Annotated in this window: 36 protein-coding genes; 21 read left to right on the plus strand and 15 right to left on the minus strand. The window is 63.7% G+C overall.

Annotated features, from left to right (window positions below):
* Nucleotides 1-483: 483 nt before the first annotated feature.
* The 11 genes from F3J17_RS34360 (at nt 484) to F3J17_RS34410 (ending at nt 16,199) form a co-directional block, all read left to right on the plus strand.
* Nucleotides 484-1,245, plus strand: a complete 762-nt coding sequence (locus F3J17_RS34360; protein WP_167070029.1) for a hydratase — start codon at nt 484-486, stop codon at nt 1,243-1,245.
* 786 nt (nt 1,246-2,031) lie between these two features.
* A complete protein-coding gene (locus F3J17_RS34365; RefSeq protein ID WP_103703772.1) occupies nt 2,032-3,954 on the plus strand; it encodes a PrkA family serine protein kinase in 1,923 nt (640 codons plus the stop codon).
* 167 nt (nt 3,955-4,121) lie between these two features.
* Nucleotides 4,122-5,390 carry a YeaH/YhbH family protein gene (locus F3J17_RS34370; RefSeq protein WP_167070031.1) on the plus strand — a complete coding sequence of 423 codons (1,269 nt, stop codon included), beginning with the start codon at nt 4,122-4,124 and terminating at the stop codon, nt 5,388-5,390.
* Nucleotides 5,387-7,156: a SpoVR family protein gene (locus F3J17_RS34375; RefSeq protein ID WP_167070033.1), complete on the plus strand. Its 1,770-nt coding sequence runs from the start codon at nt 5,387-5,389 to the stop codon at nt 7,154-7,156. The genes F3J17_RS34370 and F3J17_RS34375 overlap by 4 nt, the downstream gene beginning before the upstream one ends.
* A gap of 211 nt (nt 7,157-7,367) precedes the next feature.
* Nucleotides 7,368-9,044 carry a SulP family inorganic anion transporter gene (locus tag F3J17_RS34380; protein ID WP_167070035.1) on the plus strand — a complete coding sequence of 559 codons (1,677 nt, stop codon included), beginning with the start codon at nt 7,368-7,370 and terminating at the stop codon, nt 9,042-9,044.
* A gap of 237 nt (nt 9,045-9,281) precedes the next feature.
* On the plus strand, nt 9,282-10,688 hold the full coding sequence (locus F3J17_RS34385) for a GH1 family beta-glucosidase (RefSeq protein ID WP_167070037.1): 1,407 nt from the start codon (nt 9,282-9,284) through the stop codon (nt 10,686-10,688).
* A 154-nt stretch (nt 10,689-10,842) separates the two neighbouring features.
* Nucleotides 10,843-12,093: an ABC transporter substrate-binding protein gene (locus F3J17_RS34390; RefSeq protein WP_167070039.1), complete on the plus strand. Its 1,251-nt coding sequence runs from the start codon at nt 10,843-10,845 to the stop codon at nt 12,091-12,093.
* Between the two features lie 6 nt (nt 12,094-12,099).
* Nucleotides 12,100-13,047: a sugar ABC transporter permease gene (locus tag F3J17_RS34395; RefSeq protein ID WP_167070041.1), complete on the plus strand. Its 948-nt coding sequence runs from the start codon at nt 12,100-12,102 to the stop codon at nt 13,045-13,047.
* Complete coding sequence (locus tag F3J17_RS34400; RefSeq protein ID WP_167070043.1) at nt 13,044-13,979, plus strand: carbohydrate ABC transporter permease; 936 nt, start codon at nt 13,044-13,046, stop codon at nt 13,977-13,979. Before F3J17_RS34395 ends, F3J17_RS34400 begins: the two co-directional genes overlap by 4 nt.
* A 26-nt stretch (nt 13,980-14,005) precedes the next feature.
* Nucleotides 14,006-15,112 (plus strand): ABC transporter ATP-binding protein, encoded by a 1,107-nt coding sequence (locus F3J17_RS34405; protein ID WP_167070045.1) that lies wholly within the window; start codon nt 14,006-14,008, stop codon nt 15,110-15,112.
* Nucleotides 15,113-15,176: 64 nt separating this feature from the next.
* Nucleotides 15,177-16,199 (plus strand): substrate-binding domain-containing protein, encoded by a 1,023-nt coding sequence (locus F3J17_RS34410; RefSeq protein WP_345891286.1) that lies wholly within the window; start codon nt 15,177-15,179, stop codon nt 16,197-16,199.
* Between the two features lie 3 nt (nt 16,200-16,202).
* On the opposite strand, the gene ppk2 is transcribed toward F3J17_RS34410, so the two are convergent.
* Nucleotides 16,203-17,030 carry a polyphosphate kinase 2 gene (ppk2, locus tag F3J17_RS34415; protein WP_167070049.1) on the minus strand — a complete coding sequence of 276 codons (828 nt, stop codon included), beginning with the start codon at nt 17,028-17,030 and terminating at the stop codon, nt 16,203-16,205.
* A gap of 194 nt (nt 17,031-17,224) precedes the next feature.
* Nucleotides 17,225-18,667, minus strand: coding sequence for an MFS transporter (locus F3J17_RS34420; protein ID WP_167070051.1), 1,443 nt, complete (start codon nt 18,665-18,667; stop codon nt 17,225-17,227).
* Nucleotides 18,668-19,077: 410 nt separating this feature from the next.
* Between F3J17_RS34420 and F3J17_RS34425 the strand changes: the two genes are divergently transcribed.
* Nucleotides 19,078-19,986: a DUF2092 domain-containing protein gene (locus tag F3J17_RS34425; protein ID WP_167070053.1), complete on the plus strand. Its 909-nt coding sequence runs from the start codon at nt 19,078-19,080 to the stop codon at nt 19,984-19,986.
* Nucleotides 19,983-20,558 carry a DUF6515 family protein gene (locus F3J17_RS34430; RefSeq protein WP_205195089.1) on the plus strand — a complete coding sequence of 192 codons (576 nt, stop codon included), beginning with the start codon at nt 19,983-19,985 and terminating at the stop codon, nt 20,556-20,558. The genes F3J17_RS34425 and F3J17_RS34430 overlap by 4 nt, the downstream gene beginning before the upstream one ends.
* Nucleotides 20,559-20,575: 17 nt before the next feature.
* Here F3J17_RS34430 and F3J17_RS34435 read toward each other — a convergent pair whose 3' ends face one another.
* Entirely contained in the window at nt 20,576-21,304 is a 729-nt protein-coding gene (locus tag F3J17_RS34435) for a hypothetical protein (protein ID WP_205195090.1), read from the minus strand.
* 353 nt (nt 21,305-21,657) lie between these two features.
* Between F3J17_RS34435 and F3J17_RS34440 the strand changes: the two genes are divergently transcribed.
* A complete protein-coding gene (locus F3J17_RS34440; RefSeq protein WP_240161256.1) occupies nt 21,658-22,095 on the plus strand; it encodes a Fur family transcriptional regulator in 438 nt (145 codons plus the stop codon).
* Between the two features lie 434 nt (nt 22,096-22,529).
* On the opposite strand, the gene F3J17_RS34445 is transcribed toward F3J17_RS34440, so the two are convergent.
* From F3J17_RS34445 to F3J17_RS34465, 5 genes are all read right to left on the minus strand, one after another.
* Nucleotides 22,530-22,760, minus strand: coding sequence for a hypothetical protein (locus tag F3J17_RS34445; RefSeq protein WP_167070060.1), 231 nt, complete (start codon nt 22,758-22,760; stop codon nt 22,530-22,532).
* Between the two features lie 57 nt (nt 22,761-22,817).
* Nucleotides 22,818-23,069, minus strand: coding sequence for a hypothetical protein (locus F3J17_RS34450; RefSeq protein WP_167070062.1), 252 nt, complete (start codon nt 23,067-23,069; stop codon nt 22,818-22,820).
* A gap of 155 nt (nt 23,070-23,224) precedes the next feature.
* Entirely contained in the window at nt 23,225-23,857 is a 633-nt protein-coding gene (locus tag F3J17_RS34455; RefSeq protein ID WP_167070064.1) for a response regulator transcription factor, read from the minus strand.
* The gene (locus tag F3J17_RS34460) at nt 23,854-25,293 is read right to left on the minus strand and encodes an ATP-binding protein (protein WP_167070066.1); all 1,440 of its coding nucleotides are present in this window, start codon (nt 25,291-25,293) and stop codon (nt 23,854-23,856) included. The genes F3J17_RS34455 and F3J17_RS34460 overlap by 4 nt, the downstream gene beginning before the upstream one ends.
* A 171-nt stretch (nt 25,294-25,464) precedes the next feature.
* Entirely contained in the window at nt 25,465-25,773 is a 309-nt protein-coding gene (locus F3J17_RS34465; RefSeq protein WP_167070068.1) for a hypothetical protein, read from the minus strand.
* Nucleotides 25,774-26,195: 422 nt separating this feature from the next.
* Between F3J17_RS34465 and F3J17_RS34470 the strand changes: the two genes are divergently transcribed.
* Together F3J17_RS34470 and F3J17_RS34475 are read left to right on the plus strand one after the other, a co-directional pair.
* On the plus strand, nt 26,196-27,398 hold the full coding sequence (locus tag F3J17_RS34470) for an ABC transporter substrate-binding protein (RefSeq protein WP_167070070.1): 1,203 nt from the start codon (nt 26,196-26,198) through the stop codon (nt 27,396-27,398).
* Nucleotides 27,399-27,451: 53 nt separating this feature from the next.
* Complete coding sequence (locus tag F3J17_RS34475; protein ID WP_240161257.1) at nt 27,452-29,260, plus strand: PAS domain S-box protein; 1,809 nt, start codon at nt 27,452-27,454, stop codon at nt 29,258-29,260.
* A 21-nt stretch (nt 29,261-29,281) separates the two neighbouring features.
* On the opposite strand, the gene F3J17_RS34480 is transcribed toward F3J17_RS34475, so the two are convergent.
* Complete coding sequence (locus F3J17_RS34480) at nt 29,282-29,578, minus strand: hypothetical protein (RefSeq protein WP_167070073.1); 297 nt, start codon at nt 29,576-29,578, stop codon at nt 29,282-29,284.
* A gap of 387 nt (nt 29,579-29,965) precedes the next feature.
* Between F3J17_RS34480 and F3J17_RS34485 the strand changes: the two genes are divergently transcribed.
* The gene (locus tag F3J17_RS34485) at nt 29,966-30,160 is read left to right on the plus strand and encodes a hypothetical protein (protein WP_167070075.1); all 195 of its coding nucleotides are present in this window, start codon (nt 29,966-29,968) and stop codon (nt 30,158-30,160) included.
* Nucleotides 30,161-30,169: 9 nt separating this feature from the next.
* Here F3J17_RS34485 and F3J17_RS34490 read toward each other — a convergent pair whose 3' ends face one another.
* Complete coding sequence (locus tag F3J17_RS34490) at nt 30,170-30,586, minus strand: PRC-barrel domain-containing protein (RefSeq protein ID WP_167070077.1); 417 nt, start codon at nt 30,584-30,586, stop codon at nt 30,170-30,172.
* 171 nt (nt 30,587-30,757) lie between these two features.
* Between F3J17_RS34490 and F3J17_RS34495 the strand changes: the two genes are divergently transcribed.
* Nucleotides 30,758-30,952, plus strand: coding sequence for a hypothetical protein (locus tag F3J17_RS34495; protein WP_167070079.1), 195 nt, complete (start codon nt 30,758-30,760; stop codon nt 30,950-30,952).
* A gap of 22 nt (nt 30,953-30,974) precedes the next feature.
* Here the strand turns inward: F3J17_RS34495 and F3J17_RS34500 are convergent, their stop codons facing one another.
* Complete coding sequence (locus F3J17_RS34500) at nt 30,975-35,312, minus strand: ATP-binding protein (protein WP_167070081.1); 4,338 nt, start codon at nt 35,310-35,312, stop codon at nt 30,975-30,977.
* 409 nt (nt 35,313-35,721) lie between these two features.
* Between F3J17_RS34500 and F3J17_RS34505 the strand changes: the two genes are divergently transcribed.
* On the plus strand, nt 35,722-36,165 hold the full coding sequence (locus F3J17_RS34505) for a thioesterase family protein (RefSeq protein ID WP_167070083.1): 444 nt from the start codon (nt 35,722-35,724) through the stop codon (nt 36,163-36,165).
* Nucleotides 36,166-36,172: 7 nt separating this feature from the next.
* Here the strand turns inward: F3J17_RS34505 and F3J17_RS34510 are convergent, their stop codons facing one another.
* The 3 genes from F3J17_RS34510 to F3J17_RS34520 form a co-directional block, all read right to left on the minus strand.
* The gene (locus F3J17_RS34510; protein WP_027814707.1) at nt 36,173-36,490 is read right to left on the minus strand and encodes a YnfA family protein; all 318 of its coding nucleotides are present in this window, start codon (nt 36,488-36,490) and stop codon (nt 36,173-36,175) included.
* A 106-nt stretch (nt 36,491-36,596) separates the two neighbouring features.
* Entirely contained in the window at nt 36,597-37,400 is an 804-nt protein-coding gene (gene phnX / locus F3J17_RS34515; protein ID WP_167070085.1) for a phosphonoacetaldehyde hydrolase, read from the minus strand.
* Between the two features lie 78 nt (nt 37,401-37,478).
* Nucleotides 37,479-38,663 (minus strand): 2-aminoethylphosphonate--pyruvate transaminase, encoded by a 1,185-nt coding sequence (locus tag F3J17_RS34520; protein ID WP_167070087.1) that lies wholly within the window; start codon nt 38,661-38,663, stop codon nt 37,479-37,481.
* A 115-nt stretch (nt 38,664-38,778) separates the two neighbouring features.
* Here F3J17_RS34520 and F3J17_RS34525 point away from each other — a divergent pair, with 115 nt between their 5' ends.
* On the plus strand, nt 38,779-39,633 hold the full coding sequence (locus F3J17_RS34525) for a LysR substrate-binding domain-containing protein (RefSeq protein ID WP_167070089.1): 855 nt from the start codon (nt 38,779-38,781) through the stop codon (nt 39,631-39,633).
* Between the two features lie 3 nt (nt 39,634-39,636).
* Here F3J17_RS34525 and F3J17_RS34530 read toward each other — a convergent pair whose 3' ends face one another.
* Nucleotides 39,637-39,867, minus strand: a complete 231-nt coding sequence (locus tag F3J17_RS34530; protein ID WP_167070091.1) for a hypothetical protein — start codon at nt 39,865-39,867, stop codon at nt 39,637-39,639.
* 361 nt (nt 39,868-40,228) lie between these two features.
* Here F3J17_RS34530 and F3J17_RS34535 point away from each other — a divergent pair.
* A partial coding sequence (locus F3J17_RS34535) for a phosphoribosyltransferase family protein (RefSeq protein ID WP_167070093.1) occupies nt 40,229-40,690 on the plus strand: 462 nt, incomplete at its 3' end.

A 40,690-nucleotide genomic window follows, 5' to 3' on the forward strand; every position in this document is an offset into this window, starting at 1 on the left:
TTTCCGGAACCTAAGACGAATACGGGCATTTCATGCCGGACGAATGAAGGCCGCTGCATTGCAGCGGCTTTTTTTGCCTGCGCAGAACGCGGATGAACCCGGCCCGCCCCGTGGCCGATCGGTTACGGTACATTGTGGTTCGTGTCATGCGCGCGGCTACGCACGCACGGTACACTGCGCTGCGCCTCAAGCCCTGCAAGGCGCGAGAGCGCGACGCCAGTACGGCACAAGCGCTGTGACGGCAGCCTGAGCGGCTGCGCAAACCGCTGACGCGAACGCACAGCGGCACAGTCAAACAGGATTCACAGGGGCGGCAATGCGGTCACGAACGGGCGCCAGGGAGGGCGCGCCGCATTGCCGTGACAGTAATCGGGCGGCGCAGCGGTGCAGCGCCGCAACGCGACATGACGACAACATGCCGGTCAGGCCGCGCCCGATCGCGAGCAGGCGGCCAGCATGCGAACGTACAACAAGGACCCAGACATGACACGTGACGATCTCGTGCAACGCCTCGTGACGGCGCGCCGCCGCCATCATTTGATCGAGACGCTGCCGCCCGAGAGTCTTCCGCCCGACGCGGCCACGGCCTATGCGATCCAGCAGGCCGTGATCGCGGGCCTCGGCACCGCCACGGGCGCCTGGAAGATCGGCGCGCGCTCGCCCGGCGGCGCGGCCTCCGGTGCGCCGATTCCGGCCACGCTGGTGCACGCCTCGCCCGCACGCATCGAGCGCCAGCATTTCTTCCGCGTGCTGGTGGAACTGGAAATCGCCTTTCGCTTCGCCGAGCCGGTCGCACCGCGTCCTGACGCCTATGCGCGCGACGAAGTGCTCGCGCTGGTGGGGCAGGTCTTGCCCGCCATCGAAATCGTCGATAGCCGTTATGCCGAATGGCCCAATATCGCCCCGCTGGCCCAGCTCGCCGACGCGCAGAACAACGGTGCGCTGGTGACGGGCCACGCCCAGCCCTATAGCACGCTCGCGCGCGCACTCGACTTCGTCGCGCCCGAACTCGAACTGAGCTTCGACGGCGTTTCGCTCGTGCCGGAAGCGCCGGGTAATCCCGCAGGCGATCCGCGCGAACTGCTGGTGTGGTTCGTCAATCATTGCGCGGCGATGGGCATCACCATCGAGCCCGAGTGGACCATTACCACGGGTTCCTACGTAGGGGCTCACCGCATCGAAGGCCCGGGTCTGCTGCGTGGGCATATCGACGGCTTCGGCGAAGTCGAGATCGAGTTCGTGTAACACGATGCGCGACGCAGGCTTCGCATGCGTCCACATCACTGCAACGGCCATCGCGCATCACGTGCGATGGCCGTTTTGCGTTGGTGGGCTGTTGGTGCGCTGCTGGTGGACTGCTGGTGAGCTTTTCGTTGGCCTGATTGTTTGTCTACCGGCGCTAACGAGGCTGTCACGCGTGTCATTTTTCGCGCATGCACGCAGCCGGGGCATACGAGAAAGCCACTACTGACGATAGGGGCAGAAGCGGGTGTAACAACGCATCGCCAGCGTCTGTGCAGATGCACGAATAAATGCGCGGCAGGTCACCGACGCGCGCAAATACGACGCGTAAAACGAGAAAAAATGCGCAGCCGATGAAGTCGCGATGCACGCGGGATCGACGATGTCCTGTTGTACGAACGATGCGCGCGACTTGTTACAAATGTGGCAGTAAAAATCGTTGCGGCGTGTACACGGCTTGTGCGGCCATGCGTTGTTGGAAAGAAGCAGTGCGCAGTACGTAGGGGAGTGGGCAGCGAGAGTTGACGCGCGGTTTCACTGCGGTCGTGCTGCTCGAACGTCGAAGTCCTTCGCAATGGTTTGCAGTGTGCGGCGTGAAACTTGCGAGGGCGGGGAAGATCATTGTAAGACGTAGTTGTCGTAAGCTCCAAGCACTCAAATCGTCCCTGAATCAGGCGCGATTTATGTGTGAAAAAAAATTCAAAAGGGTTTAGGATGAATTCGAGCGATGTCGTTTCCGATTAGCGCGCCGCGCACGACATCGGTCGCAGATCTCGGCGAGGAGGTAGCATGGATATCTACAGCAGCTTCGCGACCCGCTTCGAAAAAACGCGAGAAGAGGAACTCTCGCTCGAGGAGTATCTCGCGCTCTGCAAAGAAGATCCCAGCGCGTACGCCACGGCTGGCGAACGCATGCTGACGGCAATCGGGGAACCAGAACAGATCGATACCCGCAATGATCCGCGCACGTCGCGCATTTTTGCGAACAAGGTCATCAAGGTGTATCCCGCTTTCCGCGAGTTCTATGGCATGGAGGACGTGATCGAGCAGGTCGTCGCGTACTTCCGCCATGCGGCGCAAGGACTCGAAGAAAAGAAGCAGATTCTTTACTTGCTTGGCCCTGTGGGTGGCGGCAAATCCTCCATCGCCGAGCGTCTCAAACAGCTCATGGAACGCGTGCCGTTCTACTCGATCAAGGGCTCGCCCGTGAACGAGTCGCCGCTGGGTCTGTTCGACTACGACGAAGACGGTCCCATCCTCGAAGAGCAATACGGCATTCCGCGCCGTTATCTCAAGAGCATCCTGAGCCCGTGGGCGGTCAAGCGCCTGCACGAGTACAACGGTGACATCCGCAAGTTCCGCGTGGTGCGCCGCTATCCCTCCATCCTGCGTCAGATCGGTATCGCCAAGACGGAACCGGGCGACGAGAACAATCAGGACATCTCGTCACTGGTCGGCAAGGTCGACATCCGCAAGCTCGAGCAATACGCGCAGGACGATGCGGACGCCTACAGCTATTCTGGCGGCCTGTGTCTCGCGAATCAGGGTTTGCTCGAATTCGTCGAAATGTTCAAGGCGCCGATCAAGGTCTTGCACCCGCTGCTCACGGCCACCCAGGAAGGCAACTTCAAGGGCACCGAAGGCTTCGGCGCGATTCCGTTCAACGGCATCATTCTGGCCCACTCGAATGAGTCGGAATGGAAGGCCTTCCGCAATAACCGCAACAATGAAGCACTGCTCGACCGGATCTTTGTGGTGAAGGTGCCGTACTGCCTGCGCTACTCGGAAGAGATGAAGATCTACGAGAAGCTGCTGCGCAATTCGTCGCTGGCCGATGCGGTCTGCGCCCCGGGCACGTTGAAGATGATGGCGCAGATGTCGGTGCTAACGCGCTTGCAGGAGCCCGAGAATTCCAGCCTCTTTTCGAAGATGCAGGTCTACGACGGCGAGAATCTCAAGGACACCGATCCAAAGGCCAAGTCGTATCAGGAATATCGCGACTTCGCCGGTGTGGACGAAGGCATGAATGGCGTCTCCACGCGTTTCGCCTTCAAGATTCTCTCGCGCGTGTTCAACTTCGATTCGACCGAAGTGGCGGCGAACCCGGTGCATCTGATGTACGTGCTCGAACAGCAGATCGAGCGCGAACAGTTCCCGCCGGAAACCGAGCAGAAGTATCTGTCGTTCGTGAAGGACGTGCTGGCGTCGCGTTACGCCGAGTTCATCGGCAAGGAGATTCAGACCGCGTATCTGGAATCGTATTCGGAATACGGTCAGAACATCTTCGATCGCTATGTCACGTACGCCGACTTCTGGATTCAGGACCAGGAGTTCCGCGATCACGACACGGGCGAGAGCTTCGACCGCGCGGCCTTGAACGCCGAACTGGAGAAGATCGAAAAGCCCGCGGGCATCAGCAACCCGAAGGACTTCCGCAACGAGATCGTGAACTTCGTGCTGCGTGCGCGTGCGGCCAATGCCGGGAAGAATCCGGCGTGGATCAGCTACGAGAAGCTGCGCGTGGTGATCGAGAAGAAAATGTTCTCGAACACGGAAGAACTTTTGCCGGTCATTTCGTTCAATGCAAAAGGATCGGCGGAAGAGCAACGCAAGCATGAAGACTTCGTCAACCGCATGGTCGCGAAGGGCTATACGCCGAAGCAGGTCCGGTTGCTTTGCGACTGGTATCTGCGTGTGCGCAAGTCGTCATGAACGCAGAGGCTTTACCTTCCTGCTGCGCCGCCGCACAGACATTGCGGCGGCGCAAAAGGAAACTCCGGCAGGGCGCAGGCCACGCAGCCGCGAGCGGGTGAACGCGGCAGGCACGGCATCCCAGACTGCGCACCTCGCCCATTCCAAACTGGAGCGGGAGACTGGATGTGCTTCATCAAATCATCGACCGCAGGCTGGCCGGCAAGAACAAGAGCATTGCAAACCGCGAGCGCTTTCTGCGCCGTGTGAAAAACTACATTCGTCACGCCGTCTCGGAAGCGGTGCGTGACCGTAGCATCAAAGACATTCAAAGCAATCAGAGCATCACCATTCCGCGCAAGGATATTGCCGAACCGTCGTTCCGGCACGGCCCCGGCGGCAAGCGCGAAATGGTTCACCCCGGCAACGAGGACTACATCCGCGGCGATCGCATTCCGCGTCCGCAAGGCGGCGGAGGCGGTGGCGGCAGTCAGGCGAGCAACGAAGGCGAAGGTCAGGACGACTTCGTGTTCGAACTCTCGCGCGAAGAGTTCATGCAGTACTTCTTCGACGACCTCGAACTGCCGCGCCTCGTCAAAACCCATCTGATGGCCGTCCCCACGTGGAAGAGCATCCGCGCGGGCTGGGCTGCCGAAGGCACGCCGAACAACATCGACGTGGTCCGTTCGCTGCGCAGCGCGCTCGGCCGTCGGATCGCGCTGGGTGCGCCGCTCGTCAACGAGCTTCATGCGCTCGAAGAGCAGCTCGAAGCGCTGATGTCCGATACGTCCGATCGTCGCGACGATATCAAGATTCTCGAAGACGAGATCCATCACCTGCGCGGCCGCATCTGGCGCATTCCGTTTATCGATCCGTTCGATCTGCGTTACGTGAATCGTGTGAAGCAGCCGCAGCCATCCAGTCAGGCCGTGATGTTTTGTCTGATGGATGTGTCCGGGTCGATGGACGAGCAGCGCAAGGATCTGTCCAAGCGTTTCTTCATCCTTTTGTACCTGTTCCTCAAGCGCAACTACGAGAAGATCGAAGTGGTCTTCATCCGTCACCACACGCGCGCCGAGGAAGTGGACGAGGACACCTTCTTCCATTCGACGGAAAGCGGCGGCACGGTCGTATCGAGCGCGCTGGAACTGATGAAGAAAGTGATCGAGGACCGTTATTCGCCGAGCGACTGGAACATCTATGGCGCGCAGGCGTCGGACGGCGACAACTGGACCGACGATTCGCCGAAGTGCCGCAAGCTGCTCGCGGATGACATCCTGCCTAAGGTGCGCTATTTTGCGTATATTCAGGTGACGCCGGAAGAGCAGAACCTCTGGCTGGAGTACGCTCAACTTGCGCTCACCGAGCCCGCGCTGGCGATGAAGAAGGTCGACACCGCGGCGGATATCTACCCGGTCTTCCGGGAGCTGTTCGAAAAGCAGGTGGAGCATTCATGACGACACGCCACCTGCACAACGAGGCGCGCGGCTATGAGCCGGAGCGCCGAAAAAAGGGCGGCGATGGGACCGGGCAACAGGCGGATCGGCAAGCCGGTCACGAAGCCGCTGCGGAAATGGGGGGACAGGTGGACGGATCTGCGCGCTCAGAGGCGCCCGGGTCCGACGCACACACCCTCCCAGGCGAGCGCAAACATTCCGGGCGCGATGCCGAGCCAGTTGCCGAGAAGAGGGAAGTGCATATGAACGTAGCCGACAGACGGCCGTTGCCGTGCCCGTCCGACTGGACCTTCGATCTGATCGAGGAATACGACACGCACATCTCGCATGTTGCAGAGCAATACGAACTGGACACTTATCCTATCCAGCTCGAATTGATCAGCGCCGAGCAGATGATGGATGCGTATGCCTCCGTTGGCATGCCGGTCAACTATCGCCACTGGTCGTTCGGCAAGCATTTTCTCTCCACCGAGAAAAGCTATCGCCGGGGCCAGATGGGTCTCGCTTACGAGATCGTCATCAATTCGAATCCCTGCATCGCGTATCTCATGGAAGAGAACACCATGACGATGCAGGCGCTGGTGATCGCGCACGCGGCTTACGGCCACAACTCGTTTTTCAAGGGCAATTATCTGTTCCGTCTCTGGACGGACGCGCACGCGATCGTCGACTACCTCGTCTACGCGAAGAATTACATCGCGGAATGCGAGGAGCGCTTCGGGCTCGATCGCGTGGAAGAATTGCTCGATTCGTGTCACGCGCTGATGAATTACGGCGTCGACCGCTACAAGCGGCCGCAAAAGCTTTCGCTCGAACGCGAGGCCGCCATGCGCCGCGAACGCGAGGCGTATCTGCAATCGCAGGTCAATGAACTGTGGCGCACGCTGCCGAAGGCGCAACAGCCCATCGCCGAGGAATACGACGAGCGTTTCCCGCCCGAGCCGCAGGAAAACCTGCTGTATTTCGCGGAAAAGAACTCGCCGCTGCTCGAACCGTGGGAGCGCGAAGTCATTCGCATCGTGCGCAAGGTGGGGCAGTATTTTTATCCGCAGCGCCAGACCCAGGTGATGAATGAAGGTTGGGCCACGTTCTGGCATTACACGCTGCTCAACACGCTGTACGCGCAGGGCAAGCTGGAAGACGGCTTCATGATGGAGTTCCTGCATTCGCACAGCAATGTGGTCTATCAGCCGCCCGTCACCAAGCACTACTACAGCGGCATCAATCCGTATGCGCTGGGCTTTTCGATGATGAGCGACATTCGCCGCATCTGCGAAAACCCCACCGATGAAGATCGCAAGTGGTTCCCGGAACTCGCGGGCAGTCCGTGGCTAAAGGCGCTGCATTACGCCATGCGCAACTTCAAGGACGAGAGCTTTGTCGCGCAGTATCTGTCGCCGCATCTGATCCGCGAAATGCGTCTGTTCTCGGTTCTTGACGACGATATGCGCGATGCGCTCGAAGTCTCGGCAATTCACGACGACAGCGGTTATCAGTACGTGCGCCAGGCGCTCTCGCGTCAGTACGACATGCATCATCGCGAGCCGAACATCCAGGTGTGGTCGGTGAATACGCGCGGCGACCGCAGTCTCACGCTGCGTCACTTCATGAGCGATAACCGGCATCTGTCGGGCGATACGGACGAAGTGCTGCGGCACATGGCGCGGCTCTGGCAGTTCGACGTGTACCTCGAAAGCGTCGATGAAAACGGCACCGTCAGGAAGCGTTATGAATGCCGTTACGTACCGCCGCCGGTGAGGGTGTAGCGCCTACGCCCGTTCTGCGTTAGTCGAAGGCCAGCCTGAGTGCTGGCCTTTTTTATTGTCGGCGCGCAGAGCGATGCGAGCTTTCACCTGCCTTCACAGCAGCGCAGTGGCGAGGGGCCGCGCTAAGATACAACGCTAATCGAAAAATCGGATTTTCATCAAGGATTCACAGAGGAGTCGATGCGGATGCAAGAATCGAAAGGACGCAACCATGGCGCTTGATCTGTTCCGGGGCCTGCGACCACTGACCCGCGCGGGTGCGTTGCGCGATGCGAAGGCGGGCGTGATGCTCGCCTCGATGAATATCCCGCAGTTGCTAGGCTACGCGCGCATTGCGGGCATGCCCGCCGTGACCGGGATCTACACGGGTTTTCTGCCGCTGATTGCGTTTGCGCTGTTCGGCGCTTCACGTCACCTCGTGGTCGCCGCCGATTCGGCCACGGCCACGATCTTCGCCAGCAAGCTCTCCACGATGGCGTCGCCCTCCAGTGCGGAATACGTCGCGCTGGCCGGCATGACAGCGCTGCTCACCGCCGTGCTGCTGATACTCGCGCGCATCTTCAGGCTGGGCTTTCTTGCAGACTTTCTCTCGCGCACGGTGCTGGTGGGCTTCCTGACCGGCGTGGGCGTGCAGGTGGGCGTGGCGATGCTCGGCGACATGCTGGGGATTCCGTTCACATCACGGCGCACAGTGTTGCAGATCAAGCAGATCGTGCTGCAGTTCAATGCGATCCACTGGCAGACGCTGGCGATTGCGGCCGTAGTAGTCGCAACGATCCTTGTTTTCAAGCGTCTGCGGCCGGGCTGGCCGGTGCCGCTGCTTGCGGTAATCGGCGGAATAGCCGCGAGCGCGCACTTCGATTTCGCGGGTCATGGCATTGCAATCACCGGCCCCGTGGCGGGCGGCCTGCCGCATATTGCATTTCCCGCCGTGGGCTGGTTTCAGATGATCGACCTGCTGCAAGTGGCGGCGTCGTGCTTCGTCATCATCGTCGCGCAGAGCGCCGCCACGAGCCGCGCCTTCGCAGAAAAATACGGCGAGCGTGTGGACGAAGACCGCAATCTGCTGGGTCTGGCTGCGGCGAACGCAACGGCAGCGTTTAGCGGCGCGTTCGTCGTCAACGGCAGTCCCACGCAAACCGCGATGGGCGAAACGGCCGGCGCGCGCAGCCAGTTTGCGCAGCTGATTTTCGCGGCAGTCGTGGTAATCGTGCTGCTGTTCCTGAGCAACTGGCTCCAGTATCTGCCGCGCTGCGTGCTGGCCGCGATCGTCTTTACGATTGCAGTCGGCCTGGTTCATATCGGACAACTGATCGATATTCGCGCGGAAAGCCGCGGCGAATTCCGTCTGGCGATGACGACGGCGATTTCCGTGGTCGTGATCGGGGTAGAGAACGGCATTCTGATCGCCATTGCGCTGTCTTTGCTGCGCCACGTGCGCCACAGCTACCGCCCGCATACGATGGTGCTGATGCCAAACGAAGAGGGCCGCTGGATGCCGGTGCCCGCACAGGCCGGTCAGATGACGTCGCCGGGCTTGATCGTTTACCGCTTCGGCGCCGACCTTTTCTACGCGAACGATCACTTTTTCGTCGACGATATCCGTCGTCTGATCGATGGTGCGCCGTCGCCGGTACGCTGGCTCGTGATTGATGCGGCGGCGATTACGGATGTCGATTATTCGGCAGGTCGTTCGGTCAACGAATTATGCGAATCGCTGCGCAATAGCGGCGTCAAGGTGATTTTCGGGCGCGTCAACCGCTATCTGCGCGCGGATATGGATCGGCACGGCATTACGCCGGTGGTGGGCGCGGAAAATCTCTACACCACCTTGCATGAGGCACTCGCTGCCGTACATCCCGAACTCGACGCACACGCCGACGCGTAATTCAGCGCGCATCAATTCGAACGCCCGGCGGAGGAAGACTCCTGAGCCGGGCGTTTTCGCTTGAGCGCGCCCTACACGGAAACTACTTAAAAGCCTCCTGAAAAACCCTGATTGCCCGTAAGAATTCGCGGCTGATATCGTGCGCCTCAAGCGCTGTGGAAGCGCTTCCACTCCCACCACCGGTAGACGGACGACCATACTGTCCACTCACCGGCCAGACCCCGCGCAGGAGCCTTCGTGACACACGTTTCAGCCGCTTCGCCCGCCTCAACTGCCATTCTCGAAGACGACGCCTTTACGCCGTCGCCCGATTCCGCGCTCTGGCGCCGCGACTTCCTGCTAGGCGCGGCCACCGCGTCCTACCAGATCGAAGGCGCCGCGACTGAAGACGGCCGCCTGCCGTCGATCTGGGACACCTTCAGCGCGACGCCCGGCAAGGTGCTGGCCGGCGACACGGGCGCGGTGGCCTGCGATCACTACCATCGCTGGTCTGGCGACCTCGATCTGCTCAAGGACCTCAATTTCGAGGCCTATCGTTTCTCGATCGCCTGGCCACGCGTGATGGAGAAGTCGGGCCATCCGAATCCGAAGGGCATCGCCTTCTACAAGCGCCTGCTCGAACGCCTGAAAGAGCAGGGCATCCAGACCTACGCAACGCTGTATCACTGGGACCTGCCGCAGCACCTCGAAGACCGCGGCGGCTGGCTCAACCGCGACACGGCATACCGTTTCGCCGACTACGCCGACCTGATGAGCCGCGAACTCAATGGCCTCGTCGATGCGTGGATGACGCTCAACGAACCGTGGTGCTCCGCGTATCTGGGCTACGGCAACGGCCATCACGCGCCGGGCCTGTCGAACCCGCGCTATCCGACCCAGGCGATGCATCATCTGCTGCTCGGCCACGGTCTGGCGACGCAGGTTTTGCGCGCCAACGACGCGAAATCGGCCAAGGGCATCGTCGCGAACGTCGGGCGCGGCACGCCCAATTCGCCCACGCCCGCCGATATCACCGCGGCGCGCCGCTTCGAGGTGCAGCACAACGCATGGATTCTCGACCCGCTGCTCAAGGGTGAATATCCGGCCGAACTGTTCGAACTCTGGCCCGGCACGGAGCCACTGGTGCTCGACGGCGACATGAAGACGATCGCCACGCCGCTCGACTTCCTCGGCATCAACTACTATTTCCGCACCAACGTGAAAAGTGACGGCGCGCACGGCTATACCGAAGTGCCGCTGCCTGATGTGGAGCGCACGCAGATGGGCTGGGAAGTCCATCCGGACGGCCTGCGCGACCTGCTGGTGGGCTTCCATGACACCTACGACAAGCTGCCGCCGATCTACATCACCGAAAACGGCATGGCGTCGGACGACAGCGTGCAGGACGGCGAAGTCGTCGACACGCAGCGCATCGCGTTTCTCAAGCGCCATCTGGCCGCCGTCGATGCGGCGATCAAGAAGGGCGTCGATGTGCGCGGCTATTTCGTGTGGTCGCTGCTCGACAACTTCGAATGGGCGTTTGGCTACGAGCGGCGCTTCGGCGTCGTGCACGTGGACTACGACACGCAAAAGCGCACCAAAAAGCGCAGCGCCGAGCTGATCGCGCGCTTTATCGCCGAGCGCCAGGCCCGTCACGCAGGCTAGTTGATCGACTTGCTGTACCGGCTGCGCGCCGCGAGAATGCGTCAACAGGGGAAGTAAAAAGCCGCAGGACCGCGCGCGCACAGCCACCCGTTACACCGCGATTGTTTGACTTCATATACCAGGAAACAAAACCGGCATAACCGGAGGAGACGTAATGAAGCAAAACGCACCTGTCCTGCGCGGCATCGCCGCCGCGCTGGCATTGGCCGGAGCGCTCGCCGCGCACGTTACGCAGGCCGCCGACGCGCCGCTCAAGGCCAATGTGATTCACTGGTGGACCTCGGGCGGCGAATCGGCCGCTATCAAGCAGTTCGCGCAAGCCTACGATCAGGCGGGCGGCCAGTGGGTCGACAACGCAATCGCGGGCGCCGACCAGGCGCGCGCCACGGCGATCAACCGCATCGTCGGCGGCGATCCGCCCACCGCCGCGCAGTTCAATACCTCGAAGCAGTTCCACGACCTCATCGACCAGGGACTCCTGAATAATGTCGATGCGGTTGCCGCGAAGGAAAACTGGAACGGCATCCTGCCCGAATCGGTGCTCAACCAGATCAAGGTCAACGGCCACTTCTACGCAGCGCCCGTCGATATTCACATGCAGGACTGGTTCTTCTACTCGAAGCCGGTGTTTGCGAAGGCAGGCATCGCCGCTGAACCGAAGGACATGAACGAACTGTTCGCCGATCTCGACAAGCTCAAGGCGGCCGGCGTGATTCCGCTCGCGCTGGGGGGCCAGCCATGGCAGGAGAAGATCACCTTCGATGCGATCTTCGCCGACATGGACCGCAATCTCTACATGAAGGTCTATCGCGACCGCGACGCCAACGCCGTCAATTCGCCCGCCTTCAAGAACGTGCTCGCGACCTTCAAGCGCCTGCACAACTATGTGGATGCGGGCTCGCCGGGCCGCAACTGGAATGACGCAACGGCGCTGGTGATTTCGGGCAAGGCGGGCATGCAGATCATGGGCGACTGGGCCAAGGGCGAGTTCTCCAACGCGAAGCAGGTCGCGGGCAAGGACTTCGGCTGCTTCCCCGGCTTTGCGAATTCGCCTTATATGGTGGCGGGCGACGTCTTCGTCTTCCCGAAGACCGACAATGCGCAGGCCGTAAAAGCGCAGCAACTCCTCGCGACCGTGATGACCTCGCCCAAGCCGCAGGCCGCGTTCAGCGAGAAGAAAGGCTCGATTCCGATTCGCCTCGACGTGGATAATTCGGGCTTCGATGTCTGCGCGAAGGAGGGCATGAACATCATGAAGGACAAGGCGCGCCAGTTGCCGAATCCGGAAATGCTGATTCCGCCCGATGTGCAGGGCTCGCTCCAGGATGTCATCACCAACTTCTGGAACAAGAACCAGTCGGTGGACGACGCGCAGAAGGCGTTCGCCTCCGCGATCAAGAGCTAGGTGCCCATGTACGCGCTCAAGCTGGACGAAGCCAAACAACGGTCTAAACGGCAAGCGCGTGCAGCGCGTCCCATGCGGCGGCGCATCTCGCTCGCCGCGTGGATCGCGCTGCTGCCGATGGCGGTGACGGTCGTGTTCGCTTATCTGGGCACGATGTTGTGGACCGCGCGCGTGTCGATGAGCTATTCGCGCTCGCTGCCGTCCAACACGTTCGCCGGCGTCACGCAGTACGTGCGCCTGTTCAACACCGAACGCTGGATCGTGTCGCTGCAGAATCTGGCGATCTATGGCGTCTGCTTTATCGTCGCCTGTCTCGTGATCGGGCTGTTGCTGGCGATTTTCATCGACCAGCGCGTCGCGGCCGAAGGCGCGTTGCGCACGATCTTCCTCTATCCCTATGCGATGTCCTTTGTCGCGACCGGCCTCGTGTGGCAGTGGATCCTGAACCCGGAGCTGGGCGTGCAGGCGGTGCTGCGGCACATGGGCTTCGAGCACGCACAGTTCGACTGGATCGTCTCGCAACGCTTCGCGATCTACACGCTCGTGATCGCCACGGTGTGGCAGGCATCTGGTCTTGTGATGGCGCTGCTGCTCGCGGGCCTGCGCGGCATCGACGAGGAAATCTGGAAGGCCGCGCGCCTCGACGGCATTCCGCGCTGGCGCGTCTACGCCAGCATCGTGGTGCCGATGCTCAAGACCTCGATGTCCACGGCCTTCGTGCTGCTGTTCGTGATGGTGGTGAAACTCTACGACGCTGTCGTCGCCATGACCCAGGGCGGCCCCGGCACGGCCAGCGAAGTGCCCGGCAAATTCATCATGGACTATCTCTTCAATCGCGCGAACATCGGCCTGGCTTCGGCCGCTTCGATCGTGTTGCTCGCTACCGTGCTGGCGATTCTCGCGCCCGTGCTGTATGCGAGGAACCGCATGGCCAGCAAAGGAGAACGAGCATGAGCGCGCCAATGACCGATTCCTCAGGGGCGATTCCGCGCGTGGTGCGCCGCGCGCCTGGCGCAAAGGGGAAACCGCGACGCCCGCGCTTCACGCCCGCACGACTGGGTATCTATGGATTCCTGATTATTGCTGCGCTGTTTTTCCTGCTGCCGCTGTACGTGATGCTCGTGACCTCGGTCAAGCCGATGGAGGAGATCCGCCTCGGCCATCTGCTGGCGCTCCCGCGTCACCTGACGTTGGCGCCGTGGCAGGACGCATGGGCATCGGCGTGCACGGGGCTCGAATGCGCGGGCATCCGCGTGGGCTTCTGGAACTCGGTGCGCATCGTGGTGCCCAGCACGGTTATTTCGATTGCCGTGGGCGCGGTGAACGGCTATGCGCTCTCATTCTGGAAGCCGCGTGGCGCGGGCCTGCTGTTCGCGGTGCTGCTCATGGGCGCATTTATCCCCGTGCAGGTGATGGTTTATCCGCTGGTGCGCGTGCTGGCGACGGTGCATCTGTTTAGCTCGCTGCCCGGCATCGTGGTGATCCACACGATCTTTGGCATGCCGGTGATGACGCTGCTGTTCCGCAACTACTATGCGTCGCTGCCGCAGGAATTGTTCAAGGCCGCGCGCATCGACGGCGGCGGCTTCTGGCGCATCTTCGCGCAACTGATGCTGCCGATGTCGGTGCCCATCATCGTCGTCGCCGTCATCATGCAGGTCACGGGCATCTGGAACGACTACATCCTCGGCCTTGTGTTCGCGGGCACCCGCAACCTGCCGATGACCGTGCAGCTCAACAACATCATCAACACCACCACCGGCGAGCGGCTCTACAACGTCAACATGGCCGCGACGATCCTCACGTCGCTCGTGCCGCTCGCGATCTATTTCGTGTCGGGGCGCTGGTTCGTGCGCGGTATCGCGTCGGGCGCGGTGAAGGGATAAAAGCAAGGCTCAACGAGAGACGAACGATGACGAACCTGGCAAACGTGTCGGTGCGCAATCTGCGCATCGAGCTTGGCGCGAACACCGTGATCGAGGACCTCGACCTCGACGTGCGCGCCGGCGAATTCGTGGTGCTGCTCGGCCCCTCGGGCTGCGGCAAATCCACCTTGCTGCACAGCATCGCGGGCCTGATCGACGTGACGGATGGCAGCATCGAAATCGGCGGCGCGGACATGACCTGGGCCGACCCGAAGGATCGCGGCGTGGCGCTGGTGTTCCAGTCCTACGCGCTGTATCCGACCATGAACGTGGAGCGCAATATGTCGTTCGCGCTGCGCATCAACGGCACGCCCAAGCCGGAGATCGAGCGCCGCGTGAAGCGCGCGGCCGATATGCTGCAACTCGGGCCATTGCTCGCACGCAAGCCCGCGCAACTCTCGGGCGGCCAGCGCCAGCGCGTGGCGATCGGGCGGGCGCTGGTGCGCGAAGCCGACGTGTTCCTGTTCGACGAACCGCTATCTAACCTCGACGCCAAGCTGCGCACCGAACTGCGCCGCGAGCTGAAGCAACTGCATCAGCAACTGGGCGCGACGATGATCTACGTGACGCACGACCAGGTGGAGGCAATGACGCTCGCCACGCGCATGGCCGTGATGAAGGGCGGCGTGATCCAGCAGTTCGGCACGCCCGCCGAAGTCTACGCGCGGCCCGAGAACCTGTTCGTGGCGACCTTCCTGGGCACGCCGCCGATGAACCTGCTGCGCGGCACGTTAGCCGCCGACGAGGGCAAACTGTGGTTCCGCGGGCCGGAGCTTTCGGTCGACGTGACGAACTATGCGTTCAAGGGCGCACCGGATCTGGCGCGGCCCTGCGTGCTGGGCGTGCGACCCGAGGATGTGCGCGCGGGCGGCCGGGGCGGGGCGCAAGGCCAGGGGCAAACTCAGCTGTCAGGGTCGGTCACGCTGGTCGAACCGATGGGCAATCATCGCGTGCTCTGGCTCGATTATCATGGCGTCCAGATCGCGTCGATCGATCAGGACAAGGCGCCGCTTGCCAGCGGCGCGCCGGTGTCGTTCGAGATCGATGTGCAGCATGTGTCGCTGTTCGACGAAGCGAGCGGCCAGCGGCTATAAAGCAGGCTCTGAAGTCACCCCGAACCATCAAAAATCAAGACCGAGACCAAGGGAAGAACCAGACGTGGCAACCCTGAAAGACGTGGCAACTCTCGCCGGCGTGGGCCTGTCCACTGCCTCGCGGGCGATTTCGGGCAAGGGGCCGGTGTCGGCCGAGGCGGCCGCGCGCGTGCAGGCCGCCATCGAGCAACTGAACTTCCGGCCTTCGTCGATCGGTCGCGCGATGGCGACGCAGTCGCTCGGCATCATCGGTATCTTTGTGCCGACGTTTTTCGGCTCGTACTACGGCACGATCCTCAAGGAAACCGACACCGAGCTGCGTGCGGTGCGCCGTCACGTCGTGGTGGCGACGGGCTGCGGCGAGGCCTCGCCGCGCGAGCAGGCCATCGAGGCGGTGCGCTTTCTGATTGGCCGCGACTGCGACGGCGTGGTGGTCATCAGCCATGACCTGCACGACGACGATCTGGGCATGCTGCACGCGCTGCACCCGCGCATGGCGTTCCTGAATCGCGCCTTCGACCAGATGCCCGAAGCGTCCTTTTGCGCCGATCACTTTCACGGCGGCGAACTCGCGGCGCGCACGCTCATTGAGCATGGCCATCGCGAGATCGCGGCAATTGGCGGCACGGCCAGTTCTTCGGACAATCAGGCGCGTCTCGACGGCTTTTTCGCCGAACTGGAGCGCCAGGGCATCGCGCGCGAGCAGGTGCCGCTGGTGATGTCGGACTTCTCGCCCGAGGGCGGTTATGCGGCGGCGGGCAAACTGCTCGACTCAAAACGGCGCTTTACGGGCTTGTTCTGCGCCAACGACACGATGGCGATGTCCGCGCTCGCGCGACTGCAGCATGCGGGGATTTCGGTGCCGCGCGATGTCTCGGTGATTGGGTACGACGATGATTATTCGGCGGCCTATATGGCGCCCGCGCTGACCTCGGTGCATATCCCCACGGCCGAACTCACGCGCAATGCCGTGCGCTGGCTGATCAACCAGTGCTACGGCGCCGACTGGGAAATCGAGCGCCGCTTCGACGTGAGCGTGACGATGCGCGCTTCAGTCGCGCAGGCCAACCCGGCGCGACCGCGCTAGGACTCAATAGACCTGCGGCACGCGGTTGTAGGCGTAATCGGGGTCCTGATAGCCGTCGGCCTTCTGGCGGCGCGGCAGCTTGACCGTCTCGCGCGGCACCTCTTCGTAGGGCACGCGGCTCAGCAGGTGGGCGATGATGTTCAGGCGGGCGCGCTGCTTGTCGTCGGAGTGCAGGAAGAACCACGGCGCGAAATTCGTATCGGTTTTCTCGAACATCTCGTCGCGGGCGCGCGAGTAGTCGTACCAGCGATGGTAGGACTCCAGATCCATCGGCGAGAGCTTCCAGATCTTGCGTTCGTCGGTGATGCGCGCTTCGAGGCGGCGCGTCTGTTCTTCGGGGCTGACGTCCAGCCAGTATTTCAGCAGGATGATCCCCGAGTGCACGATGGCCCGTTCGATCAGCGGCACGGTCGCCAGAAACTCCTGCACCTGCTCCGGCGAGCAAAAGCCCATGACACGTTCGACGCCCGCGCGGTTGTACCAGCTGCGGTCGAAGATCACGACCTCGCCCGCCGCGGGCAAATGCGGCAGGTAGCGCTGGAAGTACATCTGGCTCTTTTCGCGCTCGGTGGGCGCGGGCGTGGTGACCACGCGAAACACGCGCGGATTCACGCGCTCCGTGATCGCCTTGATGGTGCCGCCTTTGCCGGCGCCGTCGCGGCCCTCGAAAAGTATGCAGACCTTCGCGCCGCTCTTCACGACCCATTCCTGCATTTTCACGAGTTCCTCGTGCAGGTGGCGCAGCGTCTTTTCATAGGCCTTGTCGCTGAGCTTTTCTTCCGGCTGCGGCAATGCTTGCTTCGATGCCTTCTTCGTTTTCGTATCGGACATGGCGGTCATTCCCATCTGATGAGCGGTGAAAAGAAGCGGCGTCTGCAGCCGCATTCATGAAACCGTCATCGTACTGGGCGGCAAGGAAGCGCGGCGCGTCGATGTCTGCGCGCGAGCGCTGTCCTGGACCGAAATCAAATGGCGCGTTCGAGGGCGACGTCCTGCCGCCATCGCCATCGCTGCCCCTGTTTAGATCACTGTGAAATGGATTCGAGCGAGCGGTTGTTGGTGCGCGGCCCGAACAGGCCGATCGCGGCCATCACCATTACCATCGCGCCCGTGATAAGCGCGAAGACGCCCGGGACACCCGAGTGGCGCAGCGCGAACGCGATCATGAAGCCCGAGAACATTGCCGACAGCCGCGACATTGAATAGACGAAGCCCACTGCTGTGGCGCGCATGCGGGTGGGGAACAGTTCCACCTGATAGGCGTGATAGCCGACCGACAGCAGCGTGCCGCCGAGCGTGATGAGCACGCCCAGCACCATCAGCATGGCAGGCGACGACTGGAAAGCGAACAGCGTGCCGAACACAGCGATACCGAGCGCAGCGAGCACGATGAGTGTCTTGCGCTCGATGCGGTCGGCGATCGCCATGCCGATCAGCGGGCCGAACGGATTCGACGCCGCGATCACGAAGGAATAAAGCAGGCCGTGCGTAACCGTGACGCCCTTGGAGACCAGCAGCGTCGGCACCCACGACGCGAAACCGTAGAAGCCGATCGCCTGGAGCAGATTAAAGACGAGCAGGGTAATGGTGCGGCGTCGATACGGCGGCTGCCAGATTTCGGCAAAACGGGCCTTGGTTGGCTGCTGCGTGGTGGCGCTTGCCGCTTCGGGCGATGGTGCGGGCAACGCGCGACCATACTGCGCCGCCACCCTGGCTTCGAGCTTGTCGAGAATGCGTGCGGCTTCCTCGTGGCGGCCGCGCTGCGCGAGCCAGCGCGGACTTTCGGGCACGCGGCGACGAATCGCCCAGGCAATCAGCGCGCCACAAGCGCCGAACATCACCACCCAGCGCCAGCCGTCGAAACCGAGCGGCGTTCGCGGCACGAACCACCACGCCAGCAGCGCCACCGACGGCACCGCCGTGTACTGCACCAGATGCACGAAGGCGAAGGCGCGCCCGCGCATGTGCCGGGGCACGAGTTCGCTTACATAGGTGTCGATGGTGACGAGTTCGATCCCCACGCCGATTCCGGCAATGAGGCGCCACAGATTGATTGCCGGTGCGGAACCCTGCATCGCCATGACGAAAGTGGCCGCCGAATACCACAGCAGCGAAGCCGTGAACATCGTGCGCCGCCCATAGCGGTCGGCCAGGCCCGTAAAGCAGAAGGTGCCGATAAAGAGCCCCGCAAACGACGCCGCCACGAACGCGCCGAGGCCCGAGAAGCCGAAAAACGATGCCGTGGTCGTCGAGTAAAGCCCGCTTTTGACGAGGCCCGGTCCGACGTAGGCCGTGAAAAAGAGGTCGTAGAACTCGAACCAGCCGCCGAACGACAGCAGCAGCACGAGCGTCCAGACCGCGCGGGTGGCGGGCAGACGGTCGATGCGCGCGTTGATCTGCGCGGCGGCGCCGAGCGCGGCATCGTCACGGGGCGACGCGTTGGCCGCGCCGAACGGCAGACTGGACATGGTGGCTCCTCCTGAGCACGGGCTGGGGTGTGGCGGCGCGCAGGGGCATCCGCTGTCTCTGGTTTTTCTTGACGTTCTATCTGATAGAACATCGTTCTATAATTCTCACGCTGATAGTAACGCGAGCAGATCCGGCAACCGACCAGGGCTTTCACCGAGCGTCGCGGCGAAGATCGTTGCTGCGCGCGCCGCAAGGAAAACCGGGCGGCCCACATGAACGCATTCATGCGGCGCAGCGGCAAGGACGCTGCTAAGCTCGCAGTTACGAAGTGCGCGTGATCACCGCGTTATCTTTCTGAAGCGTCGCGCGCAACGCCGGCCGTCACCACCGCTCGTGGGCAAAGTGCAGGGCAGTGGCATCAACCGAGGATCGACGGTCGGACCAGGCGAACTTTCAGTCAGGAGACGTCGTGAACAAAAAAGTCTTCCCTGGAATCACCGCGCGCACGTTGCCGGGAATCGTCGGCGCGAAGCTCGTTCTCTCGCTATCCACGGCGCTGTTTGGCGCGCTGGTACTCGCGGGCTGCGCGCATCAGGAAACGTCCCACGAACATGTGCCGGCGCAATCGAACGTGCCGTCGCCGCTCAACGACCTCGGCACGGATGCCGCGAATGGCAACGGCGGCGCGTCGAGCGCAATCGATGCGCACGCAACCGATGCGCTCGACGCGATGGGCGAATATCTGCGCACGCTACGCGCATTCGAAGTCGACGCCGATACCGCCACCGACGTCGTGCTCGATAACGGCCAGAATGCGGCGCTGCTGCGCCATACCGTGCTCAAGGTGAAGCGGCCCAACCGTCTGCGCGCCGATATCACCGGCAACGGCAATGTGCGCGGCATCGTGTACGACGGCCGCCGCTTCACGATCTACAACCAGCAGAAGGGCTTCTACGCGCGGCACGACGCGCCGCCGACGCTCGACGGCCTGGTCCACGATCTCGCCGATAACTGGCACATCGAAACGCCACTTGCCGATCTGTTCTATTGGGGCAACGGCAAACCGGACGATCAGGCGATCAGCGCGGCGCAGATCATCGGCGTGGAGAAGGTGGATACGCGCAGCTGCACGCACTACGCATATCGTCAAAGCGGCGCGGACTGGGAACTGTGGATCGAGACGGGACGCCGCCCGCTGCCGTGCAAGATGATCATCACGGATACGAGCCAGACCTCGCGGCCGCGCCACGAAGTCACGTATCACTGGAAACTCAACCCGGTGTTTGCGCCTTCGACGTTTGTGTTCCGTGCACGCGCCGGCGCCCGGCAAATCGAATTGAAACCCGCGGATCGTTCGCCTTATGAGGAGGCCGAATGATGGACGGTATATCTGCGCAGAGGATGATCGCTGCGGCGCTCGCGGTGTCGGTGACGCTGGCCTCGGCTGAGGCTTACGCGTTTCGCGGCATGGCGCGTACGAGCATCCATCCGATGGGTGGGAATTTCAGCGGCGGCCAGGGGGTGACGCGGCCGGGTTTCAATGGCGGCGGCGAGCAGCACCCTGTCCCGCAGCCAGCGCCGCAGCCGCATCCTCCGGGACCCAATCCGCCGAATCCGAATCCGAATCCTCAACCGCATCCGCCGGGGCCTGGCCCGCAACCGCAGCCTCCGGGACCACCACCCGGTCCCGGCCCGGGCCCGCATCCGCCAGGACCGCCGCCGCCTCCGCCTGGCTACTGGGGCGGCGGCTGGTACGTCGATCCGGTGGCTGCGGCCGTGACCGTCGGTGTGACGGCTGCCGTGGTCGGATCGATGGTCGCGACGCTGCCGCCTGCGTGCGCGACAGTCATCGTCGGCGGCGTGACGTATGAGCAGTGCGGCGGGACGTGGTATCAGCCGCAGTATGTCGGCGCGCAGGTGCAGTACGTGGTCGTGACCGCACCGCGATAAGCCGCAACAGCGGGCGTTCAGGGTTGGCGGGCGTCCGCTGGTGCGCCCGCCAGAGCCCACTGCACGGCGGCGTCGAACATCGCCTGGCCATCGGCGCTCAGATGCTCAAAGCTGCGGTTGCCGAGGAACACGGCGACACGACGCGCCGGCGCGATGAAGTCGTAATCCATCGTCGCGCCTTTCTCATAGCCGAACAGCACGGCGTGCTCCGGCTCACCGGGAATCGTCGCAACGACGGTCGCACCCGGCGCCGGGCGGCCCCAGCCCATTTCGCCATCGCGCGGATAGACCCAGCGCTTGCCCGCGGCCACGCCGCCCGCGAGCGGGCTTGGCGCATTCACGACATTGACGTAGTGCTCCTTGTCCAGCTCGCCGAAATCCACACCCTTGCGCTGGCCCGTGAAACGCAGCGAATCGAACAGATCCGCCTCCCAGGTCAGCAAGGGCAGGCCGATATCGCGATACGCCGTGCCGACCATGTCGCGCGCGCTGACCACCGACGAAATGACAACCAGTTGCGCGCCGCGCGCATCGGCGACTGGCGCGGACTGATCGACCATCGTGACTGCGTAGCCGAGTGACTCCAGATGGGCGCGCACCTTGTCGTCTTCGGCGCGGTCGGCGTGGGCGAGACGCGTGACATACCAGACGAGCGGCCTGGCGGCTTTAACGTGAGGCTGATCGACGGTGGAGGGCGTTGCATCGCTGCTTGCCGCCAGCGCGCTGGCTGGCGCAAGCGTCGACATGGACAGCGCGAGAAACGCGGCGGACAGCGTCAGACGCCGCAAGGACGCAGTGGCCAGGAAGCGGGAAAAAACGTGTATCGGAGTGAGAATCGTTGTGCTGGCAGGCATTGGGCTGGACGACGTTCGGAGATCGATGGAAGATGATTCGACGGATTTTCGCAAATGCGAATCATTTACATTTATGCGTATGCTAATCGCAAGGAAATCTGGCGTAAAGGTTCGGAGCGGCCAAATCGCAGCGTGACGCGGGGACTTAAGCAAGCCTTAAGCAAGCGCCGACGAGACTGTCGTCTAAGTCCGAAACTGTATCCGAAGTAATGAGAGCGATTTACGCCGATCTGAAACGAGCCCGCATGCGTCCGACGTCGAGCCGCGTCGCCGTGCTGCAGCTTTTTCACGAATTCCCGACCGAACATATGACCGCCGATCAGGTGTTCCGGCGCGTGCCGCCGGACACCGAGCAATGCAGCCTGGCGAGCGTATATCGCGCGCTGGCGCAGCTGCTGGAGGCCGGGCTGATCACGAATGCGTGGATCGGCGAGCAGCGGGTCGTTTATGAACTCAATCGCGGCACGCGCCATTCGCATCTGGTCTGCAACGACTGCGGCGCGATCCGCGACATCGACGACAGCGAACTCGAAACGCAGCACGCGGCCATCGCGGCGGCGCGCGAGTTCAGCTATACGAGTGCGAGTCTGGTGATTTTCGGGCGCTGCTCGCAATGCGAGGCGGCGCTGGAGGCCGGTGGACGGCGCGCTCTGTTGCGCACCGCGGTCCAGCGCGTGGAATAAGGCTGGTCGAGGCGAAAACGGGGTTTTGGAGGCCGTTGATGCGTGGGGCGGCTGGCCGAAGGGCTGCTTTACTCCGTCCAATTTATGATTTTACATAACATAAATTATCGAAGTTTTTTTGTGACATCAAATTAATAACGTCGTGCCGTCCCTCAGAAAATCCTTAACCGAAAATCAGCCTGAACCTATCCAGCGCATCGTCGCGCTCAAGCTACGATTAGTTCACACATATCGAAGCCCGAAACCCGAAACAGGAAGCTCGAAACCCGCTCTCAGGTTCCAGCTCAGCCCGATGCTGGAGCTCTTTACGTCGCGGCTGTTATTGCGACTTTTTTATGCAGCGATAAATGGACGGCAAGCGCGCAAAGCTTGCCGTCCATTTTCCATAGCCTCGCCAGATCGGCGTTCAACGATCGGCGCAAAAAAAGCGCAGTTCAATGCGCTATGCAGAAAAACGCCTGCGCACCCTCGCCAGGCGTCAACCCGGCGATAAACAGGCCTTCGAGCCGCTGGGCCTTCGCTTCGTCCAGAATGAACGGCGGCCGCACGAAGCCGCGCGAGATCGCCTGGTCGAACCACTGACTCATCCAGGCGCGTAGTTCGGTTTCGTACACCGACAAGACCTCTTGACCATCCTGCGCTGCCTCCACTTGCTCGATTCGCATGGGTCGCTCCTTGTAAGTGTTGTTCGAATCCCTGCGACGATGGGACCTGCGCGCCGCTCACGTCTCCAGGCGGTCGACACGCATGGCGGGTCTTGCACGTTCCGGTGGAAACACCCGCCATACGCGGTCGGCATGACGAAAGAAGAACAAAGCGCGCGGACCGTTGCCGTGTAGCGCGTCAATTTCGACGCATACGCTCACGATCCTGCCCAACGGGCAACGCCTCACGGTCAGGACGCGCACCGTGTGACCTTCTTTCGGGTCCAGCCATTTGCCGACTGCCGTTCGAAGCGACTGCTGCACCATCATCCCTGATCTCCTGCCGTGCGTGCCGTTGAAAGCATCGTAGGCAAGCGGCAGGTTCCTCTCTATCGGCGGCAGCGGATAGTTCCCGCAGGAAAGTCTGGTAAAGGCGTCAGGATTTCCTTCAGCGCTTCCACCGCATGCGCACCGTGCAGATCAGTCTACTCCGCAATCAGCCCATGGCGAATGGCATAACGGATGACTTCGGCATTATTGGTCAGGCCGAGCTTCTGCATCAGCCGCATCTTGTGCGTGCTGATGGTCTTGGCGCTCAACGCGCAGGCGTCGGCGATATCGTTGATGCTGCGGCCCGTAGCCAGCATCTGCAGCACCTGGAACTCACGGTCGGACAGCACTTCGTGCGGCGGCTCGTCGCCCGCATGCTTGTCGAATACCAGCGCATCCACCAGCTTCGGGTCGATAAACCGCCCTCCTTCAGCCAGCTTGCGGATGGCGGCCAGCAACACATCCGGATCGCTGTCCTTGGTGACATAGCCCGTCGCGCCGGCGCGCAACGCGCGCGACGCCACCTGGGCTTCGTTGTGAATGCTCAGCACCAGCACGGGCAGCGTGGGCCGGTCGGCGCGCACGCGGCGGATCAGATCGACGCCGCTGATGCCCGGCATCGTCATGTCCAGCAGCAACAGATCGATTTCGCAGCTACGTAGTTTGTCGACGACTTCCGAGCCTTGCGCGGCCTCGGCCTTGACGGTCATATCGTGCGTGGTCGCGATGATCTGCTTGAGCCCGCCACGCACGATGGCGTGGTCATCCGCGATGAGAATCCTGATCATGTGTGGGTCGCGCCCTCGAGCGGAATGTGGATCGATATGGTGGTGCCCTCGCCCGGCCGGCTGTCGATCTGCAGCGTGCCGTCGATCAGCTTCGCACGCTCGGTCATGCCGAGCAAACCGTAGGTGTGTTTTACGGTTTCGGCCGTCGCGGCGGAGGGATCGAAACCGCGCCCGTCGTCGTGCACGGACAAGGCGAGCGCATCATGACGCGTCGCAAGCTGCATGCGCACGCGCTGCGCGTGCGCGTGACGCGCCACGTTGTCCAGTGCGGCTTCGACGATCCGGTACAGCACCGTGGCGCGCATGTCGGACAGGTCGGGTTCATCGCCCTCGACCTGCAGCGCGCACGCAATCGCGTGACGGCGGCTGAAATCTTCCGCGAGCCATTCGAGCGCGGAAACGATGCCGAAGTTTAGCGCAGCGGGCCGCAGATGACTCGCGACGCTGCGGACCATGCGAATCGAGCTTTCGACCAGCGCGCGCATGTCCTCAGTCTTGCTGATGGCGTCCCGATCGTCGCTCAGCCGCATGCGCAGCAGCGAGACATCCATCTTCAGCGCGGTCAGCAATTGCCCTACTTCGTCCTGAATCTGGAACGCGCTGCGCTTGCGTTCGTCCTCGCCCGCGCAATCGAAATAACCGAGCAATTCGCGTTGCTGGTCGCGCGCGCGCACGAGGTCCTGCTCGATGCGCTTGCGCGTGGAAATATCGTAAAGACCCACGTACGCCGCCGGCACATCGTCGTACGTGGCGATGCGCGCGTTGGCCAGCGCCCAGAACTGCGTGCCGTCGCTGCGGCGCATTTCGACTTCGGCGTCGAGCAGCGTGCCTTCCGATACAAGGTGCCGGATCAGCTGCTCACGCACGGTCCTGTCGACATAAAACTCGACGATGTTCACGTGCGCGGGCGCGCGGTCGTCGATCCGCAGCAACTGGCGCAGCGGCGCGTTGGCGTAGAGCAGTTCGCCGCCCGGCATCGCGGTCACGCAAAGCGCCACGGGGCTGGATTCGTCGATCGAAGCGGTGCCATGCCGGGCCAGATGCTCGCGCCGCAGCGCGCCCAGTGCGAGTTGGGTGCGCACGCGCGCCGTCAATTCTTCGGCGCACACGGGACGCAGGAGATGATCCGCGGCGCCTGCCGCGTAGGCTGCGCGCAAGGTTTCGTGCGCGTGCGTCGCAAGGATGAGGATGACCGGGATATCGTGCGTGAGATCGTCGTTTTTAAGCCGACGGCACAGGTCGAGCGCTTCGTCCGTTGCGCTAGCGTCCAGCAGGATCAGATCGGGCAGCGACGCGCGTGCGAGCGCCAGTACCTGCGCAGCGTCGCGGGCAATCAGCAGACGCACGCCGGGTTGTGTAAGCGCTTGCGTAATCGCAGAAAAGTCAGCGGCATTGCCGCCGCCGAGCACAATCGTGCGCGGAAGTGTATGAGTCATGCGCGTGAGTGCCCGCCATTGTGATTGCTTTCTTGTTTGCGCTCTCGTTCGCCACATTACGCCGCCGTTGCCACATCGCCCTGACTGGCAAGCCGTCGGTACAGCATGTCCGGATGTGGCCGGCCCTGGCCCATCCGGATCGACATCCGGTCTCTGGCTTTGCCAGGCTTTTCAACCCGCCAACCGCAGCGCGACCGGCGGTTGCGAGCGGTCGATCACGGCATCGAGGCAGACAAACAGCGCGTCGAGCATCGACAGCGCTTCGGAATCCAGTTGATCCTCGTGATAGGCCCGCAAGTCTTTCAGCGTTTCCTGCAACCGCCGCAGCCGCTCCATGCCGGTATTGCGCAACGGCCAGCCGTGCATCAGATACGCCAGCGGCGTCAGACTGCGTGTTTCGCACCACGTATCAAAGAGGCGCAGGCAGAGCGTATCCGCCTCCTCGATCTGCGCCTTGCGATCCTGCATCGATAAAGTCATCGCGTGTTGCCTCTTTACTCAACTTTGCTGCTGGCCGCCGTTCATGTTGCGAAATATGGCGCTTGAGCGCGTGACAGTACAGTCGTCCCCTGCTGCAATCGGGGTAGAAGCTTCCTGAATTCCGTGTCAGGAAATCCTGAATGACAGGCTGCCGATGTTAAGGCACTCATATCAGTTCTCGATTCGCGGATTCCCCACCCTTCTTCGCGCGCTATTTCTTCCTGATTCTTACTGCAACGGATAAACCGCCGCCGTTGCGGCGTTCAGATCTATGCGCATTGTGTGCGGAATTACGGCACGGTATGCTGCGTGACTATCCGACGGCCTGGCCTGCCTCACTTGCTGAGCGCAACGCCGCTCCTGCTGCCGTCGCCACGCTTGCGGGCAACGCAAATGAACGAACCGGTTCGCCCGAAATGGCCATGAACAGAAGACAGATGATGGCGCGCTGCCTCGCTGCGGGCGCGGGTCTGGTCGCGGCGTCCTCGCCCTTGCGCTCGTCGTGGGCCATGCCGGCTGGCCGGGCGCCGGCCCATATCGTATTTCTGAACCCCGGCGAAAGCGTGCAGGGAACCAGCGGCCCGCACTGGCAATTTGTCTCGCGCTTCATGGCGGCCACGGCGCAACGCTTCGGCATGCAGCTCGAAGTCCTCTACGCGGAACGCGATCATCTGTTGATGCTGCGCCAGGCCGAATCGATCGTCGCGCGCCGCGTCGCGCCCGACTACGTCGTCATCGTCAACGAAAAGATGACCGCGCCTTCGATGCTGCAGACGCTCGCGCGCTCGCCCGCCAAAGTGCTGCTGATCCACAATGATCTGACCGATGAGCAGCGCGCCATCACGGGTCACGAACGCGGCGCAATTCCCAACTGGATCGGCACGATTACCGCCGATGCGCAACGCGGCAGTTTCCGTCTCATGGAGTATCTGCGCCAGCTCAACGGCGAAGCGCCCGCGCGCGTGATCGGCATCACCGGCGACCCGGCCACGCCGGTCTCGCACGAACGCGCGGCAGGCGCCCAGGCGGCCCTCGCGCGGCGGCCGCAGGATCGCACCTGCCAGCTCGTCTACGGCGACTGGAGTTACGCCGATGGACGCGACAAGGCGCGGGTCCTGCTCGCGCGCTATCCGCAGGCCAATATACTTTGGGCTGCCAACGATTCGATGACGCTCGGCGCCTTGAGCGCGGTGCGCGAGCAGCATTCGAGCGCAATCGTAGGCGGTTTCGGCGCGCTGCCCGAAGCGGTGGAATCGGTGATGCGTGGCGATATGGCGGCGATCGTCGCGGGCGATCAGTTCATTGGCGCGTGCGCGATGGTGCTGATTCACGACTACCACCACGGTGCGGATTTCGCGCTCGCCGGCGGCGCTCGCCAGCGCCTTGATTACCTGAAGGTTTTGCATGACCGGGACGCCGCGCGCTACAACGAGATCGTGTTCGAGCGGCGCGAAACGCCGGATTTCAGCGCGTTTTCGCGTATCGCCCGCCTTCAGCATGGCAGCGCGGGCGCTTATGACTTCAATCTCCAGCCGATTCTGAACACGGCATTGAATCCTGCGATGACCGCGGCACCCGGAACGCAAATGAAAACGGCGCCCATCGCCACCGCCAGGAACGCATGATGTGGCGATCGTGGTTGCGTCGCGCGTTTCCGCGCACCCTGCATGCACAGCTGATGTTGTCCCTCGTGGTGCTCGGCACGCTGGTCGCCAGCAGCAGCGCGCTCATCGTGCTCCAGCATGCGCGCGAGCGGCGCATCGTGGAACTCGACGAGCGCGCCAATCGCATCGCCGATCTGCTGGGCCAGTCGCTCGCCCAGCCGCTCTGGAATATCGATCGCGACGCCATCGACCGTCAGTTGAACACGCTCAAGCCCAATCCCGAGGTGGTGCGCCTCACGGTCACGGCCACCCATTACGGCGTGCTCGCCGATGTCCGCAACGCAAACGCGCCGGGCCCCGGTGAAGAAGTCGTGCGCGTACAGCCGATCGAGTTCACGCCGCCCGGCAACGCGCCGCGCGAGCGCATCGGCGAGGTGCGCGTGGTGCTCACCCGCGCGGTCGCCGAAAGCGGTTTTTCGGCCGCGCGCGCCGTGGTGCTGGGCGCGCTGGCGCTGGCCTTGCTGGTCGTCTATATCGTCACGTTCCTGTTGATCCGCCATCTCGTGCGCGAGCCGATCCGCCGGCTCGAAGAAATGGTCGACCGCATTGCCGGCGGCGATCTGGAGAGCCGCTGCGTGATCGAATCGAGCGCCGAACTCGGGCGGCTGGCCGCGCGCGTGAACCTGATGGCCGGGCGCTTGCACGACTCCACCGCTTCGCTCAAGGAAAGCGAGCGCAAATATCGCAGCATCGTCGAAAACGCACTCGAAGGGATCTTCGTGCTCGACCGCGACGGCGTGCTGCACGAAGCGAATCCGGCGATGGCGCGCCTGTTCGGCTTTCCCAATGTGGCCGCGCTGATCGCTGCGCTCGCCGCGCATGGGCGCGCGACGGTCACGTCCGCCGCCGCGCCCTTCTCCCCCAAGCAGGTCGAGCAGTTGTTCGCGCTGGTGGGCCTGAACGGCGAAATCGCGGGGATGGAAATTCCGCTCACGCGCGCCGACGGCACGACGGTCTGGTGTCTGCTGAATGCGCGCGGCACGTATTGCGAGTCGTCGAGTCTGCCGGCGCTGGAAGGCCAGCTCACCGATATCTCCTCGCGCAAACAGGCCATGGAGGACCTCACGCGCCATCGCGACCAGCTCGAACAGGAAGTGCGCGAACGCATGCGAACGGAGCGCGCGTTGCGCGATTCGCGCGAGCAGTTGCGCCAGCTCTCGGCGCATCAGGAGTCGATCCGCGAGGAAGAGCGCCGACAGATCGCCATGACGATCCACGACGAACTGGGCCAGTTGCTCACCGCGATCAAGATCAATGTGTCGCTGCTCAAGATGCGCCTGAGCCAGGGCGGCGACTGGTCGCCCAAGTGCCACGACATCGGCGATCTGGTGGAACGGACCATCGACATCGTGCGCAACGTCGCGAGCCATCTGCGCCCGGCGGCGCTGAACTTCGGGCTGATTTCCGCGCTGGAGTGGCTGGTGCAGGACTTCGCGAAACACAACGGCATCCGCTGCACGTTCCGGCTCGAAGGCGCCGAGCCGGTCTTGAGCGACGATCGCGCCACCGCCGTGTTCCGCATCGTCCAGGAGGCGCTGACGAACGTGAGCCGGCATGCGCGCGCCTCGCGCGTGGACGTGATCCTGCGCACACTCGACCGGTTCGAACTGGAAGTTCGCGATAACGGCGTGGGCTTCGACGCGGCGCTCGCCACGCGCGGCGGCTCCTATGGCGTGCAGGGCATGAAGGAACGCGCGCGGATGATCGGCGCGCAGTTCCATATCGAGAGCGGCGCGGGAACGGGATCGCAGGTCCGGCTGGTTTTCGGCGAAGCGACGGCCAGCCTCAGTTGCGACGAGTCTGCCGGCGAGGTGGGGAAATAAGCCCGTTGGCGGCAATCCCCATCAGACGTCCGGCTCGAATCGGCGCGCCAGTTCGCGCATCACCTCGTTGGTCTTGTCGAGAAAAGCCGTGTGATAGTCGGGCGGCAGGAGCGCATCGTCCATCAGCGCCATCACGTCATCGAGGGTCTTGCGCAGTTGCCGATGGATATCGGCTGCCTGCGTCGCGCTCAATGTGGGCACGGCCAGCTCGATAAATTTCTGCATGACCACGGCTTTGCCTGCGAGACGCGAAATGCGCGTGGTTACTTCGGCGGTCTGCGCGGCGATCGCCTGGAGACTGGGTTGACGATCGGCCATCTCAGGCTCCGCCCCGATGCAGGGTCGGCGTCAATCGCCGTGGAATCGAAATTACGGAAGTGTTCAACGCCTCTGCCCCTCTTGAGTCCGATGATTGAACTATCGGCGCAAGTGCAGCGGCGCTAAATGGGCGAAACGCTTAATTTGCGTGCCGGATTCGCCGATTCGGCGTTCAGGAAATCCTGAAGTGGGCGAGCGCTGTGCAATACCGCTGCCGACTCGCTATACGCCTGGACGCATGACGACGTAGACTGAGCTCGGGTAGCATTGTCGCGCTCCTGTCAAGAAATAGCCCCTGATGTCCTGCGGCCATTTGCGGAGTCGAGCTATGCAAATGTGCGTGATAAGTTAGATTCGTCTGATCATTTCAATACTGAGAGACGCATCATGAATCAATCGCTACAGGCCGACGCACGACGCAAGACTTACTCCATGTACCGGCTCAACAAGGCGATGGGTCGTTTGATGGGCGCGAACGCGCCCGACGAGCAGCAGGTCGCCATGCGCTGGGTGAATGCGTGGAGCGGCATTATCGGCGAGCGCCAGATCGCCCAACTGGTCGCCGAACGCACCGACAATTGATCCCCCGCCTCAATCCTTCGCGTAGTTGAATTCGGGCATCGCCTTCAGCGCGGTCTTATCCGCGTCCAGCACGATCTGTTTGGCGCTCACCTGCAGATCATTGAAGCGCACGGCGACGAGGTGCTTGCCCATCCCGAGAAATCCGCCCACGGAAAGAATCGCAAAAGCGCCGTCGTTCGGCGATTCGAGCACGATGTCGTCGATTTCGCCGATTTTGCTGCCGTGGGTGTCGTAGACGTCCGAGCCCACCAGCTTCGAAGCGCGGAAACCCGTGCCCGACTGCACCGTCGCCATGCGCTGAACGGAGATCGACTGCGGCGCACCCTGCGCCAGGACGAATGGCGAGCATGCAAGCCCCGCGACCGCGATGGTCAGTGCCGACAGCGTGCGAACGAGTGAATGGTTTGATCGGGCGCGAGTGCTCATGATGGTATCCCCCTCGATATCGATGATGTGCATGGCTTGAGTGCTTGTCGCAAGTCACATGCCCATCGCGATATCGTCAGGATGCGACCGGTGTTCCACGCAACGCAGCGCCGCTGCGGCACGCGTCTTGCGGCTGAGGGACGAATGCCCATTCGCCATCAGGAGCCGCTTATGCCGCTGGCCTCACTCAGGAATGTTGGCGCGCGCGTCGTGATTCGCGCGCATCTGCCCACGGAAGAAGATCCCGGCAATCCCAAGCCGAAACAGCCGCCGCCCCTGCCCGATGGCGAAGTGCCCCCACCTCCGCCGCTAGGCGATCCGCCCTCCGAGGCGCCGCCCGAACGCGCCGGTCGTCGCTCGCATTGAGGCGTAGAAGCATCAAATGACGCTAAATGCCGCGCCGCGGCGCGGCCATTTCACCCCGCGCGTCGCCCCGCTCGCCCAGTAATTCGCGGCGCGAGCGCGTGAGCAGCACGATGATCTGCTCGGGATCGGCGGGTTTGGTGATGTGCCAGTCAAAGCCCGCCGCGATGGTCTTCCTGCGGTCCTCGTCCTGCCCCCAACCCGTCAGCGCCACCACCACCATCTCGGACGATTCGGGCATCGCGCGCAGCGCACGCGCCACGTCGTAGCCGCTCAAGCCTGGCATGCCCAGATCGAGCAGGACGGTCTGCGGCCGAAAGACCGCCGCGAGCGCGAGCGCGTCTTCACCCGCATGCGCCACGCGCACGTCGTGGCCGGAAATCGATAGCAACAGCGCGAGGCTTTCCGCCGCGTCGCGGTTATCGTCGACGACCAGCACGCGGCGCGCGCCAGGCGGCGCGATCGCGTCGCCGTCGGTCGAAGCTGACGTGCGTTGAGTGGGCACCACGATCGGCAAACTCACGCGAAACTCGCTGCCAAGATTGACGCCGGCCGAGCGCGCGTGAATCGTGCCGCCGTGCAACCGCACCAGCCCCTTCGATAGCGCGAGACCGATCCCCAGCCCACCCTCCGCACGCGGCGAACGCGCATCGATCTGCGAAAACATCGCAAAAAGGCGCTCGTGCGCATCGGGCGGCAAGCCGATGCCATCGTCTTTCACGGCAAGCTCGATCGTGTCGCCGTCGACGGCAATCGTCAGTTCGATATGACCGCCCGGATCGGTGTACTTGCCCGCATTGTTGAGCAGGTTCGATACGACCTGGGCGAGGCGCAGCGCATCGGCGTCGATCAGCACGTCGGGCAGCGGCGCATGCACGACCAGCGCGTGATGCTTGCGCTCCAGCAAGGGCCGCGACGCCTCCACGGCGGTCTGGATCACGCCCGCGAGACTCACCACGTCGCGCCGCAGATCGAGCTTGCCGCAGGTGATGCGCGCAAGGTCGAGCAGATCGTCAAGCAATCCCGACATATGCGTGACCTGACGCCGGATCACGTCCGCCGCCCACTGAAGCTGCCCGGGCGTGAGCGACGCTGAAGCCAGGATCGCCGCCGCACTGCGAATCGGCGCAAGCGGATTGCGCAATTCGTGCGAGAGCGTGGCCAGGAACGCGTCCTTCTGATGATCGGCTTCTTCGAGTTGCTGGCGCACACGCACATGCGCCGAGATATCGCGGAAATAGCAGACGAGGCCAAACGAATCGTCGGGCAACGGCGTGCGATGCACCTCCCACTCGTAGCATTCGCTCGCATCGCGGTCGCGCCGCGCCTCGATACGTTCCGGCGTGTGATACGGCTGCCCGGTTTCGAGCGTGCGCCTGAAAATGTCGACGATTTCCTGTGCGTACGCCGGATTCCAGACGCGGTGCATCACCACGCCCACGTCCTCGCCGATCAGTTGAGCCGCATCGCCAAAAAACGGTCTGGCCGCCGGATTCACCTCGCGGATGCGCAGATCGCGATCGACCAGATAAACGCCGAGCGGCGCTTCGTTCATGAGCGTTTCGAATTGCGCGGTGCGCAGGCGGATCGCTTCCTGGGCGTGCTTGCGCTCGGTCACGTCGGTCATCAGCACCGCTGCGCCTTCGGCGGCCGGATAGATACGCGTGTCGAACCAGCGTCCGGTTGCCGTGCAGCGCGTCTCGAACTGACGCGCCTCGCGCGCCGCGAGCGCTTCGCTTAAGGCGGCGGCAAAGCCGTTCGCGGCGCTCTCCGGGCAAACGTCGACGAAACGCTGGCCCAGCGCCTGAGCCGGCGTCATACCGGCCAGTTCGAGAAAACGCGGATTTACCAGCGTCAAACGCGCAGCCTGATCGAGCAGGAAGAACTGATCCTGAATGCTCGACAGCGCCAGTTCAAGCAGTTGTTCGTTGGCGCGGCGGATCTGCGTGCGTTCGAGCAATGCGCCCACCCGCGCCGCGAGTTCGCGCGCCGAAAACGGCTTGACGAGATAGTCGTCCGCGCCTGCATCGAGACCTTCAAGGCGCGCCTCTTCGCCCGCGCGCGCCGACAGCAAAATCACCGGTACGTTGCGCAAGGCCGGATCGCCGCGCACGTCGGCGAGCAGGCCGAAGCCGTCGAGGCGCGGCATCATCACGTCGGAAACGATCAGGTCGGGCCGGTTGCGGCGCGCGGCGTCGAGCGCTTGCACGCCGTCGGCGGCAAGCTCGACCTGATAGGCGCTCGCCAGCAGCGTGCCGACATAGGCGCGCATGTCGGCGTTGTCGTCGACCAGCAGCACGCGCGCACCAAATGTCGAAGCGAAACGCTGATCGCGCAGGCCCGCCGCCAACGCGCCCGCGGCGGGCTCCATGCGCAGGCCGTCGGTTTCGCTGGTGGCGGCTTTTTCCGCAGGCAGCACCAGGCTTTGCGCCTGAGCGGCGCGCCCGGTGCCCAGCCAGCCCGCGGCCTCGGCGGCGAAGGCCGCGGCCACCTGCATGCCGCCATTGCGCGTCGCGCCTTGCCGCAGATGCGCCGCATCCAGATGCGCGCTGCCAAGCGGCAGACTCACCGTGAAGCGCGAACCCTGCCCTGGCGCGCTCCATGCCTCGATGGTTCCGCCGTGCAGTTTCACCAGTTCGTGCACCAGCGCGAGACCAATGCCCGAGCCTTCCTGCGTGCGCCCGTGCGTGCCCTCTACCCGATGAAAGCGTTCGAACAGGCGCGGCATCGCCTGTTCCGGAATGCCGGTGCCACTGTCCTTGACGCTTAGCTGCGCGTGCGCGCCGTGCCGCGCGAGACTCACCGCGATGCGCCCGTTCAGCGTGAACTTGAACGCATTCGAGAGCAGATTCAGGACGATCTTTTCCCACATCTGCCGATCGACGTAGACCGGTTCGTCCATGCGGCACTGCACGCGAAACGCCAGGCCGCCGCGTTCGATCGCGGATCTGAACGTGCTGGCGACATCCTGCGTCAGGCGCGCAAGATCGGTCGGCTCGTAGCAGACGTCGATGCGGCCTGCCTCGATGCGCGCGAAATCGAGCAGCGAATTCACCAGCCGCAGCAGGCGATGGCCGCTGCGCCGCGCGAGGCGCAGCAAGCTCAGGCGCGCGGGATCGCGGTCGGCGGCTACGAGGTCGTCGAGCGGCGACAGCATCAGCATGAGCGGCGTGCGCAGTTCGTGGCTCACGTTGGAGAAGAACGTCGTCTTGGCGCGGTCGAGCGCGGCAAGCTGTTCGACGCGCTGGCGTTCGGTCTCGGCGGCACGCGCTCCTTCGACGATGCTGCTCGCTTGCGCTGCCACGAGGTCGATAAAACGCCGGTAATCGTCGTCGAAAACGAGGCGCGGACTCACGCCCGCGACGAGAAAGCCGATGCACTCGCCGGGCGTGCTCGCGGCCCCGGCGCGCATCAGCGGGACGATTGCCGCGCGCGTGGTCGGCTCGGGCCAGACCGACGGTGCGGGTAACACGCCGTCGAGGCGGTACGCGTCGAACGGCGCGCCGGTGCGGGCGGCTTCGGCGAACGCCGTTGCGAGCGGATCGGCTTGCAGGCCATGCAACGGGACGTCGACGGCGAGATGCGCGGCATCGGGATGACTGGAGGCAACCTTGCGCGCAACGCCGCCCTCTGCGCCGAGCAGATACAGCGAGACGAACGGCAGGTCGTGACGGTTGCCTTCGAGCGCGGCGACGATCTCGTCGCAGGCGGCCGAGACCGATTGCGCGCTGCGTGCCGCGCCGGATAGTCGTGCAACGCTCGCCAGCCGCCGCTCGGAGAGAATGCGGCGCGTATCTTCGGTCACCACGCACAGCATGCCTTCGACCGCGCCGCTGTCGCCGTGCACCGGGCCGTAGGAGAAGGTGTGATAGGTCTCTTCCTTGAAGCCGTTGCGCTCCAGAAAAAGCAGCAGGCTTACGTCCCACGTGGCTTCGCCAGTTGCGAGCACGTGCTGGATGCGCGAGCCCGCCTCCGTCCACACTTCCGTCCACACATCACGCGAGGGCAAACCGATGAACTGCTGCTTCGCGCCGAGCGTCGGGCGATAGGCGTCGTTGCACAGGAAGGTGAGATCCGGCCCCCAGGCCATCCACATCGCGTAGCGCGACGCGAGCATCAGGCGCACGACGCTTTTGAGGCTGTGGGGCCAGCTATCGTAGGCGCCAAGCGGCGTAGCGGACCAGTCGAAGGCGCTGACGAGCTCGGCCATGCTGCGCGCGGCGCCCGCATCGAGCGCGCCCCGAGCTTCCTGGGCGCGCTGCTGCACGCTCTGCCCGACCGCCGCGATCGCCTCGTCAACGACTGCGCGGATGGCGTGCTGCCGTGCCGCGCTGCCGTCGTCGCGCTCCCCTTCACCTGACATGTGGTCTCCCGCGTGGGCTGGAATGGACGTTGCCGCACTCGCGAGCGTTGCGGTCGAGGGTCGATGAGCATTTTTCGAGCCTGCTGCCGAGGCCCGCGCTCCGGGCCGGCCGGGCCGGTTTGGCCCAGTTTGGCGCCTCTGGCGAGAGTGCGCCCTGCGTGCATGAACTGTCAACGGCGGACCCGCGCACACGCGAGCCCGGCAATCAGCCCAAAGATTAGTCAGATGAATGAGCCTGCGATCGGGGGCGCCAGGAAACGCGCGAGCCGCTACAATCGCGCACTGCCTGCGGCAAATGCGCACACGGGTGCGAGACCGGAATCAGCCGCCGGTCCGCCCGAACACCAGAACGCAAGCCGCAACGACCAGATCGACACCCAGAGACAGCTCCACAATCCCCGCATTCCCCATGGCCCGCATCGAGCTCCACTTCCCCGAAGACCAGTATTACTACTCGACCCACCTCACGGTACGCGTCACCGACATCAACTCGGCGAACCACCTCGCGAACGATTCGATGATCTCGATGATTTCGGAGGCCCGCGCGCGTTTTCTGTTCGATGCCGGCATCGAGGACATGAAGGGCGAGCACACCAGCATCATCGTGACGGACCTGGCGACCACCTACCGCGCCGAAGCCTATGCGCGCGACCAGCTGTGCTTCGAAGTCGGCATCATGGATTTCAACAAGTACGGCGGCGACATCATCTTCCGCATCACGCGCCCCACGGACGGCGCGCTTATCGCGATGGCGAAATCGGGTTTCGTGTTTTTCGATTACGAAGCGAAGAAGGTCGTGCCGATGCCGCACGCGTTCCGCGCGAAGTTTCCGGGTGTGAATACCGTCGTTTGATGCGCTTTTAGCGCGGCTGGAAAGCGATCAACGCCATGCCGGCGAGCGTAAACGCAATGCCGGCCCAGTCCCAGGGACTCGGGCGGATCGCCTCGACGCCCCACAGCCACAGGATCGCCACGCACACGTAGACGCCGCCATAAGCGGCATAGGTGCGTCCGGCCGCGCTTGGATGCAGCGTGAGCAGCCAGGCGAACAGCGCCAGCGACGCGGCGGCCGGCACCAGCCACCAGGCGCTCGCGCCTTCGCGCAACCAGCGATACGGCAGATAGCAGCCGACGATTTCGGCCAGTGCGGTGACGACGAACAGCAGGAAAGTCTTCATGAGCGAGCGGAAAAACAGCGGGCGCTCATGGTAACGCAGACGCCGTATACGCCGAACGGGCGACTCGCGCCGCCCGTTCTTCAACCCTCAGCGAATCGACCCGGAATCAGGGGCGTTCGCCGCGCGCCAGACGCGTTTCGATCTCCGTGACCACCGGCAGCAGATCGGCCACGCTGTCGATCACATAGTGCGCTCCGGCGGCGCGCAGACGCTCGACCGCCGCCGCGCGGCGCAGCGCGAATTCGTCGGGGGCGAGCGCGTGGACTTCGTCCTCGGTCATGCCGAACGCGTTGCCGCTCACCGCCACGCCTACGGCCCACGTGCCGCCGTTGAGGCCTTCTTCGATGCCGACTTCGGTGTCATCCACCTTGATCGCGTCGCGTGCGCGCCACACGCCCAGCTGCGGCAGCGTGCGATAGATCATGTACGGCGACGGACGGCCTTCGGGCGTGTCGCCGGTGCAGACGATGCTGTCCGCCTCGAAGCCTTGCGCGGCCGCGCCCGGCACGATCTGGTCGATGATTTCCCGCGTGTAGCCGGTGGTGGAGCCGATGCGCACGCCATCGGCGCGCAGTTGCTTCGTCACCGCCGCAACGCCCGGAATCACGTCGCTGTATTGCGCGGCCACGGCGACGTTCTTCGGCACGAAGACGTCATAGACGGCGTCGATGTCGGCGTCGCCCGGCAGGTGGCCGTGACGCGCTTCCCACGCCTTGGCCACGCGCGGCAGCGCCATCAGCGCGGCGATATGCGGACGCTTGGCCATGCCCATCGGGCCGCGCGCTTCGTCGATCGTGATCGGCACGCCGAATTCCTCGAAGGTTTCGACGAATGCGCCCATCGGCGCGCGCGAACCGAAGTCCACCACCGTGCCGGCCCAGTCGAAGATCACTGCCTTGACGTGTTTCATTTGCGTATTTCCTTCGAATTGCGCTGCGTTATGCGTGAATCGCGTGAATCGCGTATATCGCGTAGATCGGTGAAAACTTCAGGCCGCGAGTGCTTCGCGGGCGTCGAGCGAGGCATGTTCCGGCGCGCCGTCGGGCACGCCCATGGTGCGCAGGGCCGTGGCGCAGGCGTCCACCACGCGGCGCATCACCGCTTCGTCGAGCGCGCCGATGCAGCCAATGCGGAAGCTTTCGACATTCGTGAGCTTGCCCGGATAAATGATGAAACCCTGCTCCTTCATCAGCTCATAGAAGCGCGTAAAGCTGAAGTTCGCATGCGCAGGCGAAAAGAACGTGACAATGATCGGCGAGCGCCAGACATCGGTGAGCAGCGGCTCGAAACCCAGCGCCTGCATGCCCGCCACCATCACATCGCGATTGCGCGTGTAGCGCGCCAGGCGCCCCGGCTGGCCGCCCTGCTCGGCGTAGAGGCGCAGCGCCTCCAGGAACGCCGCGACGGCGTGCGTGGGCGGCGTGAAGCGCCACTGGCCGGTGCGGTTCATCACGTCCCACTGATCGTGCAGGTCGAGCGCGAGCGAGTGGCTATTGCCCTTCGCGGCTTCCAGCGCGCTCTTCTTCGCGATCACGAAACCGAAACCCGGCACGCCTTCGATACATTTGTTCGCCGACGAGACAAATGCCTCGCACGGCAGCGTGCGCATATCGAGCGGCACCGCGCCGAAGGCGCTCATCGAATCGATCAGCAGACGACGGCCCAGGCGCGCCACCACTTCGGCGATTTCGCCGATCGGATTCAGAATGCCCGAGCTGGTTTCGCAGTGAACGACGACGACGTGCGTGATGGCGGCGTTCGCGGCCAGCAGGCGTTCGACGTCGGCGGCGCGCGGCGGCAGGTAGTCGCCCGTGTCGTGCACGGTGTGATCGCGGCCCAGATAGCGCAGCGTGGTGGCGATGCGCTTGCCGTACGCGCCATTGGCCAGCACGAGGGCATGGCCGTCGCGCGGCACGAAGCTGCCGAGCATCGCTTCGACGCAGTAGCTGCCGCTGCCCTGCAAGGGCACGCAATCGTAATCGAGCTCGGTCGCGCCGGCGATCTCCAGCAGCGCGGCGCGCAGGCGCGCGGTCATGGCGCGGAAATCGGCATCCCACGATCCCCAGTCGCGCAGCATGGCGGCTTTCGTCGAAGCGGCCGTGGTCAGCGGGCCAGGGGTCAGCAGATAGGGATCAGTGGCAGATGCGGCGGCGGGTACGACATTGGGGGTCATGCGGCTGCTCCAGTCGGTGTTCAGCGTGATGGCGTTACGGTACTGGAAGCGCGTGCATCGGTAAAATCGATATAATCGATGTCGATATCAGTTGAACTTATAGGTCAGGTCTGTCATGCAATATGCCCAGTTGCGCGCCTTCCACGCAGTCGCCGAACACGGCGGCTTTTCGCGCGCCGCCCAGGCGCTTTCCCTCACCCAGCCGGCGGTGTCCGATCACGTGCGGCGGCTGGAAAGCGATTTCGGCGTCAAGCTGTTCGAGCGCGCACCGCGAGGCGTCGAACTGACCGAGCTGGGCCGCAGGCTTTATGCGGTCACGCGGCAGATGGTGGGCTGCGAGCGCGATGCGCGGCGGCTGCTGGAATCGGCGGGTGCGCTGGAATCGGGCGAACTGGCGCTGGTGGCTGACGCGCCCGATCTGGCGATCAAGCTGGTTGGCGCGTTCCGGCGCCGTTTTCCGGGCGTGGTGGTGAAGCTCGGTATCGCCAATGCCACCGAATGTATGCGGCGCGTGCTGTCGAGCGAGGTAGATGCGGCGATCACGGCGGCGCATCAGGTGCATAGCCGCCTGCAGACACGTGTGCTGCGCGAGGAACCGCTGGTGGCGGTGGTGCCCGCCGACAGCCCGGCGGCCAAAAAGCGCCGCATGACTTATGAAGAACTGGTGCGCGAGCCGATGATCTTCCGAGAGGCGCACTCGGTCACGCAGCAGTTGCTCGAAGCCGAACTGGTGCGCAAGGGCCTGCAGGTGCAGCCCGTGCTTTATGTGGATGGCCGCGAGGCGCTGCAGACCGCCATCGCGCAAGGCTTAGGCGCGGGCGTGATCGCGGGCGCGGAATTCGGCGAGTCGCGCCGCATTCGCGCGATTGCGCTGGTGGATTGCCAGGTGCGCATGGTCGAGTCGCTGACGCGACTGGCCGATTCGTCGTCCAATCTGCTCGACGCGCTGTTCGCGACGCCGCTCGACTGAAACTCAGGCGGTCGAGGCAACCACGATATCCGCGCCGAATTCGTGCAGCAGGTCGCGCAGCGTTTCCGCCTGATCCATGCGCGCGCCGCGCCGTAAGTGAATGCGCAACGCCTGCCCCGCAATGCCGTCGATGGGCCGCGCCAGGCGCAATTCCAGTGCAAGACCAAGCCCTTCGGGGGCATCGGCTTCGGCGGGCTCGACGACGCGGGGCGAAAAACAGGCGGTGTCGGACATGGCATGGACCTCGTCGGTGAAAGGCACGGGGTTCATGCTAACCACGCGCGTGGGCCGCGCCAAACGAGAAATCCGCGTATGCAAATGAAGGCGCGGCGGGAGATGTTTGCGGTCTGCGCGCTAATGCAACCGGCAAACTCGCCGGTCAATGTGGGCGCATGCGGGCCATGGCCGGCGAGCGATATTCGACCTGGATTTCGGCCTGAATTTCGGCCGGAATGACAGTCATTCCCGGTTGCCGTTTTTATCCCATATTTTGCGCCGCGCCCAGGCGGTGCGTGGCACACTGGGCGCATCATTTTCGCGCCCGGTTTTGCATCCGGCCGCCGAAAACGCCGCTCCGGATCGAGACAAAACCGTCATGGAACGCCCCTTCACCGATCGACGCGATGCGGGACGCCTGCTCGCCGCCCAGCTCGTTGCGCCCTATGGCGGACGCCGCGACGTGGTCGTGCTGGCGCTCCCGCGCGGCGGCGTGCCAGTGGCCTTCGAGGTGGCGCAGGCGCTCGACGCGCCACTCGACGTGCTTCCGGTATGCAAGCTGGGCGTGCCCTGGCAGCCCGAACTGGCGATGGGCGCGCTGTCTTCGAACGGCGCGCAGTACGTCGATGAAACGCTGATCCGCGAGGCGGGCGTGAGCGAGCCGCAGTTGCAGAGCGCCCTCGCGCTCGCGCGCATCGAACTGGGACGCCGCGAGGCGCGCTATCGCGGCGAACGCGCGCCGATTCCGGTGGCTGGCCGCGTAGCGCTGCTGATCGACGACGGCATGGCCACAGGCGCGTCGCTCAAGGCGGCGGCGCTGGCGCTGGCCTCGCTCGGCCCT

The sequence above is a fragment of the Burkholderia sp. Ax-1719 genome (assembly GCF_011753055.1).
In the GTDB taxonomy this organism is placed as follows: Bacteria; Pseudomonadota; Gammaproteobacteria; order Burkholderiales; family Burkholderiaceae; genus Paraburkholderia.

Excerpts from the sequence above, each read along its gene's own strand:
- F3J17_RS34390 (WP_167070039.1), top strand. The coding sequence starts at position 10,843 with ATGAAGCAAAACGCACCTGTCCTGCGCGGCATCGCCGCCGCGCTGGCA.
- F3J17_RS34510 (WP_027814707.1), bottom strand. The coding sequence starts at position 36,490 with ATGAAGACTTTCCTGCTGTTCGTCGTCACCGCACTGGCCGAAATCGTC.
- F3J17_RS34375 (WP_167070033.1), top strand. The coding sequence starts at position 5,387 with ATGACGACACGCCACCTGCACAACGAGGCGCGCGGCTATGAGCCGGAG.
- F3J17_RS34460 (WP_167070066.1), bottom strand. The coding sequence starts at position 25,293 with ATGACTCATACACTTCCGCGCACGATTGTGCTCGGCGGCGGCAATGCC.
- F3J17_RS34490 (WP_167070077.1), bottom strand. The coding sequence starts at position 30,586 with ATGAGCACTCGCGCCCGATCAAACCATTCACTCGTTCGCACGCTGTCG.
- F3J17_RS34470 (WP_167070070.1), top strand. The coding sequence starts at position 26,196 with ATGAACAGAAGACAGATGATGGCGCGCTGCCTCGCTGCGGGCGCGGGT.
- F3J17_RS34450 (WP_167070062.1), bottom strand. The coding sequence starts at position 23,069 with ATGATGGTGCAGCAGTCGCTTCGAACGGCAGTCGGCAAATGGCTGGAC.
- F3J17_RS34520 (WP_167070087.1), bottom strand. The coding sequence starts at position 38,663 with ATGACCCCCAATGTCGTACCCGCCGCCGCATCTGCCACTGATCCCTAT.
- F3J17_RS34445 (WP_167070060.1), bottom strand. The coding sequence starts at position 22,760 with ATGCGAATCGAGCAAGTGGAGGCAGCGCAGGATGGTCAAGAGGTCTTG.
- F3J17_RS34405 (WP_167070045.1), top strand. The coding sequence starts at position 14,006 with ATGACGAACCTGGCAAACGTGTCGGTGCGCAATCTGCGCATCGAGCTT.
- F3J17_RS34400 (WP_167070043.1), top strand. The coding sequence starts at position 13,044 with ATGAGCGCGCCAATGACCGATTCCTCAGGGGCGATTCCGCGCGTGGTG.
- F3J17_RS34455 (WP_167070064.1), bottom strand. The coding sequence starts at position 23,857 with ATGATCAGGATTCTCATCGCGGATGACCACGCCATCGTGCGTGGCGGG.
- F3J17_RS34440 (WP_240161256.1), top strand. The coding sequence starts at position 21,658 with ATGCGTCCGACGTCGAGCCGCGTCGCCGTGCTGCAGCTTTTTCACGAA.
- F3J17_RS34500 (WP_167070081.1), bottom strand. The coding sequence starts at position 35,312 with ATGTCAGGTGAAGGGGAGCGCGACGACGGCAGCGCGGCACGGCAGCAC.
- F3J17_RS34495 (WP_167070079.1), top strand. The coding sequence starts at position 30,758 with ATGCCGCTGGCCTCACTCAGGAATGTTGGCGCGCGCGTCGTGATTCGC.
- F3J17_RS34485 (WP_167070075.1), top strand. The coding sequence starts at position 29,966 with ATGAATCAATCGCTACAGGCCGACGCACGACGCAAGACTTACTCCATG.
- F3J17_RS34420 (WP_167070051.1), bottom strand. The coding sequence starts at position 18,667 with ATGTCCAGTCTGCCGTTCGGCGCGGCCAACGCGTCGCCCCGTGACGAT.
- F3J17_RS34505 (WP_167070083.1), top strand. The coding sequence starts at position 35,722 with ATGGCCCGCATCGAGCTCCACTTCCCCGAAGACCAGTATTACTACTCG.
- F3J17_RS34435 (WP_205195090.1), bottom strand. The coding sequence starts at position 21,304 with ATGTCGACGCTTGCGCCAGCCAGCGCGCTGGCGGCAAGCAGCGATGCA.
- F3J17_RS34530 (WP_167070091.1), bottom strand. The coding sequence starts at position 39,867 with ATGTCCGACACCGCCTGTTTTTCGCCCCGCGTCGTCGAGCCCGCCGAA.
- F3J17_RS34380 (WP_167070035.1), top strand. The coding sequence starts at position 7,368 with ATGGCGCTTGATCTGTTCCGGGGCCTGCGACCACTGACCCGCGCGGGT.
- F3J17_RS34475 (WP_240161257.1), top strand. The coding sequence starts at position 27,452 with ATGTTGTCCCTCGTGGTGCTCGGCACGCTGGTCGCCAGCAGCAGCGCG.
- F3J17_RS34480 (WP_167070073.1), bottom strand. The coding sequence starts at position 29,578 with ATGGCCGATCGTCAACCCAGTCTCCAGGCGATCGCCGCGCAGACCGCC.
- phnX (WP_167070085.1), bottom strand. The coding sequence starts at position 37,400 with ATGAAACACGTCAAGGCAGTGATCTTCGACTGGGCCGGCACGGTGGTG.
- F3J17_RS34360 (WP_167070029.1), top strand. The coding sequence starts at position 484 with ATGACACGTGACGATCTCGTGCAACGCCTCGTGACGGCGCGCCGCCGC.
- F3J17_RS34395 (WP_167070041.1), top strand. The coding sequence starts at position 12,100 with ATGTACGCGCTCAAGCTGGACGAAGCCAAACAACGGTCTAAACGGCAA.
- ppk2 (WP_167070049.1), bottom strand. The coding sequence starts at position 17,030 with ATGTCCGATACGAAAACGAAGAAGGCATCGAAGCAAGCATTGCCGCAG.
- F3J17_RS34525 (WP_167070089.1), top strand. The coding sequence starts at position 38,779 with ATGCAATATGCCCAGTTGCGCGCCTTCCACGCAGTCGCCGAACACGGC.
- F3J17_RS34465 (WP_167070068.1), bottom strand. The coding sequence starts at position 25,773 with ATGACTTTATCGATGCAGGATCGCAAGGCGCAGATCGAGGAGGCGGAT.
- F3J17_RS34430 (WP_205195089.1), top strand. The coding sequence starts at position 19,983 with ATGATGGACGGTATATCTGCGCAGAGGATGATCGCTGCGGCGCTCGCG.
- F3J17_RS34365 (WP_103703772.1), top strand. The coding sequence starts at position 2,032 with ATGGATATCTACAGCAGCTTCGCGACCCGCTTCGAAAAAACGCGAGAA.